This window comes from Photobacterium kagoshimensis, from assembly GCF_050337045.1.
Lineage (GTDB): Bacteria > Pseudomonadota > Gammaproteobacteria > Enterobacterales > Vibrionaceae > Photobacterium > Photobacterium kagoshimensis.
Genome location: NZ_JAKJSO010000017.1, coordinates 1 through 57,671, shown reverse-complemented (window position 1 = coordinate 57,671; position 57,671 = coordinate 1). Strand labels below are relative to the sequence as shown.

The 57,671-nt window shown below is 45.5% G+C and carries 46 protein-coding genes, 1 tRNA gene, 2 rRNA genes and 1 riboswitch (1 of these 50 running past the window's edge); of the genes, 10 read left to right on the top strand and 39 right to left on the bottom strand.

Annotated elements, in window-relative coordinates:
• The 4 genes from ptsN to mgtE form a co-directional block, all read left to right on the top strand.
• Positions 1-441: the 3' portion of a PTS IIA-like nitrogen regulatory protein PtsN gene (gene ptsN, locus L4C35_RS16350; protein WP_371702768.1), read on the top strand. The gene continues 9 nt to the left of window position 1, outside the view; the window shows 441 of its 450 coding nt (coding positions 10-450); its start codon lies off the left edge, out of view; its stop codon occupies positions 439-441.
• Positions 442-480: 39 nt separating this feature from the next.
• The gene (gene rapZ, locus L4C35_RS16345; protein WP_428463897.1) at positions 481-1,332 is read left to right on the top strand and encodes an RNase adapter RapZ; all 852 of its coding nucleotides are present in this window, start codon (positions 481-483) and stop codon (positions 1,330-1,332) included.
• Positions 1,329-1,604: an HPr family phosphocarrier protein gene (locus tag L4C35_RS16340; RefSeq protein ID WP_428463896.1), complete on the top strand. Its 276-nt coding sequence runs from the start codon at positions 1,329-1,331 to the stop codon at positions 1,602-1,604. Before rapZ ends, L4C35_RS16340 begins: the two co-directional genes overlap by 4 nt.
• Positions 1,605-2,018: 414 nt before the next feature.
• The gene (gene mgtE, locus L4C35_RS16335) at positions 2,019-3,377 is read left to right on the top strand and encodes a magnesium transporter (protein ID WP_428463895.1); all 1,359 of its coding nucleotides are present in this window, start codon (positions 2,019-2,021) and stop codon (positions 3,375-3,377) included.
• Between the two features lie 96 nt (positions 3,378-3,473).
• Here the strand turns inward: mgtE and pmbA are convergent, their stop codons facing one another.
• A complete protein-coding gene (gene pmbA / locus L4C35_RS16330) occupies positions 3,474-4,817 on the bottom strand; it encodes a metalloprotease PmbA (RefSeq protein WP_428463894.1) in 1,344 nt (447 codons plus the stop codon).
• Positions 4,818-4,967: 150 nt separating this feature from the next.
• Here pmbA and yjgA point away from each other — a divergent pair, with 150 nt between their 5' ends.
• Positions 4,968-5,492 carry a ribosome biogenesis factor YjgA gene (gene yjgA, locus L4C35_RS16325; protein ID WP_428463893.1) on the top strand — a complete coding sequence of 175 codons (525 nt, stop codon included), beginning with the start codon at positions 4,968-4,970 and terminating at the stop codon, positions 5,490-5,492.
• A 77-nt stretch (positions 5,493-5,569) separates the two neighbouring features.
• Here yjgA and tldD read toward each other — a convergent pair whose 3' ends face one another.
• The 26 genes from tldD to csrD all read right to left on the bottom strand — a co-directional run bounded on the left by tldD (position 5,570) and on the right by csrD (position 36,457).
• Positions 5,570-7,018 carry a metalloprotease TldD gene (gene tldD / locus L4C35_RS16320; RefSeq protein ID WP_428463892.1) on the bottom strand — a complete coding sequence of 483 codons (1,449 nt, stop codon included), beginning with the start codon at positions 7,016-7,018 and terminating at the stop codon, positions 5,570-5,572.
• A gap of 4 nt (positions 7,019-7,022) precedes the next feature.
• A complete protein-coding gene (locus L4C35_RS16315; protein ID WP_428463891.1) occupies positions 7,023-7,868 on the bottom strand; it encodes a carbon-nitrogen hydrolase family protein in 846 nt (281 codons plus the stop codon).
• 99 nt (positions 7,869-7,967) lie between these two features.
• On the bottom strand, positions 7,968-11,888 hold the full coding sequence (locus tag L4C35_RS16310) for a YhdP family protein (RefSeq protein WP_428463890.1): 3,921 nt from the start codon (positions 11,886-11,888) through the stop codon (positions 7,968-7,970).
• Between the two features lie 12 nt (positions 11,889-11,900).
• The gene (rng, locus tag L4C35_RS16305; RefSeq protein ID WP_428463889.1) at positions 11,901-13,370 is read right to left on the bottom strand and encodes a ribonuclease G; all 1,470 of its coding nucleotides are present in this window, start codon (positions 13,368-13,370) and stop codon (positions 11,901-11,903) included.
• An 8-nt stretch (positions 13,371-13,378) separates the two neighbouring features.
• Complete coding sequence (locus tag L4C35_RS16300) at positions 13,379-13,954, bottom strand: Maf family protein (protein WP_428463888.1); 576 nt, start codon at positions 13,952-13,954, stop codon at positions 13,379-13,381.
• Between the two features lie 144 nt (positions 13,955-14,098).
• A complete protein-coding gene (gene mreD, locus L4C35_RS16295) occupies positions 14,099-14,587 on the bottom strand; it encodes a rod shape-determining protein MreD (RefSeq protein WP_428463887.1) in 489 nt (162 codons plus the stop codon).
• Positions 14,577-15,437 carry a rod shape-determining protein MreC gene (gene mreC / locus L4C35_RS16290; protein WP_428463886.1) on the bottom strand — a complete coding sequence of 287 codons (861 nt, stop codon included), beginning with the start codon at positions 15,435-15,437 and terminating at the stop codon, positions 14,577-14,579. Before mreC ends, mreD begins: the two co-directional genes overlap by 11 nt.
• A 40-nt stretch (positions 15,438-15,477) precedes the next feature.
• Positions 15,478-16,521, bottom strand: a complete 1,044-nt coding sequence (locus L4C35_RS16285; RefSeq protein ID WP_048899201.1) for a rod shape-determining protein — start codon at positions 16,519-16,521, stop codon at positions 15,478-15,480.
• A gap of 127 nt (positions 16,522-16,648) precedes the next feature.
• Positions 16,649-20,668 (bottom strand): DUF6701 domain-containing protein, encoded by a 4,020-nt coding sequence (locus L4C35_RS16280; protein WP_428463885.1) that lies wholly within the window; start codon positions 20,666-20,668, stop codon positions 16,649-16,651.
• Positions 20,668-21,093, bottom strand: a complete 426-nt coding sequence (locus tag L4C35_RS16275; RefSeq protein ID WP_428463884.1) for a hypothetical protein — start codon at positions 21,091-21,093, stop codon at positions 20,668-20,670. The genes L4C35_RS16280 and L4C35_RS16275 overlap by 1 nt, the downstream gene beginning before the upstream one ends.
• Positions 21,083-21,853 carry a PilW family protein gene (locus L4C35_RS16270; RefSeq protein WP_428463883.1) on the bottom strand — a complete coding sequence of 257 codons (771 nt, stop codon included), beginning with the start codon at positions 21,851-21,853 and terminating at the stop codon, positions 21,083-21,085. Before L4C35_RS16270 ends, L4C35_RS16275 begins: the two co-directional genes overlap by 11 nt.
• Entirely contained in the window at positions 21,853-22,527 is a 675-nt protein-coding gene (locus L4C35_RS16265) for a type IV pilus modification PilV family protein (RefSeq protein WP_428463882.1), read from the bottom strand. Before L4C35_RS16265 ends, L4C35_RS16270 begins: the two co-directional genes overlap by 1 nt.
• Entirely contained in the window at positions 22,517-23,023 is a 507-nt protein-coding gene (locus L4C35_RS16260; protein ID WP_428463881.1) for a type II secretion system protein, read from the bottom strand. Before L4C35_RS16260 ends, L4C35_RS16265 begins: the two co-directional genes overlap by 11 nt.
• Positions 23,024-23,113: 90 nt before the next feature.
• Positions 23,114-23,578, bottom strand: coding sequence for a type II secretion system protein (locus L4C35_RS16255; RefSeq protein WP_428463880.1), 465 nt, complete (start codon positions 23,576-23,578; stop codon positions 23,114-23,116).
• A gap of 28 nt (positions 23,579-23,606) precedes the next feature.
• On the bottom strand, positions 23,607-24,089 hold the full coding sequence (locus tag L4C35_RS16250; RefSeq protein ID WP_428463879.1) for a prepilin-type N-terminal cleavage/methylation domain-containing protein: 483 nt from the start codon (positions 24,087-24,089) through the stop codon (positions 23,607-23,609).
• A gap of 38 nt (positions 24,090-24,127) precedes the next feature.
• Positions 24,128-24,718 carry a prepilin-type N-terminal cleavage/methylation domain-containing protein gene (locus tag L4C35_RS16245; protein ID WP_428463878.1) on the bottom strand — a complete coding sequence of 197 codons (591 nt, stop codon included), beginning with the start codon at positions 24,716-24,718 and terminating at the stop codon, positions 24,128-24,130.
• Positions 24,719-24,743: 25 nt separating this feature from the next.
• The gene (locus tag L4C35_RS16240; protein ID WP_428463877.1) at positions 24,744-25,229 is read right to left on the bottom strand and encodes a hypothetical protein; all 486 of its coding nucleotides are present in this window, start codon (positions 25,227-25,229) and stop codon (positions 24,744-24,746) included.
• Positions 25,210-26,430, bottom strand: coding sequence for a type II secretion system F family protein (locus L4C35_RS16235; RefSeq protein ID WP_428463876.1), 1,221 nt, complete (start codon positions 26,428-26,430; stop codon positions 25,210-25,212). The genes L4C35_RS16240 and L4C35_RS16235 overlap by 20 nt, the downstream gene beginning before the upstream one ends.
• Before the next feature lie 11 nt (positions 26,431-26,441).
• Positions 26,442-28,157 carry a GspE/PulE family protein gene (locus L4C35_RS16230; RefSeq protein WP_428463875.1) on the bottom strand — a complete coding sequence of 572 codons (1,716 nt, stop codon included), beginning with the start codon at positions 28,155-28,157 and terminating at the stop codon, positions 26,442-26,444.
• 3 nt (positions 28,158-28,160) lie between these two features.
• Positions 28,161-29,345 carry a tetratricopeptide repeat protein gene (locus L4C35_RS16225; protein WP_428463874.1) on the bottom strand — a complete coding sequence of 395 codons (1,185 nt, stop codon included), beginning with the start codon at positions 29,343-29,345 and terminating at the stop codon, positions 28,161-28,163.
• Positions 29,342-30,190 carry an ExeA family protein gene (locus L4C35_RS16220; protein WP_428463873.1) on the bottom strand — a complete coding sequence of 283 codons (849 nt, stop codon included), beginning with the start codon at positions 30,188-30,190 and terminating at the stop codon, positions 29,342-29,344. The genes L4C35_RS16225 and L4C35_RS16220 overlap by 4 nt, the downstream gene beginning before the upstream one ends.
• Before the next feature lie 11 nt (positions 30,191-30,201).
• Positions 30,202-31,878 (bottom strand): pilus (MSHA type) biogenesis protein MshL, encoded by a 1,677-nt coding sequence (gene mshL / locus L4C35_RS16215; RefSeq protein ID WP_428463872.1) that lies wholly within the window; start codon positions 31,876-31,878, stop codon positions 30,202-30,204.
• Positions 31,879-31,893: 15 nt separating this feature from the next.
• Positions 31,894-32,184, bottom strand: a complete 291-nt coding sequence (locus tag L4C35_RS16210) for an MSHA biogenesis protein MshK (RefSeq protein ID WP_428463871.1) — start codon at positions 32,182-32,184, stop codon at positions 31,894-31,896.
• Positions 32,185-32,245: 61 nt separating this feature from the next.
• A complete protein-coding gene (locus L4C35_RS16205) occupies positions 32,246-32,884 on the bottom strand; it encodes a type 4a pilus biogenesis protein PilO (RefSeq protein WP_428463870.1) in 639 nt (212 codons plus the stop codon).
• Entirely contained in the window at positions 32,881-34,368 is a 1,488-nt protein-coding gene (locus L4C35_RS16200; RefSeq protein ID WP_428463869.1) for a PilN domain-containing protein, read from the bottom strand. Before L4C35_RS16200 ends, L4C35_RS16205 begins: the two co-directional genes overlap by 4 nt.
• A gap of 151 nt (positions 34,369-34,519) precedes the next feature.
• Positions 34,520-36,457, bottom strand: coding sequence for an RNase E specificity factor CsrD (gene csrD, locus L4C35_RS16195; RefSeq protein WP_428463868.1), 1,938 nt, complete (start codon positions 36,455-36,457; stop codon positions 34,520-34,522).
• 211 nt (positions 36,458-36,668) lie between these two features.
• Here csrD and L4C35_RS16190 point away from each other — a divergent pair, with 211 nt between their 5' ends.
• Positions 36,669-37,556 (top strand): LysR family transcriptional regulator, encoded by an 888-nt coding sequence (locus tag L4C35_RS16190; RefSeq protein WP_428463867.1) that lies wholly within the window; start codon positions 36,669-36,671, stop codon positions 37,554-37,556.
• Positions 37,557-37,586: 30 nt separating this feature from the next.
• Here the strand turns inward: L4C35_RS16190 and L4C35_RS16185 are convergent, their stop codons facing one another.
• The 6 genes from L4C35_RS16185 to L4C35_RS16160 all read right to left on the bottom strand — a co-directional run bounded on the left by L4C35_RS16185 (position 37,587) and on the right by L4C35_RS16160 (position 42,608).
• Positions 37,587-38,549 carry a polysaccharide deacetylase family protein gene (locus L4C35_RS16185; protein WP_428463866.1) on the bottom strand — a complete coding sequence of 321 codons (963 nt, stop codon included), beginning with the start codon at positions 38,547-38,549 and terminating at the stop codon, positions 37,587-37,589.
• On the bottom strand, positions 38,546-39,538 hold the full coding sequence (locus L4C35_RS16180) for a hypothetical protein (protein ID WP_428463865.1): 993 nt from the start codon (positions 39,536-39,538) through the stop codon (positions 38,546-38,548). The genes L4C35_RS16185 and L4C35_RS16180 overlap by 4 nt, the downstream gene beginning before the upstream one ends.
• Entirely contained in the window at positions 39,538-40,263 is a 726-nt protein-coding gene (locus tag L4C35_RS16175) for an SDR family NAD(P)-dependent oxidoreductase (RefSeq protein ID WP_428463864.1), read from the bottom strand. The genes L4C35_RS16180 and L4C35_RS16175 overlap by 1 nt, the downstream gene beginning before the upstream one ends.
• A complete protein-coding gene (locus tag L4C35_RS16170) occupies positions 40,256-41,617 on the bottom strand; it encodes an ANL family adenylate-forming protein (RefSeq protein WP_428463863.1) in 1,362 nt (453 codons plus the stop codon). The genes L4C35_RS16175 and L4C35_RS16170 overlap by 8 nt, the downstream gene beginning before the upstream one ends.
• 3 nt (positions 41,618-41,620) lie before the next feature.
• A complete protein-coding gene (locus L4C35_RS16165) occupies positions 41,621-41,875 on the bottom strand; it encodes an acyl carrier protein (protein WP_428463862.1) in 255 nt (84 codons plus the stop codon).
• Positions 41,876-42,047: 172 nt separating this feature from the next.
• Entirely contained in the window at positions 42,048-42,608 is a 561-nt protein-coding gene (locus L4C35_RS16160; protein WP_062689569.1) for a single-stranded DNA-binding protein, read from the bottom strand.
• Positions 42,609-42,862: 254 nt separating this feature from the next.
• Between L4C35_RS16160 and uvrA the strand changes: the two genes are divergently transcribed.
• Positions 42,863-45,697 (top strand): excinuclease ABC subunit UvrA, encoded by a 2,835-nt coding sequence (gene uvrA, locus L4C35_RS16155; protein WP_428463861.1) that lies wholly within the window; start codon positions 42,863-42,865, stop codon positions 45,695-45,697.
• 104 nt (positions 45,698-45,801) lie between these two features.
• Positions 45,802-47,571, top strand: coding sequence for a PglL family O-oligosaccharyltransferase (locus L4C35_RS16150; protein ID WP_428463860.1), 1,770 nt, complete (start codon positions 45,802-45,804; stop codon positions 47,569-47,571).
• 83 nt (positions 47,572-47,654) lie between these two features.
• On the opposite strand, the gene L4C35_RS16145 is transcribed toward L4C35_RS16150, so the two are convergent.
• Complete coding sequence (locus tag L4C35_RS16145) at positions 47,655-48,773, bottom strand: pyridoxal-phosphate-dependent aminotransferase family protein (RefSeq protein WP_428463859.1); 1,119 nt, start codon at positions 48,771-48,773, stop codon at positions 47,655-47,657.
• A gap of 276 nt (positions 48,774-49,049) precedes the next feature.
• Positions 49,050-49,249: riboswitch (Lysine riboswitch) on the top strand.
• A gap of 113 nt (positions 49,250-49,362) precedes the next feature.
• Here L4C35_RS16145 and lysC point away from each other — a divergent pair.
• Positions 49,363-50,736, top strand: a complete 1,374-nt coding sequence (lysC, locus tag L4C35_RS16140) for a lysine-sensitive aspartokinase 3 (RefSeq protein ID WP_428463977.1) — start codon at positions 49,363-49,365, stop codon at positions 50,734-50,736.
• A 79-nt stretch (positions 50,737-50,815) separates the two neighbouring features.
• Here lysC and metH read toward each other — a convergent pair whose 3' ends face one another.
• Positions 50,816-54,487: a methionine synthase gene (metH, locus tag L4C35_RS16135; protein WP_428463976.1), complete on the bottom strand. Its 3,672-nt coding sequence runs from the start codon at positions 54,485-54,487 to the stop codon at positions 50,816-50,818.
• 193 nt (positions 54,488-54,680) lie between these two features.
• Between metH and L4C35_RS16130 the strand changes: the two genes are divergently transcribed.
• Positions 54,681-55,961, top strand: coding sequence for a cation:proton antiporter (locus L4C35_RS16130; protein ID WP_428463858.1), 1,281 nt, complete (start codon positions 54,681-54,683; stop codon positions 55,959-55,961).
• 87 nt (positions 55,962-56,048) lie between these two features.
• Here L4C35_RS16130 and metA read toward each other — a convergent pair whose 3' ends face one another.
• From metA to rrf (L4C35_RS16110), 4 genes are all read right to left on the bottom strand, one after another.
• On the bottom strand, positions 56,049-56,990 hold the full coding sequence (metA, locus tag L4C35_RS16125) for a homoserine O-succinyltransferase MetA (protein ID WP_428463857.1): 942 nt from the start codon (positions 56,988-56,990) through the stop codon (positions 56,049-56,051).
• Positions 56,991-57,147: 157 nt separating this feature from the next.
• A 5S ribosomal RNA gene (gene rrf / locus L4C35_RS16120) occupies positions 57,148-57,263 on the bottom strand.
• An 8-nt stretch (positions 57,264-57,271) separates the two neighbouring features.
• Positions 57,272-57,347 (bottom strand) — tRNA-Thr (locus L4C35_RS16115).
• A gap of 76 nt (positions 57,348-57,423) precedes the next feature.
• A 5S ribosomal RNA gene (rrf, locus tag L4C35_RS16110) occupies positions 57,424-57,539 on the bottom strand.
• Positions 57,540-57,671 lie beyond the last annotated feature (132 nt).

The following is a 57,671-nucleotide window of genomic DNA, read 5'->3' as shown; positions in this document are numbered from 1 at the left end:
AGATCGGTATTGAGCCTGGACTGCACTAAAAGTGCAGTCCACTGCTCTAGCAAAAAACGCGCTCTAGAAATCATCAGCGAAATCGCTGCAGATCACTTAGACCAGAATCCCCAGCCTCTGTTCGAGTGTATGCTCAATAGAGAAAAAATGGGCAGCACCGGCATAGGTAATGGCATTGCTATACCTCATGGCCGGATCACACAAAGCGATGAGGCTATCGCTATCTTGATCCAGTGTGATAACCCTATCGAATTTGATGCTATCGACAATCAACCCGTCGATCTTCTCTTTGCCCTACTCGTCCCAGACGCACAGTGTAAAGAGCATCTCAAAACCCTATCAAGCATGGCGGAAAAGCTCAGCAATAAGCAGGTATGTAAGCAATTACGTACGGCAAAGTCTGATCAAGAGCTTTATCAAATCATGACCAATGACTCATAATGAGTGTAACCCTTCCACGTTGTTTGAGGTAATTCAGCCATGATGTTAATGGTCGTAAGTGGGCGCTCGGGCTCAGGGAAATCTGTGGCATTACGGGTACTCGAAGATCTTGGGTACTACTGTGTCGATAACCTACCTGTTAATTTGCTGCCACAATTCATCAAAACGGTGGAAAACAACCAGCAAGATATTGCCGTCAGTATTGATGTCCGCAATATGCCGACTCAATCAGGTGAAATCCAAAAAATCCTGTCATCTCTCAGCAGTCAACTTGATGTCAATGTGATGTTCTTGGATGCCGATGACAAAGAGCTGGTAAAACGCTACAGCGAAACACGTCGTCTACACCCACTCTCGCGCAACAACATGAGCTTGGAACAAGCAATTCAATCTGAAAGCGCTATCCTATCCGATCTCAAAGAACATGCTGACTTAGTCATAGATACCACCAAACAATCAATCCACGACCTCAGTGAAACAGTACGTTCACGCGTACTTGGCCGCGAAAACCGTGAATTAATCATGGTATTTGAGTCATTTGGCTTTAAACACGGTTTACCCACCGATGCCGACTATGTGTTTGATGTCCGCTTTCTGCCTAACCCACACTGGGTGCCAGAGCTCAAACCACAAACCGGACTCGACTTAGGTGTGAAAGAATTTTTATCCAGTCACCCTGAAGTTAACCAATTAACCAATCAAATCCGCAATTTCATCGAGACCTGGTTACCCCTGCTGGAAAAAAACAACCGCAGCTACTTAACCATCGCTATCGGCTGTACGGGTGGACAACACCGCTCCGTGTATGTTGCCCAACAGTTAGCCGAGCACTTCATCCATGCTGGGCAACAAGTTCAAATTCGCCACCGCACACTGGAAGGTTTAATATGACCGAACTTTCTCGTGATGTGTTTATTAAAAACCGCTTAGGGCTTCACGCTCGGGCGGCAATAAAATTGGTTGAATTAGCACAAAGTTTTGCCGCAACAGTGACCATCAGTAACCATGAAAAACAAGCCACCGCGGATAGTGTCATGGGTCTCTTAATGCTGGAATCTGCCCAAGGCCAACAAATTACAGTCAGCGCTGAAGGTAACGATGCCGAGCTTGCCCTTGAAGCTGTTATTACCTTAATTGAAGCGGGTTTTGACGAAGAAAGTTAATTATGACGAGGATGCTGATCTCAGTACTTATGTCAGCATCCTCAGTAAACTTGCGGCTAAATTGCCACTTATTGCGTACTACTTCCCAACTCCCGATACCGTCCTTTCCCTCTCCCAAATGAAATTTCATCGAACTCTCAAATCTGGTGAGACAACAGCCGCATTATTGCGTTAAAATTCAGCTTATTGCGTTTATGCTGAATCGTCATGTTTTGGGCTATCCATTTCGTCCAATAACACAGGCACTCATGCATAATCAAACAGAGCAGCACCAACCTTCATCGGTGGTATCAGCTGTTCGGTATTCTTTCCATCTGACCAATCTTCTGGCACCTTTTACTCTGCGCTCCTCATGGCCGAGCTAATCACTTTTATCCAGAGAATTGCTCAGATGGCACAACCGAGTTTGTATCTATGGCGGATCTACTAGAGCAAGACAACACCCACCAAACCTTACAAGAAGTGAACAAGGCCTTAGAAAATGGCATGTTTGTTCACGTTCGCCGCCTGTTGCAAGACATGGAACCGGAAGATATTGCCCACCTGTTAGAGGCCTCACCGCCGAAAGAACGTCAGGTACTGTGGCAATTAACCGATCCTGAAGAGCAAGGTGAGATCCTTGATGAGCTATCTGAAGATGTAAAAGATGGCATCGTCTCGCAAATGGCACCCGAGAAACTGGCGGCCGTTACCGAAGGCATGGAAAGTGATGATGTCGCTTACGTCCTTCGTAGTCTACCTGACGAGCGCTACCAAGAAGTTTTGGCGCAGATGGATGCCACCGATCGGCATCGGGTAGAAAAGGCGCTGGCTTACCCAGAAGACAGTGCTGGCGGTATGATGAGTACCGACTTTATCACTATTCGTGGTGATGTGACGCCCGATGTGGTTTTGCGTTACTTGCGGATGCGCGGTGAACTGCCTGAAGCGACCGATGCCCTGTATGTCGTCGATGAGAATGAATATCTCATCGGTCATATTTCACTGGCAACACTGGTTACTACCCAGCCTGACATTGAAATACGCGAAGTCATGGACGACTCCGATGAGGCGATCCCAGTCGATATGGATGACAGTGAAATAGCCACGCTCTTTGAACGTCGTAACTGGCTCTCGGCGCCTGTTGTTGATAGTAACAATCACCTTGTTGGTCGTATCACTATCGATGACGTGGTTGATATCATTCGTGAAGATGCTGAGCACTCCATGATGAGTATGGCGGGTATGGATGATGAAGAAGATACCTTTGCCCCAGTGATGAAATCTGCTCGTAGCCGTAGTATTTGGCTCGGGGTCAACGTACTGGCAGCGCTTGCTGCAGCCTCTGTGTCTAACATGTTCGAAGCAACATTAGATAAAATGGCCGCGATTGCCGTCCTGATGACAATTGTACCGTCGATGGGGGGGGTTGCCGGTAACCAGACCGTTGCCCTCGTGATCCGTGGTTTAGCGGTTGGTCATATCGGGGATTCAAACACCCGCTGGCTATTGAGTAAAGAAGCACGGGTTGGCTTAATTAACGGCCTCTTGTGGGCACTGATCATCGGTGGTGTCGTCGTCCTCTGGAAAGGCGATATTATACTCGGCGCTATCATTGCTGGTGCCATGCTGACCAACTTGATCATTGCCGGTGTGGCTGGGGTATGTATCCCTGTTATGCTCAAAAAATTCAATATCGACCCCGCCTTGGCCGGCGGAATGGCATTAACGACCATCACCGATATTGTCGGTCTGTCCGTGTTCTTAGGCCTCGCGACTATCTTCTTGGTATAAAGACGCTGTAGTTCAAAGGCAAATCAGAGACATAAAAAAACCGAGGCGCTAGCGTCTCGGTTTTTTATTCAATCTAAAAAGATGCTGGCGAATGGCTTATTCGCCAGCGATCTTCATGGTATCTAACAAAATAGAGCCCGTTTGGATCTGGCTACGCATCTCAGTATCGGTACCAATCGCGACAATATTTTTCATCATGTCTTTTAAGTTACCCGCGATGGTAATTTCACTGACTGGGTATTGGATTTCACCATTTTCAACCCAGAAACCCGCCGCGCCACGAGAATAATCACCCGTGATGATATTCACGCCTTGGCCCATCAGTTCGGTTACCAATAAACCACGGCCCATCTTCTTCAACATTTGCTCAAAGCTTTCACCGGTCGAGTTAACCATCCAGTTATGAATCCCCCCCGCATGACCTGTTGGTTGCATTTTCAACTTACGCGCTGCGTAGCTGGTCATCAAGTAGGTTTGCAAGCAGCCATCGGTAATAATTTCACGATCGCACGTTGCCAAGCCTTCACTATCAAACGGGGTACTCGCCATGCCACGTAAGATGTGTGGACGCTCGCTGATGTTCATCCACTCTGGATAGATTTGCTCACCCAACTGATCGAGTAAGAAAGACGATTTACGGTATAGGTTAGAACCACTGATCCCCATGACAAGGTGACCAAATAAACCTGTCGCAATATCAGCGGCAAACATGATCGGCGCTTCACGGGTTGTTAGCTTTTGGGCATCAACACGACCAACAGTACGTTCAGCAGCATGTTGACCCACACGCTCAGGAGTCCAGAGCTCAGAAGCAACACGGGCAGAGGTGTAACTGTAATCACGCTCCATCTCACCGTTTTTGCCTTGCGCAATCACACAGCAGCTGGTGCTATGGCGGCTAGAGGCATAACTTGCCAGCATCCCATGGCTGTTACCATAGACACGAACCCCGTAATGGCTATCGTAACTTGCGCCATCACTTTGTTTAATTCGAGGGTCAAACTCTAGCGCAGCTTGTTCCGCTGCAATCGCAATGGCCGCCGCGCTATCGGGTTCTGGTTCATCAGGGTGGAATAGATCTAAATCAGGGATATCACGCGCCATCAGCTCTTCAGGGCCTGGGCCTGCAAAAGGGTCTTCTGAGGTATAACGCGCGATGTCTAATGCTGCGGCAACTGTCTGGGCAATAGCATTCTCACTCAAGTCAGAGGTTGATGCGCTACCTTTGCGTTGACCACGATAAACCGTGATGCCAAGTGCACCATCACTATTAAATTCAACATTTTCCACCTCACACATACGGGTAGAAACACTAATACCTGTTGTTTTATTAATAGCAACTTCTGCCGCGTCAGCTTGCTGCCCGGCAAGCTCTAATGCTTTAGCAACCGCAGCTTCCAGCTCAACACGCTGTTGTGCGACTTGTTCTCTCACGTCCATAATTTCACTTATTGTTATGCTGATATAATTAGAATAACACTCTAGTGCGCTAATTTGCGCCCAAATTTGTGTTTAAACTGATAAAATAAAAGCATTACCACCAAACCGACATCGATGCGGTTTGTCATTTGCAGGTTAGTGAGCCCTTTTATGAGCCGTAAAAATCAAAAAGCCCCTTGGGAACCAGAAGAAGAGATCATCTGGGTAAGTAAAAGCGAGATGAAACGTGACATGGAAGCGTTGCAAAAACTAGGGGAAGAGTTAGCCAACTTAACGCCTAATGCACTAGCAAAAGTACCGCTAGATGAAGATATGCTGTCAGCAATCAAAGATGCACAACGCTTTAAAAATGAAGCGCGTCGTCGTCAGCTGCAGTACATTGGTAAGCAAATGCGCTCAATCGATCTTGAGCCAATCCAAACAGCATTGGATAAGCTTAACAACAAACACTCGCAAACAACGGTTGAACTGAAAAAGCTTGAGCAAAAACGTGATAAATTAATCACCAACGGCGACAGCATGATCAATGCGATTTTAGTTGACCACCCAGATGCTGACCGTCAGCGTCTACGCCAACTTGTTCGCCAAGCGAATAAAGAAAAAGCACAGGAAAAACCCGCGAAAGCATACCGCGAAATTTTCCAGTACTTGAAAGAGCTGTACATGAGCAACTAATACCCAGTATTTAGACGCTTACTAAAACGCCAGCATCACAGCTGGCGTTTTTGTTTTTATGATGACGTCAATACAGATTAGTCTGTACCACCTACCGTCATCGAATCAATTTTCAACGTTGGCTGACCCACGCCAACAGGCACGCTTTGGCCCGCTTTACCACACACGCCAACACCACGGTCGATATCAAGGTCATTACCCACCATCGACACTTGCTGCATTGCTTCAATACCACTACCGATCAAGGTTGCCCCTTTGATTGGGCGAGTGATCTTACCGTTTTCAATCAAGTAAGCTTCTGACGCTGAGAACACGAACTTACCCGAGGTAATATCAACCTGACCACCACCAAAGTTAGGTGCGTAAATTCCTTTCTTCACACTCGAAATAATTTCTTCACGTGAATGTTCACCTGGCAGCATGTAGGTATTGGTCATACGTGGCATCGGCAGATGCGCATAAGACTCACGACGACCGTTACCCGTTGGTGCCACCCCCATCAGACGGGCATTCAACTTGTCTTGCATGTAGCCTTTTAGCTTACCGCCTTCGATCAAGACATTGTATTGACCTGGAACACCTTCATCATCCACATTTAATGAACCACGGCGATCGGCCAAAGTGCCATCATCAACAATCGTACACAGCGATGACGTTACTTGCTCGCCCATCTGACCAGAGAAGACTGACGATTCTTTACGGTTAAAATCACCTTCTAAACCATGACCTACCGCTTCGTGTAATAACACACCAGGCCAGCCAGCTCCCAAGACCACAGGCATAGTGCCCGCAGGTGCCGCTTCTGCATCTAAGTTAACCAAGGCCTGACGAATCGCTTCGTCGGCAAAATTAAGGGCTACCGTTTTACCGTTCGCTTCTTCTTGGACAAAGAATTCGTAACCATAGCGACCACCGCCGCCTGCGCTACCACGTTCACGTTTATCACCACGCTCGACTAGTACACTGATCGACAAACGCACTAACGGGCGAATATCGGCTGCGTAAGTACCATCTAATGCAGCAACCAGCATTTGCTCGTACACACCATTGATGCTGACAGACACCTCAGTTACCAAAGGCTCTTTACTGCGAATATAGGCATCGATTTCTTCAAGTAGTGCGATCTTTTGGTGCTTATCAAAACTTGATAGCGGATCAATCGCAGCATAAATGGTAGGCGCTTCAACCGTAGAAAAGGCTTGAACCTTACCACTGGTGCCTTTACGGGCAATCCCACGCGCTGCTTTTGCACTTTGCGTTAAAGCGAGCTCGTTAATTTGATCCGAGTAAGCAAAGCCTGTTTTCTCACCAGCAACAGCACGCACACCCACACCACGGTCGATATTGAAAGAGCCATCTTTAATGATGCTATCTTCTAATACTAAAGACTCATGCCAGCAGGACTGAAAATAAATATCAGCATAGTCAACATCTCTCGTCGCAATTTGCCCAAGAATACGTTGAAGGTCGTCACGCCCAATCCCTGATTGATCCAGCATGGTGTTTTCTACAGTTTTTAGCGTCATCTACTCAGCTCTTATCGTTGCGCTGATGCACTGCAAATCTTGCATGCTGCATCACCGGCATATTTGTTCTTATAGTGTGGCTTAATTTCAAATCAATGTCTGCGGTTAGTACCCCAGTCCCTTGCGCTTGGCATGCCACTGTCTGCCCCCAAGGATCAATAATCATCGAATGGCCCCATGTTTCTCGGCCATCAAAGTGCTCACCTGACTGCGCTGCTGCAATCAACCAGCACTGGTTTTCTATCGCGCGGGCGCGTAGTAATACATCCCAATGTGCCGAACCCGTAACACGGGTAAATGCGGCAGGCACCACAATAATATCGGCACCTTTAGCACGAAGTTCGTTATAAAGCTGCGGAAAGCGTACATCATAACAAATAGAGAGGCCAATCTGACCAAAAGGCGTAGCAACCACAACGGTATCCGTACCGGCTTGGAAGGTATCAGACTCACGGTAACTGTGATGCTTGTCTTCGATCTCAACATCGAACATGTGCATTTTATTATAGTGGGCAACCAGCACGCCTTTATCGCTATAAAGTAAAGCTGTACTGGTCATCGCACCATCAGACTGACGAATCGGAAAAGAACCGATCAGTAACCAGATCCCTAACTTTTCCGCCATTTGCGCCACTGCAAGCTGCAAAGGGCCATCACCAAGCGCTTCAGCATGATGATGGTAATCCTCACGGCTACCAAAAATCAGGGCATTTTCCGGTGTAACCACCAAGCGAGCACCTTGCAGTTGCAGTCCTTTCAATTTCTTTTTCAGCTTAGTCAGATTCACTTCAGGGTCGCGGCCTGAGTTCATTTGCACTACGCCCACTTTATTCGTCATGCTCTTCATCATTCTAACTCCTTGAATGACTAGTAATACCAATGCCATTAATTAGATTACAGTGCGCCAGACTCAGATGGATAGCAAGACACACTGCATCGTTTTATACGCTTATTTACTTTCGCCCTTACCCATAGATTCAGGTACCACGAACTCACCGGTAAAGCGTGATTTCTCCGACACAATAGGCGCATCGATTGGCCCTTTGATCTGGTAGTTGATCTGGGTGAATACATCAACCACAGGGGCTAATGCAGTCGAAATAGCCAAGACGTACAAGGCCGTTGGCGGTGCGATGGCAAAAGCCGTCAGCACGGGAATACCCGAGGTCAAATCAGGGTTAAACCGGACTCGCGCATCAACCGTTTCATCCACTAAGTTGGCTTTACCCTGGATAAACATATCACCCGCTAATGCCTTCATCTTAATATCATCAGTAGTAAATATGCCGTTATCTAACTTACCCGAGCCTCGGATGTAATCAAAGGCTAGACCATTATCAAACACGCCTGAAAAATCGAGCTGCATTTTACGAATAATCGAATCGATACTGAATAACCCCAGTAATCGACCCGCGCCGCCCACATTGCTGATAAACCCTTTGCCCGTTTCGGTTTTTATTTCACCCGATAGAGTCTCACGGTGCATTGACCACGGTGCACCTTGCCACTGAATCGAGGCATAGCTGCTGAACGAGGCGTCTTCAACACCACCAGAGATACCAAAGCGTCCCATCAAGTCTGAGCTGTTTTCGCCGTCAATATCAAAAGCAACATGGGTTTCATTCTGGCCGTTTGCTAAGGTCCAGTGTCCGTCAAGACTGAGTGATGTCACCCCAGAATCGACTTGCAAGTTTTGTAGCACCAAAGTGGCTTCATCATGGCTCAGCTGGCCCGACACCTTGCCTAAGCGGTAGCCCTGTAGCCAAGCATCCTTTATCGTCAGATCCATATCTGGCATATTTTTCATCATGCTCTGATCAAACGAGGTAGCTAAAGGAATATCGCTTTGCGGGACATATTTATCCGTCGGTAAATCCTCTTCAATTCGCTCCAACATCGGCAAATTGACATGTATTTTATCCATCACTACATTCAGTGGCTTGCCTTGAGGCCAAAACGCTTCACCCGTTGCCTCGCGGCTGCCTAAAATAAAGTGCCACTGTTTACGGCTATCACGGGCTGCTAGCGCGACATCATGCCAGTCTAGTGTCGCCAAACTTAAGCGCTTAAGCTGCACGTTCACCCGTGTCGGTAACGGTAGCTCAGGAAATGCAGAAGGGGACGATACTTGGCTATTGCTCGCCGTTGGCGCGTCATACCGTTCAATTACCTCGTTAGCGAGATCAACCCAACGGTCACCATCCACATAGTCACTGTTAACATTAACAATATGGGTATGCTTACCTAATGGACGTAACTGACTCCCTCCAACAGCAAGGTAGCTTGATGCTAATGTTAAGCGTGGCTTGGTCAGAGCTAAGCGTGTGCGGTACTTCACATCAGGCAATAACAGATCAGCCGTTAATTCATCACCATTACCTTTTACCTGTAAGCGCGCAGGTTGTGCTGAGCGCTTATTGGGGAGCTCAAGCGGATATGGCAGATCACTTGAGAGCCCGGTTAATGGCGCAGTGACACCCACTTGGTAATTAAAACCAGTGTCATGCAGACTCACCCCGATATCAGCCTGCCAGCGACTGTGCCCTTTCACGTGTGCCAGTAATGGGTCTTTAATTTGAGCTTGAAGAGGCGCCATTTCCCAGTCACCTTTCACGCCAATATCAACTTGATAGACTGTGTCTAAACTCTTACCGTCGAAGCCAATATCTACCGTTTGGTCCAGTAATTGCCCACTCAACCCTTTTGCTGCAATCACATCATTATCAAAGGTGATCTTGCCACTCACCTGCGATAACCCAATCGGCGGCGCATCAATCAGCACATCATTATTCGCTAAGGTTGCCGCCCCCCACGCACGAACATCACTGCCATCAAAGGGGATATCCAGCTTGAAATCAGAGGTCACAGGCCCCGACACTTGCACCGTCGATAACGCCGCACCGACGGAGTCGACTAAGGGCGTTGCCATCATATAGTCACGAACATCTTCCCCTTCCGCTGCAACAGCAACGTCTAGCTCCAAGCTACCATTTTCACTCAGTTCAGAGCGCCCAGTCACACGTTTTGCTGTCGCCCCCATGGTTTTGGCATGACGCGAATCAAGGTACATGAAATCATTTTCAAACAAGAGATCAAGCTGAAGGTCAGTCAGCTCTGGCCATTCAGTATCAAAGCTAAATTTGGCATTTTTTAGCGGTACTTTGGCTTGAAAGATCCCGTCATGCTTGGTGTAGGGGAAATCTTGTAGATCGCCATACCATAGCAGTTGCGCCCCTTTTGCCTGCCCACCACGAATCGCCGCTGACAGATAATCGGTCAACTCTCGGCCTAACGATAGTGTCGGTAAATAGCGCCATGTTTCACCGACTTCATACGCTGAGGCTTCGCCATAGAAGGATAACCAACTTGGTTTATCCGCAGGGAAATCAATCCGAAATTCACCATTCACGGCTAAATGCGGTGTCGTGACTTTTAAACTGTCGCTCCAGAGTCGCCAACCCGCATCACTCACTTGCCAATAAGCCGTTACATCACCACTTTCAATCGGCAACGGCGCTTGGAATACATCGCCATAAGGCAACATATCGTTCTGCACACTTAAAATAGCTCGGCCTGAGTGTAAGTCACCATTAATGCTGGCATTTAGTTTATGCACCTCAGGGATCAGCTCCCATTGCTTGATGCCAAACTGCTCCAGCTTTAAAGAAAAGCGCGGTGAGTCATCATTCACTTGTGCAACTCGTACATCACTGACAAAACCAGAAGGAGAAAGCTTTCGTAATACATTGATAGCTTCATCATCCGGTAAAAAAGCCATCAGTGGCTGCAAATGATCGAGTTTGATGGTGTTAACCGCGATCTGCCATTTATCGGCCTGCCACTCAGCTGCCAGGTTTAATGCAGGCCAGCTTGCCCCATCCGTTTGCCAAGCCATGGCGTTGGTATTAACACGCCATGACAATGAACCATCACTTTCACGAAAAGGCTCAACTCGAATGATCCCGTTTTTAATGCCAATTTGATGAGGGTGTTTTTGCTGCTGCCACGATAGTGCGCTATCGGTTAATTGAATCTGACCATTGGTGACATCGCCATTTTGTAATGACAGCCATAGCTCCGCATTCACTTCACTATTGGTGATATCAACACCACTGGTTAACTGCTTGCGTAACCACGGCGTAAACGACAGTTTTTTACCCTTGGCATAGATCTGGCCAGACAGCGATTCAAGATCACCTTGCTCAGATAAATTAACACTGACATCAAGCTCACTTAAATGGGTACCAACAATACTCACCACCCCTTCTGCGCGGTGATTACCTTGGTTATTCGCCCATTTAAGTTGATTAATATCGATTTGGACAATTTCACCCGACGGGGTCCAAGTGGTTACTTTGGCATCTTTCAACACAAAGTTACCCAGACGAACAAAGAATACCTGCTCCAACTGCTGAGCAATCGACTGTTTTTCCTGTTCACCCGCCTCAGACGCGGCTTCAGGCACATCGAGCGTATTCGGATTTAAACTTGGGATTTGGGTAAGATCAACGGCAAGATCATGAATACTGACATTTTTAAAGACAGGGCGTAACTGGAATGCAGAGCGCCATAAATCAAAGCGTACTTCGACATCCCCCACTTTCACCAAAGAGGGGCTGATATCTGACGATCCAACACTGATCCCTTGCAGCATTAAAGAAGGGCCAAAGGTGCGCCAATGCCCTTCAACCTGCTCAATTTGCAGATCCATATCGACCTGCGCAGAAACCCACTGACGAATGGGTTCGCGATATTCGTTAAGCTGAGGAAGAAGAAGACGTAAACCACTAACAGCAATCGAAGCCAGTACCAACAATGTCAGTACCAGCCACATCATTCCTCTCGCCAGACGAACGGTAACGTTTGTCACGCAGAGCCTCACTTACATCATGACTACATCAAACTGCTCTTGCACGTATAACGGCTCGCCTTTGATTTTCACTTGTTTACCAATAAAGACTTCCAGCTCAGCGAGGGCATGATACTCATCTCCCGCCAGTGCTTCCGCAACGGCTGGTGCAACATAAACGACAAAACGATCAGCATCATACGCACGATTAACACGCGTGATCTCACGCAGAATTTCGTAACATACGCTTTCAACTGTTTTTACCGAGCCTCGGCCTTCACACGTTGGACAAGTGCCACACAAGACGTGCTCGATGCTTTCACGGGTGCGTTTACGCGTCATCTCAATTAAGCCTAGCTGAGTAAAACCATTGATGTTGGTCTTCACTCGGTCGTAAGACAATGCTTGTTCCAATGCCAGTAATACTCGGCGCTGGTGATCTTCAGAGGCCATATCAATAAAGTCGATAATGATAATGCCGCCCAAGTTACGTAAACGTAGCTGACGAGCAATGGCTTTGGTGGCCTCAATATTGGTGTTGAAGATTGTTTCTTCAAGATTACGACGGCCAACAAAGGCACCGGTATTGATATCAACGGTTGTCATGGCTTCGGTCTGATCGATGATCAGGTAACCACCCGATTTAAGCTCGACTTTACGATCCAGTGAACGTTGTATTTCGCTTTCAGTATCAAATAAATCAAAGATTGGCTGCTCGCCAGAGTAGTATTCAAGCTTATCGCTCAACTCTGGCACAAACTCATCGGTAAACTCTTTTAGCTTTTCAAAACCGAGACGAGAGTCCACTTGGATACAGTCTAATTCAGTACCAACAAAATCACGTAGGATACGCTGCGCTAAACCTAGCTCGCCGTACAACATGGATTTAGGTTTATTCTTAACGCGGCGCTCTAACACTTTACGCCACAAATGCTTCAAGAATGCCGCATCTTGCGCCACTTCATCTTCCGTCGCCCCTTCCGCTGCGGTACGAATAATAAAGCCACCCAAGTCATCACAGTGATGCGAAACCACTTTCTTCAGGCGATCTCGCTCCTTTTCACTCTCGATACGCTGAGAAACACCGACATGAGCGGCACCAGGCATGAAAACTAAATAACGCGATGGTAGTGTCACATCTGTTGTTAGGCGCGCACCTTTAGTACCGAGTGGATCTTTGACCACTTGCACAACCAGATCTTGGCCTTGACGAACCAGCTCTGAAATATCCAGTACCTGAAACTGCTGCTTCTCATTTTCAGCCACACACTCGGTGTGCGGAACAATATCAGAAGCATGGAGGAAGGCGGCTTTCTCTAAGCCAATATCAACAAAGGCAGCTTGCATGCCCGGTAAAACACGGCTCACTCTACCTTTGTAAATATTACCGACGATACCGCGCTTTGATTCACGCTCAACATGCACCTCTTGTAATGTGCCCGCTTCAATCATTGCAACGCGAGTTTCACTTGGCGTTACATTAATTAGCAATTCTGTACTCATTATTGCCTCTAATTCGATTCTAAAAATGCTGTAACCATGATGTCAGTTTCTACCAAAGGTAGCCCCATCACAGCGTAATAACTGCCATCGATTCGCTCGATGAACTTGCCGCCAATGCCTTGAATGCCATAGCTTCCCGCTTTATCTTGTGGTTCGCCACTCAGCCAATATTGTTCTATTTCTTGCTCTGACAGAGTTTTAAACCACACTTGCGTGGTCACCAATTGGGTTTCAATACGCTCGCTATTTGCGAGCGTGACAGCGGTTAAAACCTGATGTTTTCGTCCTGATAGCATGCTCAACATGCGATGGGCATCAGCAAAGTCAGCAGGTTTTTCTAAAATATGATCGTCAACGACGACTATGGTATCAGCCCCTAAAACAGGCTTATCACCGTCACTGGCTGCAACACCAGCCAATGCTTTATCTTGCGAAAGGCGCTGTACATACTGCGCAGGACTCTCATGCGCTTGATGCTGCTCTTCTACATCGACAACAATTCGCTCAAAGGTATAACCCAGTTGTGTTAATAACTCTTGTCGACGTGGTGAACCCGATGCCAAAAGCAGTTGTATCGCAGACATGAAAACCTTCTTTCTATTATCACCCCTAAACACTGATATTAAACATTCAATATTTAGGCTTATCTAGACAAACAAAGCTCCGTATGGAGCTTTGTTAAGTACTGTAAACCAGTGTGTGCCGCTGACAGCTTAGGTACTGGCTATTTAACGAATTGAGAATTTACGTCGCATTCTGCGCAATAATAAAAATAACCAAGGCCACAGAATGAAGTTAAGTAAGACAGCCCAAGTACGTTGCGGTTCAAATGTGACTTCTGAAACGAGGTATTCCGCCCAGAACTCAATTAACTTACCAAGTAACGTCAGCATAGCAATCAATAATGCCTGCTGCAGTAATGATAGGTTACGTAAAACTTGGAAATTCAATGCCACTAAATAGCACACAATCGCCATCATTAAACCACGAACGCCGAGTGTGGAACCTAGCATAAGATCCCACAATAGCCCGACAAATAGTGCACTGCCAACATTAACACGGTGAGGTAAAGCCAATACCCAATAAAAGGTCACTAGCAATACTAAAGATGGACGAAATGGGTCTAACTCTCCCGGCCATGGCGCTGCTTGTAATATCAGTGCCACGGTAATGGACAGCCATATCCAGAATCGGCCATTAGGACGACTATGAGGCATCGTCTAGTCCTCCCGTATTATTCAGTTCTTGCGGTGTGGGCCATACCAATAACAAATATCGCAGGCGATCAAACTGCACCGTTGGGCGCGCTTTGATCTGAGCAAAAGGCCGTTTATTATCAAAAGAAAACTCCGTTACATTTGCAACAGGGTACCCTTCTGGATAACGACCACCTAGGCCTGATGTCACCAGTAAGTCACCCACTTCAATGTCGGTGCTACTTGGCACATGCTCTAGCTGGATCTGATCAATTTGACCACTACCCGATGCAATCACACGGATATCGTTACGTACCACTTGCACGGGAATGCCATGAGTTGGATCGATCAATAACAATACGCGGCTATTGTGGGCGCCAACATAAGAGACTTGCCCAACAATCCCTTTGTCATTGATAACGGGCTGACCTTCATAGACACCATCGATCCGCCCTTTATCTATCATCACTTGATGACTATAAGGATCAGAATCAACCGCCATCACTTCAGTGATCATTTTGCGTTCATCACGAATAAACGGTGAATCCAACAGATCACGCAGGCGTTTGTTCTCTTGCTTTAATTGCTCAAGTAACAAGACATCGCTTTGCTGAACCAGTAGATCACGCTTTAGACTTTTGTTTTCAGCCAATAATTGCTGATGCGAGCTGAGTTGACCAGACACATTATCGAGCATCGCGCGCGGGATATTCGCGGCGTATTGCAGCGGCGCTATCGCGGAGTTGAGCAGGTAACGGATATTGGCAAAAGCATCAAGGCGACTATCGGCCAGCATAAGGCTGACCGATAGCAATATGGCTAGAAACAGGCGCAGTTGCAGAGAGGGGCCTCTGCCAAAGATAGGTTTCATGTAACGCTATAACCTGTTTTTAAAATTGCCATTGCTGGCATTATTCTTCGCTGAATAAATCGCCACCGTGCATGTCGATCATTTCAAGCGCTTTACCGCCCCCACGAGCAACACACGTTAGTGGGTCTTCAGCAACAACAACAGGAATGCCTGTTTCTTCAGTTAGCAGACGATCTAGATCGCGTAGTAGTGCACCACCACCGGTTAGCACCATACCGCGCTCTGAGATGTCAGATGCAAGTTCAGGTGGGCACTGCTCTAGTGCTACCATCACAGCTGATACGATACCTGTTAGCGGCTCTTGTAGCGCTTCTAGGATTTCGTTTGAATTTAGTGTGAAGCTACGTGGAACACCTTCCGCTAGGTTGCGGCCGCGTACTTCAATTTCACGTACTTCATCGCCTGGGTAAGCAGAACCGATTTCGTGCTTAATGCGCTCGGCGGTTGCTTCACCAATGAGGCTACCGTAATTACGGCGTACGTAGTTGATCACGGCTTCATCGAAGCGATCACCACCAATACGTACAGATGAAGAGTAAACCACACCGTTAAGTGAGATAACGGCAACTTCCGTTGTACCACCACCAATATCGATCACCATACAGCCTGTTGCTTCTGATACAGGCATACCCGCACCAATTGCAGCCGCCATTGGCTCATCGATCAAGTACACTTCACGCGCACCAGCACCTTGCGCTGATTCACGAATAGCACGACGCTCAACTTGGGTAGAACCACAAGGAACCGCCACCAGCACACGAGGGCTAGGACGAAGAATGCTGTTGTCATGCACTTGCTTAATGAAGTGCTGAAGCATTTTTTCTGTCACGTAGAAATCAGCAATTACGCCATCTTTCATCGGACGAATGGCTGCAATGTTACCCGGGGTACGACCAAGCATTTGCTTTGCATCGTGACCAACTGCGGCAACACTTTTTGTACCACCCGCACGATCTTGGCGAATAGCAACAACTGATGGTTCATCAAGTACGATGCCCTGTCCTTTGACATAAATAAGAGTATTGGCGGTACCCAAGTCAATAGACAGGTCATTAGAAAACATGCCACGAAGTTTTTTAAACATAGTCTTCGGCTAATCCTGCAAGCTTACAAATTCGTTAAATTGCGCTAAATGTACCAAGGGGCAGGAAGTGACACAAGGTATGCTTTGTCAAACCTGCCACAGATCCGCATTTTATTTCACAATCACCTTAATTAGGCAGGGCTGTCATGCCTTTTTCCCCTCGGTAGATGATCCTATCATTACCGCGATAGACCCCAAAGGTAACAACCGCTGAAGGGCTTTCATCGCCTTGGCCACGCCAGTTATACGTTAGCCAAGGTAAATGGGTATAGCCATGTCCGGGAGGACAAGCAATAGCTTGCTCCCCTGCTTTTTTGCTCGGTGAAGCAGAGACTAACTTGTGCCAGAAACGCACTTGTTCTCGGTAGTAATCAGTTCGGTTTGGATTCGCTTGAATATCCAGTGTCTTACCCGTAGTAACATGCGTACCACGCCCTTGAAGAACCGACTTAGAGTTCGCACTATCTGTAGGCCAAATCATTTGCTTACAATGCTTACCGCCATCAAACGGGGTATAGCTATCATCAGCATTTAAAATGAATTTCTGGCCATCCCAATATTCAACTCGCATCGGCACAGTTACCACTTTGTCAAAAGCGGTTCCCACATCATCGAGTGCCATACGGCCATAACGGGCATCTAATCGCCCAGCTAACGCAGAGCCAGTGAACGTTTCACTGTCAGTGACCAAGTTTTGCGGTGATGAGCTATAGGCAATGGGATCGATATGATCGCTATTTTTGCTATACACCATCACTTTCATGTTCGGGAATATACGGCTATCTGTCACCGTTGCAGTGCTTTTCTGTGGATCAATGAGGCGAGTAAATTTTGCATCAGACACTGACTTAGAGATCGTTGCCTTATTCCAATTAATTAATCCCGTCGGCATTGTCGGTGTAACACGTGAGCGCCAATCATTGCTGGATTTCAGTGCCGCATCACCATCCACTAAGGCGACATTCACTTTCGCTTTTAGCGACTCAGCAAACTTACTGTAATTTATTGTTGGTTCAGTGTAACCATTCGCTTTTGCCGTTAGAGTAAAATCATAGCCCCACGCCTGATTCATATAGGTAAACCCTGCAAGTGAACTCGCAGGATGAGCATTGTTCACAGCACTTGAGGTCAACTCAAAATATGCAGGATAAATACGACCAACTCTAAACGACGCAGGTGGAACCGCGAAGCCTTTTGTCAGGTAATCATCCGAACCTAATCCTACTTTGAAACTGCCCACATCCCCCCAACCAACAACACCTTTTCCATAGTTGTTGCCACGCTGAAATTTAGCATCTACCCCGAATATATTGTCCCCAAGTAGCCCGTTGCTAGGGGTATCGAGAGAGTAAACACCCACATTTAAATCCGTTTGCACCGTATCATCAACAAACTGAGTTAATGCTGTTTGTCTGCAGTAATATTCTTCATTCTTGTTAACTATAGGGGTCTTAACCTTGTCGTTCGATGCATAGCCACTCCCCATCCATGCTAACGGTTTAGCGTAAAAGTGAATCTGGTCACCAGATTTAGCCAGCCCAGCCCCCGTGTTTGCATCGCCTTTAAACAAAGAGTGATTTTTATCTTTCCAATCACATAGTGCCAATGCAAATGGGCGGAAATAAAAGTATTCACTGGCAGTCATCTCTGACGGCTTACCTTCAAACGCTTTATCTTTTAACGCTAACGTTACACGTCCCGCTTCAGGGTATATGCCTTTATTGCCTGCCGCTTTGCCTTTGACAAAAGTAAAATCGAAATCACCACTCGCATCACGCAAGGTTGAACCGCTTTTATTGGCTTTTATTTTTAACTTTTCGCTCGCAGTATTTGACGATGGGTTATGAGAAACCGTTAATTTACGATTACCGGTATAACCTTCCATCACATCACACCGGCGGCTATTGCCAGACTTCGCTTTAGCAACAATATCCCAGCTAAATTCGCGCCCTGCAATTTGGCCAAAAGGAACATTATCAACAAAGTCTTTATTTTCAATCGCTAATGCAAAAGGCACAAAGGTATAAGCCCCCGCAGTTTTGGTGACATCACCATGACTGGTGAGTTTTGCTTGAATATTGATGGATGCGAGATCTTTACTCGATAGCTTGTATTTAACCGAACCAGTCGCATTGGTAAAGGTATGAGAAATAGATGACGGACAAGTACCAACGGGAGCTGAGGCACTGTCGAACCAGCACACATCCGCATTATTGGGCGTGGTTGACGGTGCAGTGATTGCCAACGTTCCTGTAAAGTTTTGCGCGACTTTATTGGTGGTTTCATCAATGATGGAGAAAGTAATTTCTTCACCATCACAAGCTAAAACTTTATCTTTTTTATCGGGTGAGATGTCAATTCGATAGGTAGGACCTGAATCAAAACAATCACTATCACCGATAATTTTCGCGAAAGACTCCATTTTGAGTTCTCGCGTTGTCACCGCGCCATATAACACGGTATTTTTTAATAACACCTCATCACCAGTGAATATCAATGCTTTAGCGACAATACCCTGACGATTATCTTGACCAGTACTCCCCGCATCCATTTTGACTTCAGAATCTGAATTATGACCAAGAATAATTAAGTTATCCGGCTTGCTGCCTTGTTCATAGTTAATAAATCCGGAACCACTGACTTTAAATTCTTTTAATATATGAAGGGTTACCTGACCATTGACGATAAGCTTAGAGCTCCCTTCAAGCTTAAACTCTTGCACCCAATATTCACCGGCGTTCAGCGTTAAATTAGACGAGCCTTCAACTTTTATTTCTTTATATCGGTCAGGCGAAATAATTTCACTGCCCGTACTTAATTTAACTTCTTTATTACCGTAACGGAAAGTTTCTAAGGATGGTGATGGAACCATTAAACTAGGAGTCGGCTCACAGGCTCGATTGACACAACTGTCATAGTTAAACTTCATGTCTCCATTTTTAGGAAAACCAAGCTGATAGCCACTCATTGCGTTATAAATTTTCGAGTGCTCTTTCACTTCAGCTTCAGCACTATGACTCCATGTCTGCGCTGGGCCTGTGAAAATATCACAGACTTCTTCACTCACTTTACGCTGGAAAGCCATAAAGCCCACTGCTTCATCGGCATGTTTACGCTCTAACTGCTTTTGATTTTTTTCATTAAGATCTTCATCATTAACAAAACTAACAGCATACCCACCATGCCTTTTCTTCAGTTGGCACATTCGTAACCAACCGCCGTTAGGCCCTTTCCGCGAAGCTTTCGAGGCTAAGATAAATGGCGCCTCTGTAAACGCACTGGAGCCAGGAATAGTCATCAAACCATCACACTGATCAATAACTGGCTGAGTCACTTTTTGAAACCACTTTAGCGAGTTATCAAGTGTATTAGGCGTTGTTCCTGAGCCCATTGTAAATTGAAGCCCTTTATAAACCCCGGTACCCTCTGCGACTAAATAGGCAACATCTCGGGTTTTAGTTCTATCTCTATAGTTATTTTGATAAAAAGGATTCCATTGGTTAACCTCGGAGTGATCTAATCCAACATAAAACGCGTTATCGGAGGTATTATCAATAAATGGAACGACTGGTGTGATCCACTTTTCTCGCGTTGTCATATCACTATGATTGCCCTGAAGGGAAACAATTACACCGGGAGAATTAAACCCACTACCAAAATCAACTCGATTAAGCTCTGAATATGATGGTCTAGTGCCACTCACCACATAACGATCTACCTTGGCTAAACCTGCTTTAATCCGCCCTTTTGAACCAAAATTAACTTCACCTTCTTCAATAACAAAATAGTATATTTTTTTATTCGCTATTTGATTCAAGCAATAACTAGTAAGACAAGGAACATGTTCATCATAAATATCAACAAGACTTTTATCGTAAGGTGCTAAATATTGACGTATTTTTGCCGATGTCTGACTAACATGGACAATATTTAATGCCGATGGTGCGTCTAAGCCATTACGCGTAATGGTCGACATTACAAAAACAAGTGGTTTTTTAGCATAGTTTTTTTTGAAGGTAATTTCACAGTCTTGATTAAAACAACCGCTTACATTCAATTCGCCAAACTCAAACTGTGGCTCTGCCGCTTGCAGTGAAAAGCTCAGAACAATTAGACAAAGACCGATCAAGTATTTTATTTTTTCCATTATTTATTCTCACTCAGATCTTTCGCCCAAGTTTCTTGGATCCGTGTCACCGCATATTTACCCGCACCACAGGTTGCTATTGCTTCCAGCTGATAACGATTAATCGTCTTACCGTTTTCTGTAATGGTTGTGGCCGTGCAAGATGCCGATACTGATGAACAAGCAAATTTATCCGCTGCTATTGGATAATTGGATAAACACGCCTTGGGATTAGACTGCTTAGTACCCAGCGGAAATAGCTGAGTGAGCGCATACTCATTGGCGCTGTGCGCCGCAAACCACGCTTGGGTGGCAAATACTTCACGGCTGGTCATCTCTTGATTCGACCAATCCAGTTTGACCATGGCTGCCGCAAACACAGCCATGACGGTAATCACCACCAATGACATAACCAATGCACTACCTTGTTGTTTTTTATAAGACATTCAACACCTGCACTGTATGCTCATAACTTGTTGTTTCGCCATCCACCTCAGCAGAAAGGCTAATATGAACCATCCCATTTCGGCTTAATCCTGGCGCCTGCGCAGAAATATCCATATTAGATACACCACCCGCAATTAGATTCTCTGGTAGATACTTTGCTAACGGCTTCTTATTACCTGTAAATCGATAAATTTTATTTTGAAAATAACAATACGATACGGGTTCTAGGTACAGATAGGCTCGGTTTGCTGGTGAGGTCACGGTTAATTCATCTTGAGTCGTTAGATCAATATGACCAGCGGGATCCTCCGCAGCCTTAATCACTTTATTTCCATTGGTGTACTGTGATGAAGACCCAAAACCAATGGCCAAAAAATAATGGTGTGGCTGTTTGTTAATCTCTGCAACTAATGCTTTTGATTCTTGATCTGAGCCACTCAAGATAAAATCGAGACGATTCCCTTTGGGTTGATTGAGGTAAAAACCCGATCCAACCACGGGATAAAATGAAAGGCAGCTATTAGCTTCACCCGCTGCATTTGAATCTAAAAAAACACTGTTGGGAGCAGCATGCCGCACTTCACGGGTGATCTTCTCTACCGCAAAGCGCAGTTCCGTTTGCGCACGGTCACGATTAACAGTATCAGTGTAACCCTGTACCCCTAATTGGAAATAGCTTCCAACACCTAAAGAAATAACCCCGAGCACAACCAGTGCTATCACCATCTCTAATAAGGTAAAACCACGAGAGAGCTTCATTAATAATTCCCCCGATAGGCAGCAAAGTCATATAACCCATAACGCCCTGTATCCACCTCGATTGCAATGCGCTTAAAGCTTCGTTGCGCAGGATCTTCCGCCCCTGTTGACGGTGAGCCGTAACTGACGTCAACCCGAAGCGTCATATTGTTATAGCCAACATCCTCATCAGGGGTTCGACTTGGATCAAGCAAATTCTCAATCAAGCCTTGCCATGGATATTTTGCTGATGCGTAACGCTGGCGACACAACTGGGCATCCCCCCAGCAACCATGAAAATCATCGACATCATCGGCAAATTCAACGTTTAAACGCTTACCAATCACATCACCTTTCCCATCGAGAATGTCGGTATATTCAAGCGGATCATCTTCAGGCCAACGACCTGTTTTAACATCAGGAAAAGTGCAAGTAATACCACGCTCACCACAACGCAAATGTACATCACGTACAGGTTCTGAATTCTGATCAAACTTACGCGATAAGATCTCATTCAAAAAAGCATTGCTGATAGCAGCAGCACGAGCTTGATAGTGTGGTGTAGCAGAGCGTTCAACTTGTGGGAAAATAAAGCTGGTCATAGTGACCATAGCAATCCCCAGGATCACTATGGTGATAACACCTTCAATAAGAGTAAACCCCTTTTGCTTCGTCACTACGTCGCTAGCACGCATAAATGTACCCTTCTTTGTTGATACACATACTGCTCTTTTGGTTGGCGCTAGTTAGAAAGTCAAACTTACATATCGCTGCACATGCAGAATGTTTCTCGGCTCCTAAAAAATAAAAAGGTTTACCCGTGATATCGAAATACATTTCTACTTTTTCATTGGAGATACCGAACTCACGAGAACTAATCACTAGCTTATCGTCAGCGGTTAATGGCGGCAGTAAATCAGGGAATTGCTGATGACAGGTGGTGGTATTTGGGCTGCCCAAATAATCCTGTTCGATGATTAGAGCGTAGCAAGAACCTGATGAGGATATAGACTGGTTCATCGCCATAATTTGGATTTGACGCGCTAAAGAAATGCCGACATCGCGGTTAAGAAAGGCGTCGAAACTGTCTCGCCCGACAAATCGCGACGCAACAGTACCGCTAACGATGCCTATCAGTAAGATCACGACAATGAGTTCAACGAGGGTAAAACCTCTATTATGGTGGGTCATACATTGCCTTGCGATAGCTGACTCTATTTCATAAAAACACTGCATGCCTTTATGAAATAGAGCCTCAAAAAGAGGCTCTATGAAAAGTTGTTACTCACAACCTTTAACGGTAGTTACTGCACCAGACGTTGCCGATGTTGCTTCTGTATAAAGTACATAGCACTTTGTCACAGGGTCTTCAGCATAGTTTTTTAATGTAAATGCTTTTTTAGTACCCGTTGCGCCAGAAACATTTGCGACCTTCCACTCAGAAGTTAAATCTAGCTGTACCGCATTTTCGATATCAGTTGCTTTCGGGTAGCCGTACGCAACATTCAGGGTTTCGTTGTCAACTGTAATTGTATCGGAATCTTTTCTTTCTTTGCCTTCGATAGCAGACTTACCGTAAACGATACCCGCCGCACCGTTAATGGCACCTTTTAGGCCTTCTAGCGATGCATCACGCGCATCATCTTGTAGGTTAAGGAATCGAGGCGCAGCTGTAACCGCTAAAATACCTAGAATAACAATAACAACCACTAGTTCAATCAGGGTAAAACCATTCTGACGTTTCATAATATTCACTCTTTTATATTAATAAAGCTTACTTACAAGCATCTGCATCAATAGTTACTTTTGCAGGTGTAGACTTATCTTTTGCTGATGTATAAGTAACAAAACACTTATTAATGTCTGCTTGAGCTTTACCTGCATATTGCTTGAATGTCAGTAATACTGTTTTCTCAGCACCGTTATTTTGGCCTGTATCTTTAACAATCACCCAATCATCATTAAAGTTTGAAAGCGTTGCTACAATACCAGCTGATGTCGCAGTCGGGTAACCATAAATGGTTTGAATACCGTCAATCGGGGTCGCAGTATCACTGCTTTCTTTACCTGCAATCGCAGCTTTACCGTAAACGATGCCCGCACCGCCATTGATTGCACCTTTTAGACCTTGTAGGGCTGCGTTACGCGCATCGCCTTGCAGGTTTAAGAATCGAGGCGCAGCAGTCACCGCTAAAATACCCAAAATCACAATCACAACCACTAACTCAATAAGCGTGAAACCACCTTGACGCTTCATAAATAACTCCTACTTTCTCAATAATTTAGTTATATAGGCTAATTAAGCACTACTTCAACTTGCCCTTTTGCAGGCTTATAAATGAATGAATGTCCGGAGGTTAAATTACTCACGACATCACCTTGGGCGTTAGCTGACGCTAACTGATAATAGCGACATGCACTTTGTGCATCTGCTGTTTCTTTCGTAACATAAAACAGGTATTTCCCTGTTTGAGCTTCTGTACTATTACTGGTTACTAGCGGTGGATTCTGCAATAGGTTCTGCATTAAATCCACACAATCTGAACTGTCTACCGCTGAGATTTTTTTGTCACTCAAAGAGAGCGGATAACCATCACTAATTTTACCGTCTGTCGTGGCGACAGTAAGGTAAAACTCCGTGCCATCATAATTCACTTTTTGTACTCGACTCGCACCAGAGCCTTCCGTAGGTCGACCGTAGGCTTCCCACTGCGCGCGAGCTGATAAAGCTGCAGTCGCATAACCACCCGCAACCCCTTGAATAGACGCTTTTTTTGCCTCATCCGTCACATTCAAAAAACGAGGAAGTGCTGCAACTGCCAATAAACCGACAACAATAATAACGATCACTAATTCAACTAATGAAAAGCCGACTTGTTTTTTCATACTAACCTCACGTAAAGCGTCAACTTTACGACTCTTTTCTTGCCCTAAAATCGTTAAACTTTATTGTCTCATTTTCGTAAAATAATTCCAGCCATTTTCCTGCACTTATTTCGTAGATACATGACTCATAAGTCACAGAACTTGCTTCTTTTGTATACAGCAAGGAAACATAAGGTGCCGAAATATTGGCGGGCGCTAATATTCGCCATAATTGATAACAATCGAGGTTATTATCTTGCTCAATAAGCGGCCATCCAAGCTTAGTAAAGTGAAGGTTTACACCATCAACTTCCAGAGACTCTGGCCGATTATTCAATTCCCATGATTGCCGTAGCGAAGACGCACTTTCATACAGTGAATTGATGGTCAACGTCAGGGCGACATCTTCCGCTTTAGCATTCACTCTTTGCCACTCATGCTGCAGTACAAAAATCAACGTTAGTATCAAGGCAAACCAAATGAAAAATTTATAGCGCCCAGCTTGGCGTAAGTTAAACGCCTCGGGCAACATCGAGCATGCTCCACATAGGGACAAAGATCCCTAAAGCTAAGACGAGTACCATCGCAGCAACAATGGCTAATAAGATCGGCTCTATACGTGCGGTTAGCGTTTTGAGGTCATAATCCACTTCACGATCATAAAAATCTGATGCTTCTAGCAATAACTCATCCACTTGCCCCGTTTCTTCACCCACGGCAATCATTTGTAAAACCAATGGCGTAAACACGCCAGACTGAGTGGCCGTTTGTGAAATGCTGTTACCACCTTCAATACCGTTTTTCATATCAATGAGGCGTTTTTCTAAATAGCGGTTACCTAAGGCTTCAGCCGCCATTTGTAACGCTTGGTTCAGAGGAACCCCAGCGCGGATCATCAAAGAGAAGGTACGCGAGAAACGTGATAATTGTGCGCGGTTAACAATGGTGCCAATAATGGGCACTTTTAGGCGCCAGCCATCCCACTTTTCTTTACCATCTGCGGTATTCCGCCACAAACGTACACCAATCCAAGTCAAGAAAAGCCCACCAAACATTAACGGCCAATAATTCACAAAGAAATTAGAGGTGCCAATTAAAATCCGCGTCGGCAATGGCAACTCAACACCGAAACGTTCAAACATGGAAGCGAACTGTGGGATCACTTTAATGTTCAGTACTGTCATCGCTATCATGATGGCGGAGAGTACAAAGATCGGATAACGCATCGCAGACTTGATGCGGCGGCGGGTTTCCATCTCTTGCTCGTAATAAAGCGCGAGTTGATATAACGAGTCATCTAAGCGGCCCGTGTTCTCACCAATGTGGATCATCGACACAAAAAGCTCAGAGAACACACGAGGATGCTGACTCATGGAGGATGACAATGAACGACCATTAGTAAGTTCCGCTGCGACGGTTTCCAGCGTTTCTTTCATTAATGGGTGGTTTGAACTCTGCGCCAATCCATTTATGGAACGCAATAAGGGAACGCCCGCTTTAGTCAAGCTGAACATCTGGCGACAAAAGATAACCAACATATCGAGTGGTACATTGCTTTGAAACAGCGCTTTGACATCAATACCCGCGGATTTCGCTCTTCCTTGACGAATATCGAGCGGAATAACACCTTGGCGCATCAAAACATCAGCCGCTGCCTCTTGTGAAGCTGCATCCAATTGACCTCGCAACATTTTCCCTTGGCTGTCACGTCCGCGATAATTAAAAATTGGCATGCTGTCGCTCTCTATAGCAAGCTATCATCGATAAAATCCCCTTCGCCAAGTTGAATCACTTCATCTAGGCTGGTTCTGCCGCTCAACGCTAACTCCAGTGCGGAATTAATGAGTGGTTGATAGCCTTTGCTGGTACGCGCAATTTGGCTAAATAGCACCGCATTATTATCACGTAAGGCATCCATCATGGCTTGATCAAATTCAAGCAATTCAAACACGCCAATACGGCCTCGATAGCCGGTGAAGTTACAGCTTTGGCAACCTCGGCCTTGTTGAAAGGTTGCCGTTTCCACATCGGGAAAGCGCGCTTTAAACCATTGCCGCTTGGCATCATCCAGCGCTTCTGGTTCACCGCAATCTGCACACACCTTTCGTACTAAACGCTGCGCTAACACGGCTCGAACACCACTGGCAACAAGGTAACCTGGTGCTTCCATGTCCATCATCCGCAGTGCACTGTCCACTGCGTCATTGGTATGCAAGGTCGATAAGACCAGGTGACCAGTCAAGGCTGATCGCAACCCTATTTCAACTGTTTCTTGGTCACGCATTTCCCCCACCAGAATAATATCGGGGTCTTGGCGCAAGAACGTACGCAAGATGGATGAGAAAGTCAGGCCGATTTTGGCATTTACCTGTACTTGGTTAACCCGTGGTAATCGATATTCCACTGGGTCTTCGGCTGTGATCAGTTTTTTACCCGGCTTATTTAGCTCGCTCAGTGCGCCGTATAAGGTGGTTGTTTTACCTGAACCTGTCGGGCCCGTAACTAAGATCATGCCATGTGGGCGTTTGAGCTGGCGACGAAAGCGAGCTAAAAGATCGGCTGGCATACCGACTTCTTCAAGGCTTAAGATCCCCGCCGACTGATCCAGTAAACGCATTACAACAGACTCGCCATGCTGTACGGGCATAGTAGACACACGTACATCGACTGAATGCCCACGCACTTTGACATTAAAGCGGCCATCTTGCGGCAAGCGTTTTTCAGAAATATCTAACCCGCCCATCAGCTTTAAGCGTAAAACTAACGCAGATGCCACACTGGCTTCATTCAGCAGAGTTTCATGCAATACGCCATCAATTCGCTGGCGGATCCGCAAAACATTCGTGTCAGGTTCGATATGGATGTCAGATGCCCCCACTTGAATGGCATCTTCAAACAAAGAGTTAATCAGTTTAACGACCGTGACTTCGTCGTTTTCAGTATCCTCAAGGCCAAAAGTGTAATCAGAGTCACTTCTATGCTCGGCTTGCAACTGCTCAGCAAACGAGACAATTTCTTTGGTGCGGCGATAGTAGCGGTCGAACGAACCAATCAGTTGGCTCTCTCTTGCGATCACTAACTCAACCCGATAATCCTGTAGCTGATCAAAAATCGCCTCTTGTGCCGCAAGATCCGCAGGATCACTCATGGCTACCCGTACCGTATCACCACGATGGCTGATCACTAATGCCCGTAAACGACGGGCATGGACTTCACCAAGCAAGGCCACGGCATCGGCATCAATATTGGCGCGATTGAGATCCACCAGAGGGATGTCGAGTTGACGTGCCAAGAATTCAAGCATTTGCTTTTCAGTTAAGAAACCTAAGCTAATCAGGGTGTCACCCAGCTTCCTGCCTGAAACTTGCTGTTGATCTAGCGCGTGTTCTAACTGTTGCTGAGAGATAATGGCCTCTTCAACCAATAAGTCACCCAGACGTTTACGTAATCGGATCTGCATGGCTTAGCTCCCCTGCGATTGAAGGTATGACACACGCTGTTGAATAAACTGCTGTGTTTGAACCGAGATTTGCCCCATCGCTAAGGCTTGCTGATAAGCGTTGAGGGCTTTTTCAGCGTCATTGGTGCGTTCAAGTGCAATGCCTAACCCTAACCACCAACGTCCATCAAATGGTTCGCTTTTTACTAAGCGCTGATAGCTCTCAAGTGCACGCGTGTTGTCTTTAAGCTGCTGCGCTAGTGCTCCACGCATGGCAAGGTATTTACTTGGTGTATGATTCGGTAGTTCACTTAATACAGTTAAAGCGGCTTGAGGCTGAGATTCATTGACTAACAATTTGGCCATTGTGAGTCGCAATTCAGGTTGGTCACTATCGCGAGCCAGACCATGCTGCAAAGTAAGAATCGCTTGGCGTACTTCGCCACGGCCATAATGTAGCGCAGATAGGCGCTGACGGGCGTCAATCCAATCTGGGTTGTACTGAATAGCTTTTGCCAAAAACTCAACAGCTTGCTTACTGTTGCCTGCCTTTACTGCTTTCATTGCGCGCGAGTACTCAATTTTCGCGAGCTCTTGACCTGACAATTCGACCGCCTCTATGGTCAGACTTTCATCTTCACCCATTTCATCGGCAATCGGTGATACAGGCACCACAGCTTTTGCCTTAACAACGGGAGTATCACGGCTCACAACGCGCGGTTGGGCCGTAACGGGGGGAGAAATTGCCGCTACTTTTATCGCAGCTTTCGACGTCGTCTGATGATATTCAGCGGCAGGTGCTGGGCTAACCGTCTTCACTGGAACGGTAGTTGTCAGCAAAGGTTGCTCTGCATTATTCGAGACCGCTACTGTGGCCTCAGCCGTAATATCCGCCTTCGCCACTGCGGTGACGGGGACATCTGGCGTTATTTCAGCAGCATTTGCCGCCATCACAGCAGTAAAGGTCCCCTCTTCAATAGAGCCTGACGCCATACTGTTATTCGGTTGCTGTCCAAACCACCACCCCAGAGTCGCAGTCAGGAGCACCGCACAACTGGTGCCAACGATAATACGCGGTGTTTTTGATGCAGGTATCGGGGTAACTTTGGCAGCAACAAGTGGTGCTTGTTGATTATTCTTACCGTGCTGACAACCACTCGCGTGTTGCTTCGCGGCTAAGCGCGAAAGCATTTTATTAATTTCACTCATGCTAATTTCCATCCCCACAATATTGGGTATGTCCAGAGGGGCTGACGGGCACCATTGGTTTCTTTTATTGCCAGCAATAATTCTTGCTGACCCACTACAGGTAACTTTCGACTGTATGTCGCTAATAGCGCTTTATGACACAGCAAATTGATCACCCGTGGAATACCTTGGCTCGATTGCCATAGAGCCTTATACAGAGGCAACGAAAATAATGTCCGGTGACACCCCGCACAAGCTAAACGGTATTCAATATAAGCAATGGTTTCAGCTATATCTAATGGCCGTAAGCTTGCTTTAAATGTCACTCGCTGCTGAAACTGACGTAAATGATGCTGTTGTAATCGAACATCCAATTCAGGTTGGCCGATAAGCACAATATGCAGTAACTTTTCATGCTCGGTTTCAAGGTTACCCAATAAACGAATCGCCTCTAATGCTTCATCTGGCAGTGCCTGTGCTTCATCGAGAATGACCACTACCGATTGTCCCTTTTCTTTACGAACAATCAGTTCTCTGTGTAAACGGGCGGTAAGGGTGGTCATATCCCCTTCGCTAACAACGTTTAGCTCATTGGCTATAGCAACCCGTAACTCCTGCGCAGAAGCGGCAGGCGTAGGTAAATAAGCCAGATCAAAATGATCCGGTAGTTGATTGATCAGCATTCGACAAACCAAGGTTTTACCCGTGCCGACCTCGCCCGATATATGCACTATGCCTTCACCCATCGCCAATGCTGCCAAAGCGGTTTGAATCGCTTCAAGGTGTGGCGGCAATGCATGGAACATTGCCGTATTAGGCGTTAGCGTAAAAGGCGACTGCTTACAGCCAAAGTACGATTCATACATACTGCAATGGCTTAGTTATCTTCAGGGAACCATTCCGTCACAAGCGCGCGAGAACGTTCAATTTCTTTTTGCCATGTTTGCTCTCCGACAACCGTTGGTTTAAGCAAAATGACCAGCTCTGTTTTTTGCGTGATCTTATTGACGTTACGGAACAGGTGACCCAACGCTGGAATATCACCAAGCAGTGGCACTTTCGATACTTGATCTGCGGTTTGTGACTTCATTAAACCGCCAATCACCACCACATCCCCACTGCGCGCGTGGATCACTGAATCTGATTCACGAATTGAGCTTTTCGCCAGTGGTAATTTGTACACCCCAAACTTACTCCCAAGATCAATTTCTTTCGATTCAGTCACCACATCCACGACCGCAGGGTGAACGTGAAGAAGCACTTCATCGCTGTCATTAATTTGTGGTGTCACATCGAGCGAAATACCCGAGAAGAAGGGGGTTAACTCAATATCAGGTGACGCTGTGCTGTTATCGCCACTCACCTCACCACCCGAAATGTCAGTCACAAAGTACTCATCGCCCCCCACTTTAATGATCGCTTTTTGGTTGTTCGCTGCGGTCACGCGTGGGCTAGATAGCACATTAAGATCGCCTTGCGTTTCTAAGAAACTCAATACGGCCTCGAAGTTACCATCTTTAATGGTGATATTCGTTTGGCCACCTAAGGCAGCAGCAATCGCATCGCCCCCAGGAAGAGGCACGATACCAGCTGCAGCATTAGCCGCGGTACGGCCAAATATAATGTCAGTACCACCAATACTTGAAGTAATGTTGCTCCAATTCACCCCTTGCTGATAACCATCATTCAAGGTGACTTCCATGATCTTGGCTTCAAGCACTACTTGACGCTTTAGTCGCTCTTGAGAAATACCCAAGAACTCTTTCACTTCACGCAATTCATTCGGATAAGCACGAACACTGATCAAACTCGCCTGTGGTGACACCACTATGCTACGTCCCTGACCATTACCGATCATCGCTGTCACGGCTTTTTCTAGCTGCGCCCAAAAGTCACTTTCAGACACGGTTTCAATGCTGCTACCACCGGTTGGCGTGGTCGTTTTTTTATTTGAGTTATTTGAATTACTGTCTTTATTCGAACTATTACTGCTGTTTGATTTTGAGTTAGAGCTTGAATTTTGGTTGTTACTGGTCATCGATCCCGTCGTCAACGACGTGAGTGACACCCCGCGACGCTGCAATTGCAAGTAATCAACAGGAATCACTTCAGTACGTAAAGTAGCAGGGAATACTTTGATGATATTGCCTTGGCGAGTGGCGTTATAACCATAAATATCCGATACCACAGCCAACACTTCATCCAAGGTCACATCACGCAATGTTAGCGAGATACGGCCAGTAACTTTCGGATGGATCACCATATTAAATGGCGTGCCTTTTACCAGACTGCCAAAAAAGGTACGCGCATCCACATTGCGGGCATTAACACGAAAGCGCTTTTCTAATGACGACGTTGACGCAAAATCTTTGCCATCTAAGCTTGGCATCAAATCGTCACTCACTGCAGAAGGCAAATCTGTCAGCGGTCGGCTACTGGCTTCATTGGCAGCCGCATTAAGCTCTTGCTTGATCTCAACAGGATCGCGGTGCCCCATGTTCGTTGAGCAGCCAATTAACGACGCTAAAAGCACTCCAATAACTAATCTACGCATCTTAACTACTCACCCTTAATCTGTTTTTATATTTTCAGCGAACATTTCCAATCGCCACTGTTTACTGCCGCGACGAATCATGACGCTTTCATCTTGTATCGACGATAAGGTGTACCCACTAACGCGCCCACCTAAACTCACCACCTTGTTATTCAAAATGGCAGTACAAACGCTAGTTTCATCACAAAGAATACCTTGCAGCTGTGGTAAGCGAGTACGTGTTGTGGTGTGCTTTTTCGCGGGTGCTTGCCAACCAAGTGGTGCTGTCGGATCTTGGTTAGCATGCACAACATTGCTCGTTAGCATGCTTAACCCTAGTGAGATAATGAAAACCTGTTTCAAAACCGATTTATTAACTACCAAGTAATTAGCCACCAATAAAGTCCTTACTTTCACCTAAGGTATACACATCCAATTGGATGTCCGCCCACGGGTATGTATTGACCTGATAATCGAAACTCTGCCAGTAATACTTCACGGGCAAGGCTTCAAGTTGTTGTAAGTAATTAACGACATCAAAATATCGGCCACGTAAACGCAATCGTACTGGGTGGATGTAATAACCTTCATCTTCACCACTGAGCAGTTGCGCTGGCGGTTGAGAGTGTAAGCTGACTAATTTCAAGCGATCGCTGCGGCGCAACACATCTTCCATCAAGGTCGACATTTGCATCGGAGTGACTAAGCTCCCCACACGCCCTTCTAGCTGCTGATTGAGTTGACGATTTTGCACTCTAAGGTGCGCAATACGCTGATCGACTTCAGCATCAGGATCGTCCTTGAGCTTACGTTCCATGACCAGTACTTGATTTTCACTGTTGATCAACTGATTGCTCGTGTTAATCACAGCGAGACGAGTGCTGGATAACAACTTCATTTGTGGTTCTATAAATACTAAATACCCCACAAACAGCAACGCAATCCAACCAGAAACAAAGATTAACACCTGCTCGCGTTGGCTGAGTTCATCAAAGCGGTCAGATAGTTGATGCCATAGATTCATCATTTTTCTTCTCCTACCACTTTATTCACGCGCTGTGCTTGCAACTTAAATGTCACCACATTGTTGTCATTGCGCCCTAATGACATCACTTGAAAGCGACGGTCCATTAGGTGGTCATATTCTTTAAATGCTTGAATCCAACTCGGTACCGATTCAGGACTGCGTGCAACACCAGCTAAATCAAGCGATAAACCCGTAGCATGAATATGGCTCAGTGATATATCACCATTTGCCGCATCTGATAACTCTTGTAACATGCCCGCAAACCCTACTCGTAGGCTACTATCGTGCCCCTCAATAGCATTTAGCGTGGCCTGTTGAGTTGCAACATGCTGTTCTAGGTTATCCGCTAACTCCACTTTCACTTCGCTTGGTAAGTGTTGCGACAACGCTGTTTTTAAACGATTGATTTCACCTTGTTTTAACGAGAGTCGGCTTTGTTCAGCGGCTAACCTCTGTTCAACAACATAGCCTTGCCATTGTTGCCAGCCAAAAAATGTTGCCATCAAAATAATACCAATTAGCCAACTCGCCATCACATTGCGTAGCGTCAGCAACTGCGTTTGGGGTTTTAAGCTATCGGTATAAAGATCAAGGTTTGCCGCTTGAATGGCCGTTCGAGCAGCCCATGCAATCCGAGAAGCATTAGAAAGTAGAGTGTCAGACGGCGGTACTATCGCGATCACTTTTACACTCAAACGATCACTCAATGCCTGTGCCAATGCAGAATCATCCTCGCCATCACACGATATCAACAATTGAGAGATTGGATTATCACGCAGCTGTGCACTTAAAAAATCTAACGAGCGTTGCAATTCAAGTGCGAGGCTATCTAGCTGTAAAGCTACTTGTTGCTCACTCGCACCATCCGCCATTAAAGGGAAACTCACGCCACGCAGCTGGCGTTGAAAACACATGACTTGCTGTTTAAAAGCCGTTAGTTGTAAGCCTGAACTTTCACGGCGATGTAAGATAAGTTGACTCATCGTGGGCGAGGTTAACGCGCCCCATTGCACTTCTTCAGTTGAAATAGAAGCAACTTCACTCCCCGCTTTCGCCACCGCTTTAATTAAGGGTTCGAGTGTTTTTCGCCCTGCGGCAAAAACTTGCAAACGATCTTTTAAAGGTGCAGAGAAACCATCTGCCACCAACTCCATCGGTGACTCATTGACCAAATCTTTGATCAAGAAGGGTAAAGCAGTAGGTAATTCGTCGGGTGGGATTTCTGGCTTTTCTATTAGCAGTGATTGATATAAGCCGTGGCCTATCACCAACTTAACTTGGCAACCAACCAATTGATGCTTCGTTAATAACGTTTGAATCGCTGATTCGCGTTGAACATTATTGGTCGCATCATGATTATCAACCACCCATAATGATTGTGATTCAAAGACTAACGTAATCGATTCTGGAAACACAGCCAGACTAATAACAGGACTCTGCTTTTTGCTTTTTATAAAACGACTGAAAAAAGAGTGAGTTTTCATGGCTTTCCAATTCGACGGCAATTCAGCAATACAACTAGTAGATTATTCCACCACGTCAATAGTTTGACTATTTTACCCTAAATTATTCACAATAAGTATGTTATGTGATCTCTTTTTATCATATTTATAAAATACATAATCAGTTTCTTTTTTAATCAGAAACCCACTGCTTTTCCAAGCTCACCTCTGGAGCAAAATAACGCCCTTGCCCAGCATGCACCCCTAATGATTTCAACACACTCCACTCTTTGTCATTCTCAACCCCAACGGCAATAACCTCGGCTCGGCTATCACCACAGGCACCTAGCATGGAACGCACAAAAAGTTGATTTTCTTGCCGCAAATTAATCTCACGTACCAAACTACGATGTAGCTTAATATAATCCACATTAATATCTTTAATATAATGGGTGCTGACAATGGTACGGCCAGCCTGATCAACCACTAATTTACAGCCTAAGCCCACAATCATTCGCGCTATCGGTCGCATTGCATCTAAATGTTTAACTAACGTGCCCTCTGTCACTTCAAATAACAAACGGTTCAACACGGTACGAGGCGTTTGCAATAATTCATCGCGTAACCAACGAACAAAATTGCGATCCAATAAGGAGGTCACGTTGAGGTTAACCGAGAGGGCTTCGCTTGATGGCATTCGCTTCAGTGTGACAAGGGCTTGGCTAACCACCTGTTTATCCATTCGAATAGTAAAACCGACTTGCTCAACCGCAGGTAAAAATCGCGAGGCTTTAATTTGAATGCCATTTTCATCTTTAATTCGAGCCAGCAACTCGCGATGTAAAACACGGCCATCACTTGCACTAATCACAGGTTGTTGATGAAGTAAAATAGCATGCGCATTCAAAACGGCATCCAGCAGTGTTCGCCAACGGACACTGCCCCTGGCATCTTCCGCTTGTTGCTCTTTCTTAAATGCAAACCAGTTATTTGAACCTTGCAATTGCGCACTTCGAAGGGCCATATCGGCCTCATCCATGATCCGCCCGCGTCGTTCACCACTTACGAAAGATGTCATACCAATGTGGCACCAATTATCAGGCTCTAATGGTGCTGGCGGCAGCAGCCGCTCTAGTGCATTTAGCATTTGGTTGGTAAACAAGCGCACTTCTTTCACTGACTGCTGAGGTAACATGATGGCAAATTCAGCGTCAAAGTATCGGGATAATACAGTATCAGGATAACGCTGGATCAAGTTAGACAGGATCACCCCCACATCACGAACCAGCTCATCAGCCGTCTCTTTTCCTTGGTCGGCTAATAACTCATCCCAATCCGCAATACGAATCAAAATCACAGCACCGTGAGTTTCCTGATCTTGTACTACCGACTGTAATCGACTATCAAATAACACCCGATTTGCCGCACCTGTTAATTGGTCAAGAAACGTATGAGTACGAATAAAGGTATCGAAACGACTCCGCTCTTGGCGAGCATCTTTCAATTCTGCAATCATTTGATCAAGTGCTAGACTCGCAGTGGCTGGCCACTCTTTATCATCACCAACCTCATAATCAGCCACGCGTCCCGCCAAGATCATCCGGCCTCGGTGTTCCAGCAATTCCGAACCATGCAGCTGCAAGCGAAGCCAATTCATTCCCCATACCAAGCCCATAATAATCATTACGATAGCTAAACTAATGGATGACATCGCACCAATCGAATAGGTGAATTCGGTGTATGGCGGTAAAGATTTTAGTTCAATATAAAAACCAGGATTATGTTCTAACTGGTAGTGCCCAAGGTGGAGGATATTCGGGTCTTGGATTTTTTGCAGGCCACGGAAAGAATAAATCACACCAGCATCACTACCGACTTCAAGCTCCACCACATTGCTGGCTTTCAATAACTTAGGCAACCAACGAGATAATCCTTGTGAACCTTGAGGATCGGCCAGCTCTTGATCTATCACTGCAACCACACCATCAAGGTAATGTGTCAGGTAATCTTGCCCTAATTTACGAAAACTCAATGCACCGCCAATAAAGATGACGAAGATGGCACAAATCACAATAAGTGTGACAAAAGTAACCAGTCGATTGGTCAACTTCATCCCTGAGGCTTTTCTCATAACTTCCTGCTTCACATAATGTTCTGAATAAAATATAAAGGGTTACTAAATGATTACAATGCGCCACCCGACAAGTATCGAAAACAGTGTGCCACCTTCATATACGACTGTTATGATCGTTAATGTTGCCTATTTGTAATGATTATCACTTGTTCCACATCTAATGTGAACTACTACTCTGCGATTTCGTACCTTTCATCACTGGATTTTTATGGATTGGATTACCTGCACAAAAAGTTTCGTGACTGTGGTTGACCAAGGCTCACTCGCACAAGCGGCAACCCAGCTCAACACATCAAGTTCGGCGCTATCAAAACGCTTATCGTGGCTAGAAAAACAGCTAGGCGTCCAGCTATTAAAGCGCACGACACGCAGCTTAACCGTGACGGATGCAGGGGAATTGTTTTACCAGAGAAGTACTCGGTTATTAGATGACTGGCACCAGATGCTCGCTGAAACAACATCGGCCTATGGCGAAGTCAGTGGCGTGCTTCGCATTGGCGCACCACTTGCGACGGGAAGCCGTGTGCTAGTGCACTATCTTGCCGAGTTTATGGAGCGCTATCCGAACATTCAGGTGGAGCTGCATACCATTACAGCGGGTCAGTTGCCTGATTTGAATTTGGATGTATTTATCACCCGTGAACTGACTGACTTTAACTCATCAAGTTACATCGCCACCAAGCTCTTTAATTTCCAGCCGTGTTTCTATGCTGCGCCATCATACTTAGCGAGTAAGCCACTCATTGAAACCGCAGAACAACTGACTCAACATAACTGCCTGTTGTTTGGCGTCTATGGGCATGAGCAAGTGCATATGTTTGAGAATGACATCCAGCTTCGCTTACGCGGTAATTTTACGACTCAAAATCCCGAAGCATTAGTGGCAGCAGCTGTCGCCGGAATGGGGATCATCCTTACGGGTGAAAACACCATTAAACGTGAACTAGGAAAAGGCTTGCTGGTACCTGTTTTACCCGAACTAAAACAGGCAACAGGTACGGCTTATGCTTATTATCCTAAGCTGGATTACAATCACGTTAAAACCAAGCTATTTATTGATTTTATTAAAGAGAAAGCCAGTCCTTTAGCGGTTTAAATTAGCGTAAAACCCAGCTTTATTCGACGCTTAATCGATAAATTTAAGGTAGTTATCACTCTTTGGCGGGAAGTCATTGGTATCTAACCGCGGTAGCAAGTAGCAGGTTGCATCCATAACATGGGCGATATTTACTTCTGTAGTAAATGCCAGTTGGCAACCTTGTTCACTAAGTGCTTTAACTACCGATTCACTCGATGAACCGTACGGGTAACAAGCTGTCCACTGATTCATGTTACAGCCTAGAGATGCCAAAAATTGTTTAGACTGACTCAGTTCATCATCCAACTCGCTGCTGGTTAATTTATCCCACCAATAATGATCATAGCCATGGCAACCAATATGCATTCCCCCCCGAATCAATTCAGCAAGCTGATGCTTATCCATATACAACTCTTGAGCAAAAGTCGCTTCATCGACACCAACATGCTGTACAAACAATTTATCGACAATGATTAATCGTAATGCTTCCGGCAAGACATGCTGCAACATCCGTTTAATAAAAATAACGTCTCCAGAGTCAAACCTGTTGGCTACTGCATACTCAGTATAATAGTCGTCGTATTCTGCCAAATTATAAGACTGCTGGTAATATGCTAAATCGGCTTTAAGCGTCGCGAGTAAGGCTGTATGTTCCGCCCCTGACGCCAAAATAAAGTGGAGCTTATTAACGTCGAGTATTTTATGTTCCAATACCGTTTTTGCTGGTACATAAAATGACCCCTGCATATTCATTGCTTTAAGGATCGGATAAACATGTGTGAAATGTTCGACATAACCATCATCAAAAGTCAGTAACAAGGCATCGTTAGGTAGCGTTCCACTCCCTCGTTTAGCCGCTAATACCTGCTCCATAGTCACAACTTGATAGTTTTGCTTAAAAAAGCGTAACTGCGCGATAAAATCATCCAGCTCCAAACCTTTAATACCTGGATAGCGAGACTGTTTGATTCGCCGTACGTAATGGTACATAACAACAGTAAGTTTATTCATAGGTTTGGCCTATCTTGATCTGAGTCACCGCGGAAAATACTGACATTTGCTGTCGCTGATTTATAAGCATAATCGATAGTAATATTTTTCATCTCGAACGGTTCAAAATAGTTAGGTACAACAAAGTTATCGTCCACATTATGCCTAAATCCAGAACCAGCCTCTATTTCTAAATTAGAGACAATATCAATATATTCAAGATCTTCTCGTTCAAGCCATTGCGCAATCACGCTGTTATATTTTTCAGTTAAAACACTCTCACCCTGCACATCCACTATGCGCGCAAGCTTAGCTCCATTATGAATGATTTCGCGATACACAATCAGGGAAATGACTTGCGATTTTTCATACACGGCTAAGACTTGGTAGCAATAACGAGGGTGGTGTATGTAACGATTTAAAATATAAATAGCATCTTTCATCGGTTGGCGATCAAAGAGTGATTCCGCCTCTTGTATACCCGCAAGATCAACAACTTTACGGATCTGAAAATCAACGGATAACGAGGGGACTTGATAATTCGAAGGGGGTGTTACCAATGTAAAATCAGTGCGAGAAGGATGGAAAAAAACATAATGGTTAAGTTGACCCACTTCATATTTAAGCGCTTTATAAATGGGGATTACCGCCTGACTCAAACCCAGTGAGCAAACTGTGGCTAGTTCATACTGTTTTATCAAAAACTTGAGTATCAACAGCCCTAACCCTGGATATTTAACATCCTCTCTAACTTTCCAAATCGCTAACCAAGCCTGACGATGGACCGCCAATGCAGGCGAAAACTGAGATGTTGGAATAAAGCCTAAAATCGCGATGATCTCTTCATCTTGAAGTGCTAACACAAAATTATAGTGGTTACCCGACTTATGTTGCCAATCAAATAACTCGCGGTCACGAACAAAGATATGATCTTTTTTCCAGTGGCAATCAATAAATGCAATTAACTGTTCGACCCGCTCAGCGGCACAAATCTCAAATTTGACCGCCATTACGCTGTACTCCCAGCATCTATTGTTAACGTCGTTCCAGTTATCGCGCTAGCCCCTTCACTGAGTAAAAATGTAACACTAGTTGACACTTCTTGGGGCGTCACTAACTTTTTCATTGGGCTACGGCGTACAATCGTCGCTAACTTATCACCTTGTAAATCAGAGGTCATATCTGTCGACATATAACCTGGGGCAACACAATTTACCGTGATATTGGCCTTCCCTAATTCACGAGCCAAAGATTTGGTTAGTCCATTCAGTGCAGATTTCGTCGCACCATATACAGATAGGCCATTAAACCCCGTATTGGCAATAATCGATGAAATATTAACTATCCGCCCAGTTTGATTGATCAACATACTACGGCTCGCATATTTGGCTAATAGGATTGGCGCCTCTACATTAACTTTAATCAGCTCACCGATTTGAGTCTCATGCATTGTTGCTAATACCCCATCGTAGCCAAGCGCGGCATTATTCACTAACCCATAGAGCCGCCCATGCTCTTTTACAACAGATGAAATGAAGTACTTAATTTCATCTGTTTTACTCAGATCAAAAGCTTCAAAATATAACTGCTGTGGGTAGCCCTCAAGCAAAGCTTCGAGCTCCCCCGTTAACTGTCGTCCTGTTGCTACAACTCGGAAATCCATCGTCAGTAACTGCTTTACAATAGCAAGTCCTAAGCCTCGGGTTCCTCCAGTAACAAGTACTAATTTACTCATTTCGACATACCTTTCCATTCTCGTTAAGTGGGAGGTCATCAACCACTTTAATTAAGGCGGGTACCTGATAGGGTTTTAGGTGCAGCTTGCAATACTGACGTAATGCTTGCACATGATTTTTTTTATTAGTAACCGAATCATCTAGAACTAACGTCGCCTGCACCAACTGCCCAATAACAGAGCTCTTCTTCGCGAAGACATAGGCTAATAGAACCCCAGGGTATGCCCTTAATACTTGCTCTACAGTTTCAGGCTGTACTTTATTTCCACCGACATTGATGGTGCCATTAGCTCGACCTTCAAAGTACCAACGTCCTTGCGAAAAACGTATTACATCACCGGTATCCACATAGCCATCAACTAAAGTCAGATCATATTGATTCAAATAACGCTGAGCACAAGCTGGTGATTTAATTAGCAAGGTACTCTCTTGGCTTATTTTTAAATAAACTTGCCCTATCCCTTGCTCAATATAATACGAAGGAAAACCCGCTAAGCCATCACTCACCGAGAAACCAACTCCAGCTTCCGTTGATGCATAAATGTGCCGAATTTTAGACATAGGATACTGCGCAGCTAGACCACTCAAAATCTGCTTATCGGCAATTTCGCCACCAAGGGTGATCGCTTTCAAATCAAGCGAGTCGCAGTGAGGTAACATCAAGATTTTTCGCCATAGCGTGGGCGTCGCAGATAAACAGCTAACAGCATTATCAGCAAACAAGAGAAGTACATCAGACAATGCTTGCCCCTTCTCCATCAGGACTAAGGTGTTACCTGCCATGACCGTTTGAAGGAAAACCTGCAAACCAGCAAAGCGATGCAGTCCATATAGCAAACCCCATACATGCTGTAAGTCACCTTTAGGCCGTTTTACCTGATGTGCTAAGGATGCCAATGTATGCACCACCAGCTTAGGGGTGGCCGTTGTTCCTGATGTGGCAAGTACCCACTGAGTCTGTACGTTATTGTTCAGCGATACATTTGATGAATTCAATTCGAGTAATGGTTGTAACTCTGACAAGTAAATAACATCACAATTCGCATCTATGGCTTCACGATCAGTCAATAATAATATTGAATCCGTTTGCGCAATAAACTCCGCTCGCTGTTGGTCTGTGATGTCTGGAGGTAAAATCGTCAACCGTTCAACGACACCATCGAGTAATAACAACCACAGAGCCAAAGTAAAATGACTCGTAATATCCACACACACAGGTTTACCCTGCACATCAGACAATAATTGTACGTACCCGGTTTGGATTTGCTTCAGCTGTGCGAGTGTCAGTGATTGAAATGCATTAACCAACAATATTTTACTGTCATCGCTAGCAAGATAATCAAACAACTTCATGATTTATTTCGGCTGATATTGACGGTAAATAGTGACGAATTCTTTTAATGTGGTTGGATAAACAGCCTGATCCATTAACGAGAATGGGTCATAATTCAGCTCTTCTTCCAATCGTGCGACTAGAATCGCAAAACCAAGAGAATCGAGTCCACTTTCTAGCAATACCGTATCATCAGTAAGCTCCCCAATAAGCTCTGCATCTGTGGTTGCTAACGCCTCATGGTATAAATCAATAATCACGCTACGTAAATCAGACATACTCTCCAACCTTTCTTTGCTCTCATCCTAGGGCTTAATTTTGCCCTAATGGTGGTAATTAACAACTACAACCGCGGATTTCCTTTATGGTAAATAACAAAAAAGCCCCGTAATACGGAGCTTTCAAAAGCTTCATGGATTTAATATCTTTACAAAAGATTAAACCCGAGACTTAGAACGGGATATCGTCATCAAAGTCCATTGGTGGCTCATTGTATTGCTGCTGTGGCTGTTGAGCCGGCGCTTGTTGTTGCGGTGCAGACTGTTGCTGTGGTGCAAAGTTATTCTGCTGTTGCGCTGCAGGTTGTTGAGGTTGACCCCAGTTACCTTGCTGCTGACCGCCACCCTGTGAAGGAGCACCCATACCTTGACCGCCGCCTTGACGACCACCAAGCATTTGCATTGTGCCGTTAAAGCCTTGAACAACAACTTCTGTTGTGTAACGTTCTTGGCCGTTTTGGTCTTGCCACTTACGCGTTTGTAGTTGGCCTTCAATGTAAACTTGTGAGCCTTTACGTAGGTATTCACCAGCAACTTCTGCAACTTTACCGAATAGCGCCACACGGTGCCATTCTGTTTTCTCACGTTGTTCGCCAGTGTTTTTATCACGCCATGACTCTGAAGTAGCAATAGTGATGTTTGCTACTGCACCGCCGCTTGGCATGTAACGGATCTCTGGGTCATTACCTAAGTTACCGACTAGGATAACTTTATTTACGCCACGACTGGCCATAGTTAGCTCCAAATTTCTTCAGACGCAGCGTCTATTCGTCGCTGCTACAAATGTAAGTTTAGATGTGATCGCGAAGTCTATCACGGATAACTATCTTACGGCTACGCTTCACCGAAATAGGTAGTGTTGCACTGCGATAGCAATCAAATAGTCTCTTCATATTACTGTATCTTTATACAGCTTACTCTTTCAAGCCCCAAAACCCTATGCCATAATCATTGTCTTAATTGTCATCAATAATTAGTCGGTAGATTATGGATCAAATCGAAGTCAGGGGTGCGCGTACGCACAACCTCAAGAATATCAATCTTACTATTCCACGTGACAAGCTGATTGTTATCACAGGACTATCTGGTTCAGGTAAATCCTCGCTTGCCTTCGATACTCTCTATGCGGAAGGACAGCGCCGCTATGTTGAGTCATTATCTGCCTACGCGCGTCAGTTTTTATCATTAATGGAAAAGCCCGATGTTGATCACATCGAAGGCCTCTCTCCTGCGATTTCTATCGAACAAAAATCAACATCCCACAATCCACGTTCGACAGTGGGTACCATCACTGAGATCTACGATTATTTGCGTCTATTGTATGCCCGTGTCGGAGAACCTCGTTGCCCTACTCATAATGTTACCCTTGCGGCACAAACCGTGAGTCAAATGGTTGATAAAGTATTATCGCTACCTGAAGGCAGCAAAATGATGCTGCTCGCGCCAATAGTACAAGACCGTAAGGGTGAACATGTTAAAACGCTCGCCAATCTTGCCGCACAAGGTTATATCCGTGCACGCATTGATGGCGAGGTCTGCGATCTATCCGATCCTCCAACATTAGAACTCCACAAGAAGCACACCATTGAAGTGGTCGTGGATCGCTTTAAGGTGCGAGATGATCTTCAGCAGCGTTTGGCTGAATCTTTTGAAACCGCGTTAGAGCTTTCTGGCGGTACTGTTACGGTAATCCCGATGACCGAAGGCGAACATGAAAATATCGTTTTCTCTGCCAACTTCGCTTGCCCACATTGCGGCTATAGCATGCAGGAGCTAGAGCCTCGCCTGTTCTCTTTCAATAACCCGGCGGGCGCCTGTGGTACTTGTGATGGACTGGGTGTTCAGCAATATTTTGATCCCGACCGTGTAGTACAGAATGAAGAGCTCAGTCTTTCAGGCGGAGCAATCCGAGGCTGGGATAAACGCAATTTCTATTACTTCCAAATGCTCAACTCTTTAGCTGATCATTATGGCTTCGATGTTGAAAGCCCGTTCAATGACTTACCGAAAAAAATCCAAACCATCATTTTAAATGGTTCAGGCAAAACGGATATTGAGTTTAAGTACATCAATGATCGCGGTGATATCACGGTACGTCGTCATCCCTTTGAGGGGATCCTCAATAATATGGAGCGTCGCTATCGCGAAACAGAATCCAATGCAGTGCGTGAAGAGCTCAGTAAGTTTGTCTCGAAAAAGCCCTGTGCCAGTTGCGATGGCTCTCGCCTTCGCCAGGAAGCCCGTAATGTCTTCATTACCGAAACCACGCTGCCTGAAATCTGTGAGCTCAGTATCCAAGAAGCGCTGACTTTCTTTGAGCAACTCAACCTTGCAGGACAACGCGCCAAAATTGCGGAGAAGATCTTAAAAGAGATCCGCGATCGTTTGTCTTTCTTAGTCAATGTTGGCCTGAATTACCTTAACCTTTCTCGTGGTGCCGATACCCTCTCAGGCGGTGAAGCACAACGTATTCGCTTGGCGAGCCAGATTGGTGCGGGTTTAGTGGGCGTAATGTATGTACTTGATGAACCTTCAATTGGTTTACACCAGCGTGATAACGAGCGTTTACTCAAAACCCTGACTCATCTGCGTGATTTAGGTAATACCGTGATCGTAGTTGAACACGACGAAGATGCGATTCGCGCAGCCGATCATGTGATCGATATTGGTCCAGGCGCTGGCGTTCACGGTGGTCAGATTATTGCCGAAGGCACCATGGAAGATATTCTAAAGGCGCCAGAATCGCTCACTGGCCAATATTTGAGCGGCAAGCAAGCTATCGCGATCCCAGAACATCGCATCCCAATGGATCCAGCCAAGACAGTGAAGCTCCTTGGCGCAAGTGGTAACAATCTTAATAATGTTGACGTAGAAATTCCTGTTGGACTCTTTACCTGTATCACAGGCGTGTCTGGCTCAGGCAAATCAACCCTGATCAATGATACTTTCTTCCGGATTGCTCACCACCAACTTAATGGTGCGACAACGGGAGAAATCGCCCCTTATCGCGAGATCCAAGATCTTGAACATTTCGATAAGGTCATCGATATCGATCAAAGCCCGATTGGCCGTACCCCGCGATCTAATCCCGCGACATATACTGGGATCTTCACGCCAATCCGTGAGCTCTTTGCAGGCACGCAAGAGTCTCGGGCGCGAGGTTATAAGCCAGGTCGATTTAGCTTTAATGTTAAAGGTGGACGCTGTGAAGCCTGCCAAGGTGATGGCGTTATCAAAGTCGAAATGCACTTTTTGCCCGATGTCTATGTGCCGTGTGACATGTGTAAAGGCAAGCGCTATAACCGTGAAACGTTGGAAGTAAAATACAAGGGAAAAACCATTGATGAGGTGTTAGACTTGACCGTCGAAGATGCTCGTCAATTTTTTGACCCCGTTCCTGCGATTGCAAGAAAGCTACAAACTCTGATGGATGTGGGCTTATCCTATATTCGTCTTGGCCAAGCTGCGACAACCTTATCAGGTGGTGAAGCCCAGCGGGTAAAATTGGCACGCGAGCTATCTAAACGCGATACTGGCAAAACATTATATATTCTGGATGAACCGACAACGGGGCTTCACTTCCATGATATCCAACAGCTGCTAGTGGTGCTGCATCGCTTACGCGAACATGGCAATACTATAGTGGTGATCGAGCATAATCTCGATGTCATTAAAACGGCAGATTGGATCATCGATTTAGGCCCAGAAGGCGGCAGTGGTGGCGGTAAAATTATTGCAACTGGCACACCAGAAGAAGTGGCATTAGTCGAAGGCTCACATACCGCACGCTTTTTAAAGCCAATGCTCCCAGCGCTTCAGTAGTCCACTATATAATGTCATAAGCCAAAGCAGGTGATCATTCGATTGCCTGCTTTTGGTTATGACCCTCCACATCGCCTCTTTAAACGATCACTAATGGACGTAAGATGACAGTGCTACATATCCAAGGAACCCGGCTCGCTCAACCAGGGATCAGTAAACCTTTGGTCAAACCTTTTCTCGCGGCCCTTTGTGCGCTGTTTGTGCATGCATTACTCTATTTTCAGCATAACCCTGGCGGTTCAGGGTTAGAGCTTTCCTTTAATGCCACCAGCTGGATGCCTTTTAGCTTTGCGATTGGTGTCGGTTTATTAGAAATCAGTCGTCAACGCATTTGGCGCTATACTCGACTGACGCTTGTACTGTTCGTTTGCTGCATTTTATTATCCATCCCTATGCTCTACAGCAACGCAGACGTTGCAGCAGCCAGTGATCGTATCATTGGGCTATGGGCTGGATTTTTATTCTTTATCGCCCTGCAGCAATTTGCTTTTACCCCTAGCCGTCGTCAACTCATTTTATGGTTCATCTTGCTAGGGATACTGACGCAAACCCTGTTTGGCTGGTATCAATATTTATGGATAGAGCCACAGAATGCCTTTGGTTTTGATCCAAGCAAAAGTCGTCCCCATGGTATTTTCCAGCAACCTAATGTGATGGCAAGTTTCTTGGCGACAGGGTTAGTACTGTCTGGTTATTTACTGGCACGTATGCCAATGTACCGTGGTAAATGGTCTTTCCAGCAACTACTGCTACTGATTACACCAGTCTTGATCATTCCTATTTTGATCGTATTAAGCTCCCGCACTGGCTGGCTTGGCGCAATGATTGGCGTCGCATTACTGATCCCGTACCTAAAACAATTCGCCGCTAAAGCACAGTGGCGGATGTGGTTATTGATGATAGTACTCGGGCTAACGACGTCTTATGCCGTCGAACAATACTCACAAATAGAGACAAATACCGATAAAATCACATTATCAGATGTGCGAAGCACGATAACCCCTCAAGCCATCAACATGTTCAGAAAGGAGCCTCTCACAGGTTATGGCTATGGTACGTTTGAAGTGTCTTATCTCACCCAGACTGCACGTTGGCATCAAGCGGATCCTACACAACCTGCAGGGTTACCCGCACTGGATCACCCACACAATGAGTTAACGTTTTGGGCTGCCGAAGGAGGCATAGTCCCACTGATTGCACTACTGCTCGCGGCTGCCGCTGTTGTATTTAAAATACGTAAAGCTCGTGAAGGTACGCAATTAGCGCTTGTCGCTTTATTTTTCCCAATCACCTTACATACCCAATTAGAGTACCCGTTTTATCACTCGCTGGTGCATTGGGTAATCTTTATCATCCTAATTTATTGGGTAGATAACCTCACCGCCAAATACAATAAAAAACCGCTGAGTTACGTATTAGGGATTAAGGTTACAGCCCTATTAGTGCCGCTACTCGTGAGTAGTTATATGATCACGACGCTCTATTCAGGTCGTATGCTGACAAAGTTTGAAACAACGTTACCGCTAAATATTGATTATTTAATGAAGGTCAATAATCCATGGGCATGGAAGCATCGCTATGAATGGGCGCTGCACCAACCTCAGTTAGAATTAGCGCAAACATTGAATAAGCCAGAGTTAATCGAAGAGTACATTCGTTGGGCAACGGTAAAAGCAAAAACATGGCCACGCGAGCAACTGTATGCCAATTTGATTTTGTCTTATCGCTTATTAGGCGATGAAAACCATGCTGAACAAATCCTTCAAGAGGCTGAGTTTTTATTTCCTAATGGTGATTTTAGTGATGCACTCGCCGTTCAACCTTTGAGTAAGCAGTCGGCTGCAACATCATCAGCAACACCAGCCACCGAATAATCACATTCAACCTTTCTCGGTGATTTCCCCTATAAAAATGGCGACCATAGTGGTCGCCATTTTTAAATCTAAGTTGTACTTGATTATTTCAAGGTACTTTCTAATGCTTTAAGGCATAAGGCAACGTTCTCATTTCTTGCCGCATAACCCATCAAACCAATACGCCACGCTTTACCTGCTAACGCCCCTAGCCCTGCACCGATTTCGAGGTTATACCGAGTCAACAAGGTATTTCTCACCTCAGCATCATTGACGCCTTCAGGAATATAGACCGCATTTAGCTGTGGTAAGCGATGCTCCTCAGCGACAACAAAAGTGATCCCTAGCTGTTCAAGCCCTTCACGCAAAGCGAGGTGCGCATCTTGATGACGCTGCCATGCGTTCTCTAGCCCTTCTTGTTGCAATAGCACTAACGCTTCATGTAAAGCATAAAGACTATTCACAGGGGCGGTATGGTGGTAACTACGCTTACCTTCACCACTCCAGTACCCAAGCACCAAGCTTTGATCAAGAAACCAACTTTGAACAGGGGTCGTACGCGCCTCTATTTTATCGATGGCACGTTGCGAGAATGTCAGTGGTGACAGCCCTGGCACACACGATAAACACTTCTGACTGCCCGAATAAACTGCATCAAGTTGCCACTCATCCACCAGCAGAGGGACGCCACCCAGTGATGTCACGGCATCGACTATGGTTAAGCAATCATGTTGTCGCGCTAATTTAGCAATCGCCTGCGCATCACTCAGTGCGCCTGTCGAGGTTTCAGCATGTACAAACGCAACAATTTTAGCATCTGGATGCTGCCCTAATGTTTGCTCGACCAAATTCGGGTCAACAGGCTCACCCCAGGCGTTATCAACAATAACCGCCTCACCACCACAGCGAATAACGTTCTCACGCATACGATCGCCAAATACGCCATTGCGGCACACAATAACTTTATCACCCGGTTCGACTAAGTTAACAAAACACGCTTCCATGCCTGCACTACCCGGTGCAGAAACTGCAATCGTAAAGCTGTTTTCAGTCTGAAATGCGTACTGCAATAACTGCTTTAACTCATCCATCATCCCGATAAACGTAGGATCTAAGTGACCAACGGTGGGACGACTTAGCGCTTGTAATACTTGTGGGTAAATATCGGAAGGGCCTGGTCCCATGAGGGTACGTTGAGGTGGATAGAAGCTTCCTATTGTCATTGTCATTCTCCTTAGACGGTCTCTGATGCTTATGTTTAGTTATATATCAGAATGAAGTGGGTCGATGTTTATCTTTCACTGAAACACTTATATTAAAGACTGATACCAATTCCATTCATTAACTCGCAACAATGATTTGCTCCTCAATGGAACAGGCTCTAACAAGTTATTTCAATTTTTTTGCATAATCAATCATTGATGTATTGACAACATCATAACAAATCCTATTCAATGGCTATTCAGTTTTTGTTCATCCTGTTGGTATTATCAGCAGGTGAAAACAGAAGAGGAGCGTTACCCAGGTATTTGTTTGGCGGGGCCCCACCCCAATGCCAAACCGAGAGGGGGAGTAACGCCGAGATACGCCCAAGTAGGGGATCGGGCGTATCGGCCTTGAAGGTTGAATCCTTCTGGCTGTCATATTTCACCTTTTGAATGGAATCAAGAAAGGTGCAATATGGGGAGCTTCTGGTTATCGTGATTTCTATCCGCTTACCGTTTGATACTGCTATCTTACCAGCAGCACCTCCCGCTTATTTCATTCGATTCCTATAGTTACGCTGTTTTTAGGAGACATGTTTTGAGCCCGATTTTATCATCAACACCACCTTTAGCACTCACCGTTGCCAAATTTGGTGGTACCAGTGTTGCCGACTACAACGCAATGCAACGTAGTGCCCAGATTGTGGCAAATAGCCCCGCAACACGCTTAGTACTGATCAGTGCCTGCTCTGGAGTCACCAACTTACTGGTAGAGTTATCCCAAGGCATTGCAGATAACGCTCTACGTCAGCTGCGGCTCCAAACCCTGCACGAGACCCACCAATCCGTGCTTGAGCAACTTCAATCTCCTGAAGTCCCTGCCGCTGCTATCCAAGAGCTATTAGACAATATCGCAGTACTTTCAGAGCAAGCCATTGATCAACCCAGTGCAGCAATTACCGATCAACTAGTGGCAAATGGAGAGCTACTTTCGACCCATTTATTTACACAAATCCTTCAAGAGCAAGGTATTGATGCGATTCGATTTGATATTCGTCAAGTCATGCGTACGGATAGTCAATATGGCAAAGCCATTCCCAACCCAACGGCAATTCGTCAACTCAGTAACGATCACCTTCGCAGCCAGTTACAGCATCAGGTTATCGTCAGCCAAGGCTTTATTGGTTCTGATGAAAACAACCACACCACAACCTTAGGCCGTGGTGGCAGTGACTACAGTGCCGCATTAATGGCAGAGGCTATCAAGGCAACCACCTTGGAAATTTGGACCGATGTACCGGGAATGTACACCACAGATCCACGCATTGCCGCCAAAGCGCAACCCATAAAAGAAATCAGCTTTAGCGAAGCCTCTGAAATGGCAAATTTCGGTGCGAAAATTCTTCACCCTTCAACCTTAGTTCCTGCGATACGCCAGCAAATCCCAGTCTTTGTTGGCTCCTCAAAAGCACCAGAGCAAGGGGGGACTTGGATTCGACAAACCGTTAGCGATGCCCCGCTTTTTCGAGCAATAGCACTACGTTGCAACCAAACCATGGTGACGCTTACAAGTCTGAATATGTTCCATGCTTACGGTTTTCTCGCTGAAGTATTTCGCATTTTGGCTGAGCATAAAATTTCGGTCGATTTAATCACCACATCGGAAGTCAGCGTTTCACTAACTCTGGATCAAACCGATACCGCAGGTGGTGCACCGACCCTACCACAAGCGGCGATTGAAGCTCTGAGTGAATGGTGTCGGGTCGAAGTCGAGCAAGGGCTCTGCCTAGTCGCATTGATTGGTAACCAAATGAGCCATACCCAAGGCTTTGTGAGTCAAGTATTCGGCTCTCTCGAACAATATCCGCTTCGTATGGTCTGCTATGGCGCCAGTCCCCACAACCTCTGCTTCTTGATCGATCAAGACAATGCGAAGCCTATCGTGCAACAACTTCACCAGCAATTATTCGAAAGACATTAAGCCTCAGTAATCGATAAAAATAAGAAAGGCACTCCATGAGTGCCTTTCTTGCTTCGTAGGTAGTAGGTAATATCTAAAATTAGAGGTTTGGCCCTAACCATTTCTCCGCTTCTTCAAGCGTCCACCCTTTACGTTGCGCATAATCTTCTACTTGATCTTGCTGAATTTGTGCAACCGCAAAATAACGCGATTCAGGGTGAGAAAAATACCAACCCGATACAGCGGCACCAGGCCACATGGCATAGCTTTCCGTTAATGTCATCCCTGCATTCGCTTCAGGTTCAAGCAGTGACCAAATTGTCCCTTTTTCAGTGTGCTCAGGACAAGCAGGATAACCCGGAGCAGGACGAATACCTTGGTATTTTTCCCGGATCAAATCGTCATTTTCCAGCGCTTCATCGGGGGCGAAACCCCAAAGCTCTTTACGTACTTTTTCATGCAAGCACTCAGCAAACGCTTCTGCCAATCGATCAGCAACAGCTTGGATCATGATGGCATTATAATCGTCACCCGCATCTTTAAATTGCTCTGCAATGTCGTATTCACCAATCCCGCCCGTCACTGCAAAAGCCCCTATCCAATCAGGCTGACCACTCGCTTTAGGCGCAATGTAATCTGACAAACAGTAATTCGCCCCTTTCGTTTTCTGCGTCTGCTGACGTAGACCATGCAAGACAGTTAATACCTTGCTACGGGTGTCATCGGTATACACTTCAATATCATCGCCAATATTATTCGCAGGGAATAAACCACAGACACCATTGGCCTTAATCATACCTTTGGCCTCAATCTCATCCAGCAGTGTATTAGCATCATCAAATAAGCGCTGCGCCTCTTCACCGACAACTTCATGACGTAAAATCGTTGGATATTTACCACTTAACGACCAAGTCATGAAAAATGGCGTCCAATCGATATAGCGACGCAGCTCAGAAATAGGGAAATCTTTAAACACATGCACGCCAGGGTTAACGGGCACTGGCGGCGTATACGTCGTCCAATCAATGTCGACACAATTATCCCGTGCTTGCTCAAGCGTAACAGGCGCGGTACGAGGTTTCTTTCGGCTGTGTTGATCGCGAACTACGTCATATTCTTTATCTAATCGCTCGACAAAAGCAGGTCGCAACTCATCAGACAATAACGCAGAGCAGACACCGACAGCGCGCGAGGCATTCGACACATACACCACTGGCGCATGATAGTTTTGCTCAATTTTAACCGCGGTATGCGCCTTTGAGGTGGTGGCACCGCCAATCAAAAGTGGTAACTCAAAACCCTGTCGCTCCATCTCTTTAGCTACATGTACCATTTCGTCAAGCGATGGGGTGATCAAGCCACTTAAACCGATAATATCGACGTTTTCTTCTTTGGCTACTTTGAGGATTTTGTCACATGGCACCATGACACCGAGATCGATAATTTCATAGTTATTACACTGTAAAACAACCCCGACAATGTTCTTGCCGATATCATGTACATCACCTTTAACGGTCGCAAGTAAGATCTTGCCGTTGGTCTGCCCGGCTTGTTTTTCCGCATTAATATAAGGTTCTAAATGAGCAACGGCCTGTTTCATCACACGCGCAGATTTAACCACCTGTGGTAGAAACATTTTACCTTCACCGAATAAATCACCCACCACATTCATGCCAGACATTAGTGGGCCTTCAATTACTTCAAGTGGCTTACTCGCCTTCGTGCGCGCTTCTTCAGTATCTTCAACTATGAACTCGGTAATGCCTTTAACTAAGGCGTGTTCAAGGCGCTTTTCAACAGGCCAACCTCGCCACTCTTGTGCACTACGGTCTTCTTCCACTTTGCCGCTATCACGGTATTTTCCAGAAATATCGAGTAGTCGCTCAGTACTGTCTGAACGGCGATTTAGTATCACATCCTCAACAGCTTCGCGCAGTTCATCAGGTAGATCATCATAAATAGCCAACTGCCCTGCATTAACGATCCCCATATCCATGCCTTGCTTAAAGCAGTGATAAAGGAAAACAGCGTGAATAGCCTCGCGCACCGCGTTATTGCCACGGAAAGAGAATGATACATTAGAGACACCACCTGAAATCATGGCATAAGGTAGTGTGCGTTTAATATCACCGACCGCCTCAATAAAGTCGACTGCGTAATTATCGTGCTCTTCGATACCCGTCGCGACAGCAAAGATATTGGGGTCAAAAATAATGTCTTCAGGCGGAAAACCGACTTCATCGACTAAAACCCGATATGCATTGGTACAAATTTCAACTTTACGTTCTCGAGTATCCGCCTGACCGACTTCATCGAACGCCATCACAATCACCGCAGACCCATAGCGGCGTAACAGCTTGGCTTGTTCAATAAATTTATCTTTCCCTTCTTTTAAAGAGATCGAGTTAACAATCGGTTTGCCTTGCACGCATTTTAGGCCAGCCTCTATCACCTCCCATTTTGAGGAGTCGACCATAATCGGCACTTTTGAAATTTCAGGCTCGGTCGCACACAAGTTCAAGAAGCGCACCATCGCCGCTTCCGCATCTAGCATCCCCTCATCCATATTAATATCGATGATTTGTGCCCCCGCTTCGACTTGCTGCCGTGCAACTTCTAACGCCTCATCGTACAGCTCTTCTTTGATCAAACGCTTAAAGCGCGCAGAGCCCGTTACGTTGGTTCGCTCACCAACATTAATAAATAAGGTATCAGCATCTATGGTGAGAGGCTCTAGGCCAGATAAGCGACACGCGACGGGAATATCAGGTAATTGGCGAGGCTGAAGATCACGGGTAACTTCATACATTTTACGGATATGCTCTGGTGTCGTACCACAACAGCCGCCAACCAGGTTCAAGAAACCGCTTTGCGCCCACTCTTGAATATGTTCAGCCATATCATCAGGGCTTAAGTCATATTCACCAAAGGCATTGGGTAAACCTGCATTAGGGTGAGCAGAGACGGCACATTCCGAAATACGCGAGAGTTCGTTAACGTACTCGCGTAGTTCATCAGGCCCTAACGCACAGTTAAGGCCAAATGAGATAGGCTTAACGTGGCGCAGTGAATTATAAAAAGCCTCGGTAGTTTGGCCAGAAAGCGTACGACCAGACGCATCCGTGATGGTGCCAGAAATCATGACAGGCAACTGAATACCATCTTCTTCAAATACGGTTTCAACTGCAAAAGTACAAGCTTTCGCGTTTAGGGTATCAAAGATAGTTTCAACCAGAATAATGTCGACACCGCCAGCAATAAGGGCACGCGTCGACTCGGCATAAGCTTCAACTAACTGATCAAAAGTAACATTACGATAGCCGGGATCGTTAACATCGGGGGAAATCGAACAAGTCCGATTGGTCGGGCCTAAAACACCAGCAACAAAGCGCGGCTTATCCGGTGTTTTTGCTGTCCATTCGTCAGCAGCCTGGCGAGCAAGCTTAGCAGCTTCGTAGTTGATCTCTGCGCTCAAACTCGCCATGTCATAATCCGCCATCGCAATCGTGGTGGCGTTAAAGGTATTCGTCTCTAGGATATCTGCGCCAGCATCTAAATAAGCAAGATGAATATCTTTAATCAGCTGTGGTTGCGTTAGGACTAGAAGATCATTATTACCTTTAAGGTCTGAGTGCCAATCACAAAACCGATCTCCTCGGTAATCATCTTCTTCTAATTTATACCCCTGAATCATGGTGCCCATGCCACCATCAATAATGAGGATCTGTTGTGCTAACCTTTGTTCAAGTATTCCTTTGCCCTTAGCCACTATTTACTTCCTTATTTAGTGTTACAGCTAATTCACATCCTATCACAGCAAAAATGGAAATCTAGACGTCTAAAGACAATTGGAATAGAAAAACTAATTCATCAAAAGCCTGATTTTTTTATGGCTATCATGACCCGATGGTTTTATATTTTGTGACAATTTTTAACTTTACACATTCACCAACCCGAGGTTTCGAATGTCCGTATACAGTACCTTATGCTTTCTTGCCGCAGCGGCGATGCTCATCGCTTTTGTTAATAGCAAAATAGGCAAGATGCAAACAACCATAGCCATCACTGCAGGAGCACTGGTTTTATCTATAGGGATCGTTATTGCCGGACAAAATGGTTGGTTTAACCTCCAAGATATCGCCGCAGAACAACTCGGTAAAATTAACTTTGAAAGCTTCCTTCTCAAAGGGATTTTAGGCTTTCTTCTCTTTGCGGGTGGCTTAGGGATCAAACTTCCTAACCTCGAAGACCAAAAGTGGGAAATCACCGTTTTAGCACTCGGTGCCACGCTCTTTTCCACCTTCTTTATCGGTGGTGCATTGTGGGCTGTCTGCCAAGCGATTGGCATCCAATTCGACTTTATATACTGCTTGATCTTTGGCGCATTGATATCGCCAACCGATCCCATTGCCGTTCTTGCTATCGTAAAGAAAATGAATGCCCCTCGTCGCATTTCAACCCAAATTGAAGGCGAGTCACTATTTAATGATGGTTTTGGTCTGGTATTGTTCGTCACCCTATTTACTATCGCCTTTGGTAATGAAGCACCAACAGTATTGGGCGTTGGTCAGCTATTCTTACAAGAAGCGATAGGTGGCATTGCTTACGGTTTTGCACTAGGGCTGTTATTCCATTACCTGATCAGCGCAACAGATGATCACTCTATGGAATTATTATTAACGCTTGGTATTCCAACGGCGGGTTATGTTTTTGCTGATGTACTTCATGTCTCAGGTCCGCTAGCAATGGTTGTAGCGGGTATCATGATTGGTAACTGGACACGCTATATTGGTTTCTCTAAAGAAAGTGAAGATCATCTTGATCACTTCTGGGAGCTGGTGGATGAATTTCTAAACGGTGTCCTTTTCCTACTGATCGGTATGAGTATGCTGCAATTTAGCTTCCATCCTGAAGATTGGATCTTGATGTCGATTGCTGTACCGCTTGTATTGCTTAGCCGTTACTTAAGTGTTCGCCTATCTTATGTTGGCTTTAACCGTTATCGTGATTACAACCCGTACTCTGTTCGCATCCTCACATGGGGTGGATTACGCGGCGGCTTAGCGCTTGCCATGGCCATGGCCATTCCAGCAGGCGTTATCGTTATTCCAGAGAAGAACATAGATGTACGTGAGATCATGCTTGTCATGACTTACGCCGTTGTCGTTTTCTCTATTCTAGTACAAGGCTCAACCATTACCTCTTTGATCCAAAAAGCAAAGAACTGGGAATCACAAAATAGCTAAAACATAGCCCTCTAAAAGAACAAGGCCTGCAATTGCAGGCCTTTTTTGTATTCAGCATATTGAGCACAAATGAAGACTCAAAAAGAGTTAATCATCTTTGGTAAAATTATCTTCTGAAAAATGATCAAGATCGAAAGGTGTTTGCTGATACACACAATAATTGAGCCAATTAGAAAACAATAAATGACCATGACTTCGCCAACTCGCGACAGGGGGCTGAGTTGGATCATCATCAGGGTAGTAATTCAGAGGAATGTTAGGCTCCATACCTTCACTACAATCACGCATATATTCGTTATGTAAGGTAGTGACATCATACTCAGGGTGGCCTGTTACAAAGACATTACGTTTATCTTTCGTCGCGGCTAAATACACGCCAGCTTGCTCTGAGGTCGCCAAAATATCAAGGTCTGTATGCTCAGCTAAATAATCAGGTGAGAAATCAGCATAACGGGAATGAGGCGCTTTAAAGGTTTCATCAAAACCTCGAAGGATTGGATGATGGCAATCATGCGTTTTATGCTGATAAATGCCTGATAACTTCTCTTTACGTGTTTTTTTAGGCAGGTCATATAACAATTTTAAACCCGCTTGTGCCGCCCAACATACAAACAAGGTTGAAGTCACATGATCTTTCGCCCAGTTCATAATCGCTTGGATTTCTTCCCAATATAGAACATCTTCGAACTGTACCAAGCCTAACGGTGCACCAGTCACAATCAAGCCATCGAAGTTGCGTGACTTCACCATCTCAAATTGACGATAAAAAGTATCAAGGTGCTCTTGCGGCGTATTTCTGGTTGGTCGATTATCAATTCTTAGCAGTTCAACATCGACTTGAAGTGGGCTATTAGAAAGCAAACGCAGAAATTGCGTCTCTGTTTCTATTTTCTTTGGCATTAAGTTCAGTAGAAGTACTTTTAGCGGACGTATCCCTTGGCTTGCTGCTCGAGCTTCCGTCATAACAAAGATATTTTCCCCACGCAAAATATCCGTTGCAGGCAAACGATCGGGAATTTTAATTGGCATCTCTCTTGCTCCTTAAGATGTTTAGACGTCCAGATATCTAAATAAAAATATACAATATAAGGGGAATACGCAAGCGAGAAAGGGTGATTGGTCTGAATTCGAATTATTAAACGTCAGAAATGAAAAAACCCAGCCAAAGGCTGGGTTTTAGAATGGGTTTCAGCAATGTCCTACTCTCACATGGGGAGACCCCACACTACCATCGGCGCTACAACGTTTCACTACTGAGTTCGGCATGGGATCAGGTGGTACCATTGTGCTATGGTCGCTGAAAAATTTAATGGTGCTAGTACCCAGATTTGAACTGGGGACCTCACCCTTACCAAGGGTGCGCTCTACCAACTGAGCCATACCAGCACTAAATTCTATTAAAGTTTGTCTCAACAAACTTTTTTGCTTTAAGATTTTTAAATCTGAAAACAAGGAAATTGAAGCCTGGCGATGACCTACTCTCACATGGGGAGACCCCACACTACCATCGGCGCTATTACGTTTCACTACTGAGTTCGGCATGGGATCAGGTGGGTCCATAATGCTATGGTCGCCAAGCAAATTCGGTTTTATTCACCGCCATCAGGCGATAAATACAATCTGGGAAAATCTAACTAGTTACAATATCGTTCTTAACACGCATTCAAGCGTTTATGGAGTCCGTAAAACCCCTTGGGTGTTGTATGGTTA

Excerpts from the sequence above, each read along its gene's own strand:
- L4C35_RS16175 (WP_428463864.1), bottom strand. The coding sequence starts at position 40,263 with ATGAGTAAATTAGTACTTGTTACTGGAGGAACCCGAGGCTTAGGACTT.
- L4C35_RS16235 (WP_428463876.1), bottom strand. The coding sequence starts at position 26,430 with ATGCCAATTTTTAATTATCGCGGACGTGACAGCCAAGGGAAAATGTTG.
- L4C35_RS16270 (WP_428463883.1), bottom strand. The coding sequence starts at position 21,853 with ATGAAGCTCTCTCGTGGTTTTACCTTATTAGAGATGGTGATAGCACTG.
- csrD (WP_428463868.1), bottom strand. The coding sequence starts at position 36,457 with ATGAGAAAAGCCTCAGGGATGAAGTTGACCAATCGACTGGTTACTTTT.
- L4C35_RS16240 (WP_428463877.1), bottom strand. The coding sequence starts at position 25,229 with ATGTTGCCCGAGGCGTTTAACTTACGCCAAGCTGGGCGCTATAAATTT.
- L4C35_RS16205 (WP_428463870.1), bottom strand. The coding sequence starts at position 32,884 with ATGATGAATCTATGGCATCAACTATCTGACCGCTTTGATGAACTCAGC.
- mshL (WP_428463872.1), bottom strand. The coding sequence starts at position 31,878 with ATGCGTAGATTAGTTATTGGAGTGCTTTTAGCGTCGTTAATTGGCTGC.
- L4C35_RS16165 (WP_428463862.1), bottom strand. The coding sequence starts at position 41,875 with ATGTCTGATTTACGTAGCGTGATTATTGATTTATACCATGAGGCGTTA.
- L4C35_RS16160 (WP_062689569.1), bottom strand. The coding sequence starts at position 42,608 with ATGGCCAGTCGTGGCGTAAATAAAGTTATCCTAGTCGGTAACTTAGGT.
- rng (WP_428463889.1), bottom strand. The coding sequence starts at position 13,370 with ATGAGTACAGAATTGCTAATTAATGTAACGCCAAGTGAAACTCGCGTT.
- L4C35_RS16220 (WP_428463873.1), bottom strand. The coding sequence starts at position 30,190 with ATGTATGAATCGTACTTTGGCTGTAAGCAGTCGCCTTTTACGCTAACG.
- L4C35_RS16285 (WP_048899201.1), bottom strand. The coding sequence starts at position 16,521 with ATGTTTAAAAAACTTCGTGGCATGTTTTCTAATGACCTGTCTATTGAC.
- L4C35_RS16250 (WP_428463879.1), bottom strand. The coding sequence starts at position 24,089 with ATGAAGCGTCAAGGTGGTTTCACGCTTATTGAGTTAGTGGTTGTGATT.
- L4C35_RS16280 (WP_428463885.1), bottom strand. The coding sequence starts at position 20,668 with ATGGAAAAAATAAAATACTTGATCGGTCTTTGTCTAATTGTTCTGAGC.
- mgtE (WP_428463895.1), top strand. The coding sequence starts at position 2,019 with ATGGCGGATCTACTAGAGCAAGACAACACCCACCAAACCTTACAAGAA.
- L4C35_RS16275 (WP_428463884.1), bottom strand. The coding sequence starts at position 21,093 with ATGTCTTATAAAAAACAACAAGGTAGTGCATTGGTTATGTCATTGGTG.
- L4C35_RS16170 (WP_428463863.1), bottom strand. The coding sequence starts at position 41,617 with ATGAAGTTGTTTGATTATCTTGCTAGCGATGACAGTAAAATATTGTTG.
- mreD (WP_428463887.1), bottom strand. The coding sequence starts at position 14,587 with ATGCCTCATAGTCGTCCTAATGGCCGATTCTGGATATGGCTGTCCATT.
- L4C35_RS16265 (WP_428463882.1), bottom strand. The coding sequence starts at position 22,527 with ATGCGTGCTAGCGACGTAGTGACGAAGCAAAAGGGGTTTACTCTTATT.
- pmbA (WP_428463894.1), bottom strand. The coding sequence starts at position 4,817 with ATGGACGTGAGAGAACAAGTCGCACAACAGCGTGTTGAGCTGGAAGCT.
- L4C35_RS16210 (WP_428463871.1), bottom strand. The coding sequence starts at position 32,184 with ATGCTAACGAGCAATGTTGTGCATGCTAACCAAGATCCGACAGCACCA.
- yjgA (WP_428463893.1), top strand. The coding sequence starts at position 4,968 with ATGAGCCGTAAAAATCAAAAAGCCCCTTGGGAACCAGAAGAAGAGATC.
- L4C35_RS16190 (WP_428463867.1), top strand. The coding sequence starts at position 36,669 with ATGGATTGGATTACCTGCACAAAAAGTTTCGTGACTGTGGTTGACCAA.
- metA (WP_428463857.1), bottom strand. The coding sequence starts at position 56,990 with ATGCCAATTAAAATTCCCGATCGTTTGCCTGCAACGGATATTTTGCGT.
- mreC (WP_428463886.1), bottom strand. The coding sequence starts at position 15,437 with ATGAAACCTATCTTTGGCAGAGGCCCCTCTCTGCAACTGCGCCTGTTT.
- L4C35_RS16180 (WP_428463865.1), bottom strand. The coding sequence starts at position 39,538 with ATGGCGGTCAAATTTGAGATTTGTGCCGCTGAGCGGGTCGAACAGTTA.
- L4C35_RS16315 (WP_428463891.1), bottom strand. The coding sequence starts at position 7,868 with ATGATGAAGAGCATGACGAATAAAGTGGGCGTAGTGCAAATGAACTCA.
- L4C35_RS16150 (WP_428463860.1), top strand. The coding sequence starts at position 45,802 with ATGACAGTGCTACATATCCAAGGAACCCGGCTCGCTCAACCAGGGATC.
- L4C35_RS16260 (WP_428463881.1), bottom strand. The coding sequence starts at position 23,023 with ATGACCCACCATAATAGAGGTTTTACCCTCGTTGAACTCATTGTCGTG.
- L4C35_RS16230 (WP_428463875.1), bottom strand. The coding sequence starts at position 28,157 with ATGCAGATCCGATTACGTAAACGTCTGGGTGACTTATTGGTTGAAGAG.
- L4C35_RS16340 (WP_428463896.1), top strand. The coding sequence starts at position 1,329 with ATGACCGAACTTTCTCGTGATGTGTTTATTAAAAACCGCTTAGGGCTT.
- L4C35_RS16200 (WP_428463869.1), bottom strand. The coding sequence starts at position 34,368 with ATGAAAACTCACTCTTTTTTCAGTCGTTTTATAAAAAGCAAAAAGCAG.
- L4C35_RS16185 (WP_428463866.1), bottom strand. The coding sequence starts at position 38,549 with ATGAATAAACTTACTGTTGTTATGTACCATTACGTACGGCGAATCAAA.
- tldD (WP_428463892.1), bottom strand. The coding sequence starts at position 7,018 with ATGACGCTAAAAACTGTAGAAAACACCATGCTGGATCAATCAGGGATT.
- L4C35_RS16255 (WP_428463880.1), bottom strand. The coding sequence starts at position 23,578 with ATGAAACGTCAGAATGGTTTTACCCTGATTGAACTAGTGGTTGTTATT.
- rapZ (WP_428463897.1), top strand. The coding sequence starts at position 481 with ATGATGTTAATGGTCGTAAGTGGGCGCTCGGGCTCAGGGAAATCTGTG.
- L4C35_RS16130 (WP_428463858.1), top strand. The coding sequence starts at position 54,681 with ATGTCCGTATACAGTACCTTATGCTTTCTTGCCGCAGCGGCGATGCTC.
- uvrA (WP_428463861.1), top strand. The coding sequence starts at position 42,863 with ATGGATCAAATCGAAGTCAGGGGTGCGCGTACGCACAACCTCAAGAAT.
- L4C35_RS16225 (WP_428463874.1), bottom strand. The coding sequence starts at position 29,345 with ATGAGTGAAATTAATAAAATGCTTTCGCGCTTAGCCGCGAAGCAACAC.
- L4C35_RS16245 (WP_428463878.1), bottom strand. The coding sequence starts at position 24,718 with ATGAAAAAACAAGTCGGCTTTTCATTAGTTGAATTAGTGATCGTTATT.
- L4C35_RS16145 (WP_428463859.1), bottom strand. The coding sequence starts at position 48,773 with ATGACAATAGGAAGCTTCTATCCACCTCAACGTACCCTCATGGGACCA.
- L4C35_RS16300 (WP_428463888.1), bottom strand. The coding sequence starts at position 13,954 with ATGTCTGCGATACAACTGCTTTTGGCATCGGGTTCACCACGTCGACAA.